The 57,671-nt window shown below is 55.7% G+C and carries 51 protein-coding genes and 1 pseudogene (1 of these 52 only partly in view); 22 read left to right on the forward strand and 30 right to left on the reverse strand.

Features of this window, described 5'->3' with window-relative positions; all coding sequences use genetic code 11:
- Positions 1-43 precede the first annotated feature (43 nt).
- Entirely contained in the window at positions 44-1,060 is a 1,017-nt protein-coding gene (locus ABRZ28_RS13720; protein WP_319606201.1) for a 1-aminocyclopropane-1-carboxylate deaminase, read from the forward strand.
- Between the two features lie 494 nt (positions 1,061-1,554).
- Here the strand turns inward: ABRZ28_RS13720 and ABRZ28_RS13725 are convergent, their stop codons facing one another.
- Positions 1,555-2,064 (reverse strand): Lrp/AsnC family transcriptional regulator, encoded by a 510-nt coding sequence (locus ABRZ28_RS13725; protein ID WP_319606202.1) that lies wholly within the window; start codon positions 2,062-2,064, stop codon positions 1,555-1,557.
- A 330-nt stretch (positions 2,065-2,394) separates the two neighbouring features.
- On the opposite strand from ABRZ28_RS13725, the gene ABRZ28_RS13730 reads away from it, so the two are divergent.
- From ABRZ28_RS13730 to ABRZ28_RS13740, 3 genes are all read left to right on the forward strand, one after another.
- Positions 2,395-3,231 carry an ABC transporter substrate-binding protein gene (locus ABRZ28_RS13730; protein WP_330520549.1) on the forward strand — a complete coding sequence of 279 codons (837 nt, stop codon included), beginning with the start codon at positions 2,395-2,397 and terminating at the stop codon, positions 3,229-3,231.
- Positions 3,232-3,331: 100 nt separating this feature from the next.
- Positions 3,332-4,084, forward strand: coding sequence for an amino acid ABC transporter permease (locus tag ABRZ28_RS13735; protein WP_319606204.1), 753 nt, complete (start codon positions 3,332-3,334; stop codon positions 4,082-4,084).
- 2 nt (positions 4,085-4,086) lie between these two features.
- Positions 4,087-4,815 (forward strand): amino acid ABC transporter permease, encoded by a 729-nt coding sequence (locus ABRZ28_RS13740; protein ID WP_330520550.1) that lies wholly within the window; start codon positions 4,087-4,089, stop codon positions 4,813-4,815.
- Between the two features lie 2 nt (positions 4,816-4,817).
- Here the strand turns inward: ABRZ28_RS13740 and yieH are convergent, their stop codons facing one another.
- From yieH to ABRZ28_RS13785, 9 genes are all read right to left on the reverse strand, one after another.
- Positions 4,818-5,483: a 6-phosphogluconate phosphatase gene (yieH, locus tag ABRZ28_RS13745; protein WP_319606206.1), complete on the reverse strand. Its 666-nt coding sequence runs from the start codon at positions 5,481-5,483 to the stop codon at positions 4,818-4,820.
- A 47-nt stretch (positions 5,484-5,530) separates the two neighbouring features.
- A complete protein-coding gene (locus ABRZ28_RS13750) occupies positions 5,531-6,997 on the reverse strand; it encodes an HlyD family type I secretion periplasmic adaptor subunit (RefSeq protein ID WP_319606207.1) in 1,467 nt (488 codons plus the stop codon).
- Positions 6,994-9,234 carry a type I secretion system permease/ATPase gene (locus ABRZ28_RS13755; RefSeq protein ID WP_319606208.1) on the reverse strand — a complete coding sequence of 747 codons (2,241 nt, stop codon included), beginning with the start codon at positions 9,232-9,234 and terminating at the stop codon, positions 6,994-6,996. The genes ABRZ28_RS13750 and ABRZ28_RS13755 overlap by 4 nt, the downstream gene beginning before the upstream one ends.
- 73 nt (positions 9,235-9,307) lie before the next feature.
- Complete coding sequence (locus ABRZ28_RS13760; protein ID WP_330520551.1) at positions 9,308-13,501, reverse strand: calcium-binding protein; 4,194 nt, start codon at positions 13,499-13,501, stop codon at positions 9,308-9,310.
- A 26-nt stretch (positions 13,502-13,527) separates the two neighbouring features.
- Positions 13,528-13,998 (reverse strand): hypothetical protein, encoded by a 471-nt coding sequence (locus tag ABRZ28_RS13765; RefSeq protein WP_330520553.1) that lies wholly within the window; start codon positions 13,996-13,998, stop codon positions 13,528-13,530.
- 122 nt (positions 13,999-14,120) lie between these two features.
- The gene (locus ABRZ28_RS13770) at positions 14,121-14,672 is read right to left on the reverse strand and encodes a hypothetical protein (protein ID WP_330520554.1); all 552 of its coding nucleotides are present in this window, start codon (positions 14,670-14,672) and stop codon (positions 14,121-14,123) included.
- Positions 14,673-15,179: 507 nt separating this feature from the next.
- On the reverse strand, positions 15,180-15,731 hold the full coding sequence (locus ABRZ28_RS13775; protein WP_330520555.1) for a hypothetical protein: 552 nt from the start codon (positions 15,729-15,731) through the stop codon (positions 15,180-15,182).
- A gap of 351 nt (positions 15,732-16,082) precedes the next feature.
- Positions 16,083-16,634: a hypothetical protein gene (locus tag ABRZ28_RS13780; RefSeq protein ID WP_319604970.1), complete on the reverse strand. Its 552-nt coding sequence runs from the start codon at positions 16,632-16,634 to the stop codon at positions 16,083-16,085.
- A 316-nt stretch (positions 16,635-16,950) separates the two neighbouring features.
- The gene (locus ABRZ28_RS13785; protein ID WP_330520556.1) at positions 16,951-17,514 is read right to left on the reverse strand and encodes a hypothetical protein; all 564 of its coding nucleotides are present in this window, start codon (positions 17,512-17,514) and stop codon (positions 16,951-16,953) included.
- Between the two features lie 536 nt (positions 17,515-18,050).
- Here ABRZ28_RS13785 and ABRZ28_RS13790 point away from each other — a divergent pair.
- Positions 18,051-19,388, forward strand: a complete 1,338-nt coding sequence (locus ABRZ28_RS13790; protein WP_330520557.1) for an NCS2 family permease — start codon at positions 18,051-18,053, stop codon at positions 19,386-19,388.
- A 95-nt stretch (positions 19,389-19,483) separates the two neighbouring features.
- Here ABRZ28_RS13790 and ABRZ28_RS13795 read toward each other — a convergent pair whose 3' ends face one another.
- Positions 19,484-20,233, reverse strand: coding sequence for a 4'-phosphopantetheinyl transferase family protein (locus ABRZ28_RS13795; protein WP_330520558.1), 750 nt, complete (start codon positions 20,231-20,233; stop codon positions 19,484-19,486).
- A gap of 563 nt (positions 20,234-20,796) precedes the next feature.
- Here ABRZ28_RS13795 and ABRZ28_RS13800 point away from each other — a divergent pair.
- Positions 20,797-21,024 (forward strand): annotated as a pseudogene (locus tag ABRZ28_RS13800) (GNA1162 family protein); the annotation flags it as partial.
- Positions 21,025-21,137: 113 nt separating this feature from the next.
- Here the strand turns inward: ABRZ28_RS13800 and ABRZ28_RS13805 are convergent.
- Both ABRZ28_RS13805 and ABRZ28_RS13810 read right to left on the reverse strand, forming a co-directional pair.
- Positions 21,138-21,563: an organic hydroperoxide resistance protein gene (locus ABRZ28_RS13805; RefSeq protein WP_319604973.1), complete on the reverse strand. Its 426-nt coding sequence runs from the start codon at positions 21,561-21,563 to the stop codon at positions 21,138-21,140.
- A 223-nt stretch (positions 21,564-21,786) separates the two neighbouring features.
- Positions 21,787-22,146, reverse strand: coding sequence for a winged helix-turn-helix transcriptional regulator (locus tag ABRZ28_RS13810; protein ID WP_319605101.1), 360 nt, complete (start codon positions 22,144-22,146; stop codon positions 21,787-21,789).
- 126 nt (positions 22,147-22,272) lie between these two features.
- On the opposite strand from ABRZ28_RS13810, the gene ABRZ28_RS13815 reads away from it, so the two are divergent.
- On the forward strand, positions 22,273-23,124 hold the full coding sequence (locus tag ABRZ28_RS13815; protein WP_319605102.1) for an SDR family oxidoreductase: 852 nt from the start codon (positions 22,273-22,275) through the stop codon (positions 23,122-23,124).
- 64 nt (positions 23,125-23,188) lie between these two features.
- Here ABRZ28_RS13815 and ABRZ28_RS13820 read toward each other — a convergent pair whose 3' ends face one another.
- The gene (locus ABRZ28_RS13820) at positions 23,189-24,103 is read right to left on the reverse strand and encodes a DMT family transporter (RefSeq protein WP_330520559.1); all 915 of its coding nucleotides are present in this window, start codon (positions 24,101-24,103) and stop codon (positions 23,189-23,191) included.
- 340 nt (positions 24,104-24,443) lie between these two features.
- On the opposite strand from ABRZ28_RS13820, the gene ABRZ28_RS13825 reads away from it, so the two are divergent.
- The 3 genes from ABRZ28_RS13825 to ABRZ28_RS13835 are packed head-to-tail and all read left to right on the forward strand — an operon-like array spanning position 24,444 to position 26,977.
- A complete protein-coding gene (locus ABRZ28_RS13825) occupies positions 24,444-25,280 on the forward strand; it encodes a transporter substrate-binding domain-containing protein (RefSeq protein ID WP_319605103.1) in 837 nt (278 codons plus the stop codon).
- A gap of 9 nt (positions 25,281-25,289) precedes the next feature.
- Complete coding sequence (gene pxpB, locus ABRZ28_RS13830; protein WP_442878700.1) at positions 25,290-25,994, forward strand: 5-oxoprolinase subunit PxpB; 705 nt, start codon at positions 25,290-25,292, stop codon at positions 25,992-25,994.
- Entirely contained in the window at positions 25,991-26,977 is a 987-nt protein-coding gene (locus ABRZ28_RS13835) for a 5-oxoprolinase subunit C family protein (protein WP_330520560.1), read from the forward strand. The genes pxpB and ABRZ28_RS13835 overlap by 4 nt, the downstream gene beginning before the upstream one ends.
- A 304-nt stretch (positions 26,978-27,281) precedes the next feature.
- Here the strand turns inward: ABRZ28_RS13835 and ABRZ28_RS13840 are convergent, their stop codons facing one another.
- The gene (locus ABRZ28_RS13840) at positions 27,282-28,484 is read right to left on the reverse strand and encodes a pyridoxal phosphate-dependent aminotransferase (protein WP_330520624.1); all 1,203 of its coding nucleotides are present in this window, start codon (positions 28,482-28,484) and stop codon (positions 27,282-27,284) included.
- A 439-nt stretch (positions 28,485-28,923) separates the two neighbouring features.
- Between ABRZ28_RS13840 and nac the strand changes: the two genes are divergently transcribed.
- From nac to ABRZ28_RS13875, 7 genes are all read left to right on the forward strand, one after another.
- Positions 28,924-29,847 carry a nitrogen assimilation transcriptional regulator NAC gene (gene nac, locus ABRZ28_RS13845; protein ID WP_330520625.1) on the forward strand — a complete coding sequence of 308 codons (924 nt, stop codon included), beginning with the start codon at positions 28,924-28,926 and terminating at the stop codon, positions 29,845-29,847.
- A 269-nt stretch (positions 29,848-30,116) separates the two neighbouring features.
- Complete coding sequence (locus ABRZ28_RS13850; RefSeq protein WP_330520561.1) at positions 30,117-30,515, forward strand: acetyl-CoA carboxylase biotin carboxyl carrier protein; 399 nt, start codon at positions 30,117-30,119, stop codon at positions 30,513-30,515.
- A gap of 2 nt (positions 30,516-30,517) precedes the next feature.
- Complete coding sequence (locus ABRZ28_RS13855) at positions 30,518-31,288, forward strand: LamB/YcsF family protein (protein ID WP_330520562.1); 771 nt, start codon at positions 30,518-30,520, stop codon at positions 31,286-31,288.
- A gap of 146 nt (positions 31,289-31,434) precedes the next feature.
- The gene (locus ABRZ28_RS13860; protein WP_330520563.1) at positions 31,435-32,187 is read left to right on the forward strand and encodes an SDR family oxidoreductase; all 753 of its coding nucleotides are present in this window, start codon (positions 31,435-31,437) and stop codon (positions 32,185-32,187) included.
- 32 nt (positions 32,188-32,219) lie between these two features.
- A complete protein-coding gene (locus tag ABRZ28_RS13865) occupies positions 32,220-32,915 on the forward strand; it encodes an amino acid ABC transporter permease (RefSeq protein WP_330520564.1) in 696 nt (231 codons plus the stop codon).
- Positions 32,916-32,919: 4 nt separating this feature from the next.
- The gene (locus ABRZ28_RS13870; protein WP_319604980.1) at positions 32,920-33,690 is read left to right on the forward strand and encodes an amino acid ABC transporter permease; all 771 of its coding nucleotides are present in this window, start codon (positions 32,920-32,922) and stop codon (positions 33,688-33,690) included.
- Complete coding sequence (locus ABRZ28_RS13875; protein ID WP_330520565.1) at positions 33,687-34,424, forward strand: amino acid ABC transporter ATP-binding protein; 738 nt, start codon at positions 33,687-33,689, stop codon at positions 34,422-34,424. Before ABRZ28_RS13870 ends, ABRZ28_RS13875 begins: the two co-directional genes overlap by 4 nt.
- Before the next feature lie 65 nt (positions 34,425-34,489).
- Here the strand turns inward: ABRZ28_RS13875 and ABRZ28_RS13880 are convergent, their stop codons facing one another.
- From ABRZ28_RS13880 to ABRZ28_RS13890, 3 genes are read right to left on the reverse strand one after another with little or no spacing between them, the layout of a single operon-like run.
- Positions 34,490-35,302 (reverse strand): PfkB family carbohydrate kinase, encoded by an 813-nt coding sequence (locus tag ABRZ28_RS13880; RefSeq protein ID WP_330520626.1) that lies wholly within the window; start codon positions 35,300-35,302, stop codon positions 34,490-34,492.
- Between the two features lie 10 nt (positions 35,303-35,312).
- Positions 35,313-36,290 carry an SIS domain-containing protein gene (locus tag ABRZ28_RS13885; protein WP_330520566.1) on the reverse strand — a complete coding sequence of 326 codons (978 nt, stop codon included), beginning with the start codon at positions 36,288-36,290 and terminating at the stop codon, positions 35,313-35,315.
- Between the two features lie 3 nt (positions 36,291-36,293).
- A complete protein-coding gene (locus ABRZ28_RS13890) occupies positions 36,294-37,073 on the reverse strand; it encodes an ABC transporter substrate-binding protein (protein ID WP_319604983.1) in 780 nt (259 codons plus the stop codon).
- Positions 37,074-37,313: 240 nt separating this feature from the next.
- Here ABRZ28_RS13890 and ABRZ28_RS13895 point away from each other — a divergent pair, with 240 nt between their 5' ends.
- Both ABRZ28_RS13895 and ABRZ28_RS13900 read left to right on the forward strand, forming a co-directional pair.
- Entirely contained in the window at positions 37,314-38,084 is a 771-nt protein-coding gene (locus ABRZ28_RS13895; RefSeq protein WP_413556269.1) for a GntR family transcriptional regulator, read from the forward strand.
- A 61-nt stretch (positions 38,085-38,145) separates the two neighbouring features.
- Positions 38,146-39,060, forward strand: a complete 915-nt coding sequence (locus tag ABRZ28_RS13900) for a delta(1)-pyrroline-2-carboxylate reductase family protein (protein ID WP_330520567.1) — start codon at positions 38,146-38,148, stop codon at positions 39,058-39,060.
- Between the two features lie 148 nt (positions 39,061-39,208).
- On the opposite strand, the gene fumA is transcribed toward ABRZ28_RS13900, so the two are convergent.
- Positions 39,209-40,855, reverse strand: a complete 1,647-nt coding sequence (gene fumA, locus ABRZ28_RS13905) for a class I fumarate hydratase FumA (RefSeq protein ID WP_319604987.1) — start codon at positions 40,853-40,855, stop codon at positions 39,209-39,211.
- A 120-nt stretch (positions 40,856-40,975) separates the two neighbouring features.
- The gene (locus tag ABRZ28_RS13910; protein ID WP_319604988.1) at positions 40,976-42,487 is read right to left on the reverse strand and encodes an anion permease; all 1,512 of its coding nucleotides are present in this window, start codon (positions 42,485-42,487) and stop codon (positions 40,976-40,978) included.
- A gap of 688 nt (positions 42,488-43,175) precedes the next feature.
- On the opposite strand from ABRZ28_RS13910, the gene ABRZ28_RS13915 reads away from it, so the two are divergent.
- Together ABRZ28_RS13915 and ABRZ28_RS13920 are read left to right on the forward strand one after the other, a co-directional pair.
- On the forward strand, positions 43,176-45,953 hold the full coding sequence (locus ABRZ28_RS13915) for a flavocytochrome c (protein ID WP_330520568.1): 2,778 nt from the start codon (positions 43,176-43,178) through the stop codon (positions 45,951-45,953).
- A 72-nt stretch (positions 45,954-46,025) separates the two neighbouring features.
- Positions 46,026-46,991, forward strand: a complete 966-nt coding sequence (locus ABRZ28_RS13920) for an FAD:protein FMN transferase (protein ID WP_330520569.1) — start codon at positions 46,026-46,028, stop codon at positions 46,989-46,991.
- Here ABRZ28_RS13920 and ABRZ28_RS13925 read toward each other — a convergent pair.
- The 9 genes from ABRZ28_RS13925 to ABRZ28_RS13965 all read right to left on the reverse strand — a co-directional run bounded on the left by ABRZ28_RS13925 (position 46,976) and on the right by ABRZ28_RS13965 (position 55,637).
- Positions 46,976-47,737 carry a phosphate/phosphite/phosphonate ABC transporter substrate-binding protein gene (locus ABRZ28_RS13925; protein WP_330520570.1) on the reverse strand — a complete coding sequence of 254 codons (762 nt, stop codon included), beginning with the start codon at positions 47,735-47,737 and terminating at the stop codon, positions 46,976-46,978. The two genes, ABRZ28_RS13920 and ABRZ28_RS13925, sit on opposite strands and share 16 nt — an antisense overlap.
- 23 nt (positions 47,738-47,760) lie before the next feature.
- Positions 47,761-48,765 carry an ornithine cyclodeaminase family protein gene (locus ABRZ28_RS13930; RefSeq protein WP_330520571.1) on the reverse strand — a complete coding sequence of 335 codons (1,005 nt, stop codon included), beginning with the start codon at positions 48,763-48,765 and terminating at the stop codon, positions 47,761-47,763.
- A 21-nt stretch (positions 48,766-48,786) separates the two neighbouring features.
- The gene (locus tag ABRZ28_RS13935; protein WP_136164559.1) at positions 48,787-49,740 is read right to left on the reverse strand and encodes an ABC transporter ATP-binding protein; all 954 of its coding nucleotides are present in this window, start codon (positions 49,738-49,740) and stop codon (positions 48,787-48,789) included.
- Between the two features lie 4 nt (positions 49,741-49,744).
- The gene (locus ABRZ28_RS13940; RefSeq protein ID WP_330520572.1) at positions 49,745-50,389 is read right to left on the reverse strand and encodes an ABC transporter permease; all 645 of its coding nucleotides are present in this window, start codon (positions 50,387-50,389) and stop codon (positions 49,745-49,747) included.
- Positions 50,386-51,033 (reverse strand): ABC transporter permease, encoded by a 648-nt coding sequence (locus tag ABRZ28_RS13945; RefSeq protein ID WP_136164815.1) that lies wholly within the window; start codon positions 51,031-51,033, stop codon positions 50,386-50,388. The genes ABRZ28_RS13940 and ABRZ28_RS13945 overlap by 4 nt, the downstream gene beginning before the upstream one ends.
- Positions 51,033-52,517 (reverse strand): aromatic amino acid lyase, encoded by a 1,485-nt coding sequence (locus tag ABRZ28_RS13950; protein WP_330520573.1) that lies wholly within the window; start codon positions 52,515-52,517, stop codon positions 51,033-51,035. Before ABRZ28_RS13950 ends, ABRZ28_RS13945 begins: the two co-directional genes overlap by 1 nt.
- A gap of 20 nt (positions 52,518-52,537) precedes the next feature.
- Positions 52,538-53,425: a glycine betaine ABC transporter substrate-binding protein gene (locus ABRZ28_RS13955; protein ID WP_319604995.1), complete on the reverse strand. Its 888-nt coding sequence runs from the start codon at positions 53,423-53,425 to the stop codon at positions 52,538-52,540.
- 997 nt (positions 53,426-54,422) lie between these two features.
- Entirely contained in the window at positions 54,423-54,950 is a 528-nt protein-coding gene (locus tag ABRZ28_RS13960) for a GNAT family N-acetyltransferase (protein WP_330520574.1), read from the reverse strand.
- Between the two features lie 318 nt (positions 54,951-55,268).
- On the reverse strand, positions 55,269-55,637 hold the full coding sequence (locus ABRZ28_RS13965) for a winged helix-turn-helix transcriptional regulator (protein WP_330520575.1): 369 nt from the start codon (positions 55,635-55,637) through the stop codon (positions 55,269-55,271).
- A gap of 85 nt (positions 55,638-55,722) precedes the next feature.
- On the opposite strand from ABRZ28_RS13965, the gene ABRZ28_RS13970 reads away from it, so the two are divergent.
- Positions 55,723-56,502: an NAD(P)H-dependent oxidoreductase gene (locus ABRZ28_RS13970; RefSeq protein WP_330520576.1), complete on the forward strand. Its 780-nt coding sequence runs from the start codon at positions 55,723-55,725 to the stop codon at positions 56,500-56,502.
- A gap of 130 nt (positions 56,503-56,632) precedes the next feature.
- Here ABRZ28_RS13970 and mnmE read toward each other — a convergent pair whose 3' ends face one another.
- Positions 56,633-57,671, reverse strand: the 3' portion of a protein-coding gene (gene mnmE / locus ABRZ28_RS13975) for a tRNA uridine-5-carboxymethylaminomethyl(34) synthesis GTPase MnmE (RefSeq protein ID WP_330520577.1). The gene runs 326 nt beyond the window's last position; the window shows 1,039 of its 1,365 coding nt (coding positions 327-1,365); the start codon falls outside the window, past its right edge; its stop codon occupies positions 56,633-56,635.

A 57,671-nucleotide genomic window follows, 5' to 3' on the forward strand; every position in this document is an offset into this window, starting at 1 on the left:
AACCTGCGGCTATCATTTCTCATTATTTACCGGAGCGCTATTTATGAATCTGGAGAAATTTTCACGTTATCCATTAACTTTCGGCCCTTCCCCGATTACGCCGATGAAAAGACTCAGCGAGTATTTAGGCGGGGATGTGGAAATATATGCCAAGCGTGAAGATTGTAATAGCGGTCTGGCGTTTGGCGGCAATAAAACCCGTAAACTGGAATATCTCATTCCCGAAGCACTGGAGCAGGGTTGCGATACGCTGGTTTCCATCGGCGGCATTCAATCCAACCAGACGCGTCAGGTCGCCGCCGTGGCCGCGCACCTGGGAATGAAATGTATCCTGGTGCAGGAAAACTGGGTGAATTATGCCGACGCGGTGTATGACCGGGTGGGGAATATCGAACTGTCGCGTATTATGGGCGCCGATGTGCGTCTGGACGCCGCCGGTTTTGATATCGGCATTCGCGAAAGCTGGAAAAACGCCATGGAAGAAGCGGCGCAAAACGGCGGCAAACCCTTCCCGATCCCGGCCGGCTGTTCCGAACACCCTTACGGCGGCCTGGGATTCGTCGGTTTCGCCGAGGAAGTTCGCCAGCAGGAAAAAGAGCTGGGCTTCAAATTTGACTATATCGTCGTCTGCTCCGTTACCGGCAGCACCCAGGCCGGCATGGTGGTCGGTTTTGCCGCCGATGGCCGCGCCCGTCATGTCATCGGTATCGATGCATCGGCGAAACCGGAAAAAACCAAGGCGCAGATCCTGCGTATCGCGCAGAACACCGCCAAACTGGTTGAGCTGGGCCGGGAAATCACCGAAGAAGACGTGGTGCTGGATACGCGCTACGGCGGTCCGGAATATGGTTTGCCGAACGAAGGCACGCTGGAAGCTATCCGGTTGTGCGCCCGTCTGGAAGGGGTGATGACCGACCCGGTGTATGAAGGTAAATCCATGCAGGGCATGATCGGTATGATCCGCAACGGTGAATTCCCGAAAGGATCGAAAGTGCTGTACGCTCACCTGGGCGGCGCGCCGGCGTTAAGCGCCTACAGCTATATTTTCCGTAATGGCTGACGGACTATCGTTCCCATTAAGTGGGTTCCAGACAGCCGGGTAGCCCTTCGGCCATCATCCCGGCTTCAACCCTGTCATCCCCGCAGCTTCAATCCTCGTCATCCCCGCAACTTCAACCCTCGTCATCCCCGCAGCTTCAACCCTGTCATCCCCGCAACTTCAACCCTCGTCATCCCCGCAACTTCAACCCTCGTCATCCCCGCAGCTTCAATCCTCGTCATCCCCGCAGCTTCAACCCTCGTCATCCCCGCAACTTCAACCCTCGTCATCCCCGCAACTTCAATCCTCGTCATCCCCGCAGCTTCAACCCTCGTCATCCCCGCAACTTCAATCCTGTCATCCCCGCAGCTTCAATCCTCGTCATCCCCGCGGCAGTAGGCGGGGATCGGTGACTGAAACCGTGGATATTTTGACTGACTCCCGATATTTGCGCGCGCGGCTAATGACGGTTTGATCCGTGGGGAATTTGTCGTCAACTTACGCGCATTTCCACCTTAAAACGTCAGTTGCGTGGTGGAGAGCACCTCCCGCAGGCCGATAAAAGAGCGGATTTGACGCACGCCGGGCAGAAAAAGCAGCTGTTCGGCATGCAGCCGGTTGAAGCTCTGATTATCTTTGGTGCGGATCTTCAAAATGTAATCGAACTCGCCGGTAACGACCTGACATTCCATACAACCGCTGATTTTCTGCACCGCGGCTTCAAAATCCCCAAACGAGCCGGGCGTAGAGCGATCCAGCACCACGCCGATTAATACCACCAGACCGGCGTTAAGCGCCTCGGGGTTCAGCAGCGCGACGACGCCCCTAATCAGGCCAATCTGCTTGAGGCGTTCAACCCGGCGCAGGCAGGCGGGCGGGCTGAGATTGACCTTTTCCGCCAGCGCCACGTTGGATATGGACGCATCTGCCTGCAAAAGGCGCAGGATGGCGATATCGAAGCGATCCAGATCATAGGCTTTCTTTTCCTCGGCGGGGGGCGTGGCGCTGGCGCTTTTCGCTTTCATGGGGCGTTTCCTCATTTCCATACCGGATATGGCATTATGGCCATGATTTCGTCATTAAGCTGCTTTTTGCAATTAAATAATAAGAAAAGAGAAAATTGCTGATTAAAATTTATCTATATAAGAGATAAAAAGAATATTTGGTGGTTTCCGTCATAGAAAAAGCAGGGATGGCGTAATCAATGCGTGCCGCCGAGAGGCGCAGTTCGGCAGTATAATCTGCCAAAAACCGGATGTAACATAAGGTTATATTATAGCTGTTTATATTATTTCCCCCTTTCTCACTCCATTGATAGCCTATAATCAATATGTTAACTGGTTTAGGGGCGGGGAATGAAGAATCATATCGTGGCATTAACATTGCTGGCAGGTTTAGCGTCTGTTTCTGGCGTTGCGCAGGCCGATAAGCTGGATGATATTCAAAAAGCGGGCGTGGTTAAAATAGCGGTATTCGACAGCAACCCGCCGTTCGGTTACGTCGATCAACAGAGTAAAAAGCTGGTGGGTTACGATGTCGATATCGCCGAAGCGATTGGTAAGGCGTTGGGCGTGAAGGTGGAGCTGCGGGCGACCAACCCGGCCAACCGGATTCCGCTGTTAAGCTCTAAAAAAGTGGATCTGATCGCCGCCAACTTTACCATCACCGATGAACGCGCCAAACAGGTGAACTTCAGCATTCCCTATTTTGCCACCGGACAAAAATTCATCGCCCGCAAAGGCGTGTTGAAAACGCCGGAAGATATTAAAGCGCTGCGTATCGGCGCGGACAAAGGCACGGTGCAGGAAATTACCCTGCGCGAGCATTATCCCACCGCCAAAGTGATCTCTTATGATGATACGCCGCTGGCGTTCGCCGCATTGCGTAACGGCAATGTACAGGCCATCACGCAGGATGACGCCAAGCTCGTCGGTTTGCTGGCCAATGTGCCGGATGCGCAGAAAGCCGAATTTGAAATTTCGCCGTTCAGCATCACCAAAGAGTATCAGGGGATTGGTCTGCCGAAAGGCGAAGAGCGCTTGACCGAGAAGGTCAACGAAACCCTGCTGAACCTGGAAAAACAGGGCGAAGCGAAAAAGATTTACGATCGCTGGTTCGGACCGGAGACAAAATCGGCTCAGCCGCGCGGCGACTTTACTTTCGCACCGCTGGATCAGCAGCCTAAAGCCTGATCTTCCGCTCAACGGATGATAAACCATCACATTTCAACCCTCTGCCAGGCAGGGGGTATTTTTGTTTGTTATGTCTGATAATGTATAAAAACGGCTGGTTATGAAACTGACAGATACAGCGCTGCACTATATTGAAGAGTGGCTGTTGGCTCCCCAATACCTCAGTTGGCTTTGGCAGGGTTTTCTGGTCACGTTATGGATTTCCTTCTGTACGGTGATACTGGCGACGTTGCTGGGATTCTTGCTGGCGGCGGCGCGGGATAGCCAATTACGTCTGTTGCGCTGGCCCGTCATGGCTTACAGCTCGCTATTTCGCAATACGCCTTTGCTGATACAGCTTTTTTTCTGGTATTTCGGCGCCGGTCAGTTATTTCCCTCAGGCATGATGCAGTGGCTCAATACGCCGCACGACTTCACATGGCTGGGGATGAGCGTGGCATGGCCTTCGTTTGAGTTTCTGGCCGGGCTATTGGGCCTGACGCTCTATTCCAGCGCCTTTATCGCGGAAGAGATCCGGGCCGGCATCGGCGGCGTGGCGCGCGGACAAAAGTATGCCGCGCTGGCGCTGGGGTTGAGCGGATGGCAATCCATGCGCTATGTGGTCCTGCCGCAGGCATTGAAAATCGCCTTGCCGCCGCTGTTGGGCCAGTACATGAACGTCATTAAGAACTCCTCGTTGGCCATGGCGATTGGCGTGGCCGAACTCTCTTATGCCTCCCGTCAGGTGGAAACCGAAACCCTGCGTACCTTTCAGGCGTTCGGGGTGGCGACGGTCCTGTACATTGCGATCATCGCCTTGATGGAAGGCTGGGGAATGTGGCGTCAGCAACGTAATCCGGCCGTGGAGCGCTGAAAATGGATTTCACCATTATTTACGATAACTTCAGCTACCTGATGTGGGGGACGTTTCCCGATGGCCCATTGGGCGGCGCGGCGCTGACGCTGGCGATCAGCCTGCTGGCGGGCATCGCTTCCGCCGTGTTGGGTACCCTTTTGGGCGTCGCGCTGGCGATGTCCCGCGGATGGTGCGCGGCGTTGCTGGCGATGATTATCGGTTTTTTCCGGGCGATCCCGGTCATCATGCTGATATTCTGGACCTACTTTCTGCTGCCGGTCGTTTTCGGCATCGAGATCCCGGAAATCACCACGGTGGTTTGCGCGCTGGCGCTGATCGCGTCGGCCTATCTGGCGCACGGCGTGAAAGCGGGGATTGTCGCCATCGGGCGCGGTCAGTGGCAGGCCGGCTTATCGCTGGGATTCGGGCGCTGGCGGGCGCTGTGGCATATTGTTTTGCCGCAGGCGCTGAGGATGATGGTGCCGTCTTTCATCAATCAGTGGATTTCACTGATTAAAGATACTTCGCTGGCGTACATCGTCGGCGTCGGCGAACTGACCTTTTTAGCCACCCAGGTGAACAACCGCAGCATGGTTTATCCGATGGAGGTCTTCCTGTTCGTCGCGCTGGTCTATTTTGTTTTTTGTCTGTCGCTGGAACTGCTGGCGAACGGCCTGAACAAGCGTTTTAGCCGGCAGGGAGAACCGCTAAAACGCGCATGGCGGTGGCGACGCCACAAACCCGCCTGAGGTTACGCCGCGATATCCCAGCCTTTTTCACGCCAGATCTGCGGCAAGGCCCGCATATCGGTAAACATGGTGACCAGCGGATGGTGAATCGGCGTATTGTGCGGGTCGGCGCAGTAGTAGAACACCGGAATGCCGGCGGCGATCCCCGCCTGAACGCCGGATGTCGAATCTTCCACCAGAATACAGTGTTGAACCGGCACCTGCATTTGTTCGGCGGCGTAGAAAATGACGGCGGGATCGGGCTTCCACTTTTGCAGATCGTAGCCGCTGTATAGGTGGTCGCCAAAGTATTCGAGCATGTTCGTCAGTCCCAGCGACTGCTGCATCTTGCTGACCGGCCCGTTGGAAACCACGGCGATGGGTACGTTAATCAACGCAAGCAGCTCGCGCGCGCCGTTGATCGGTTGCAGGGATTCGTCGAACAGGCGCTTTATCTCCTGCCGGTAATGGCTTATCGCATCTTCCATAGAGACCGCTACGCCGTGTTTCCGGCTGATGCGGGTAATGATTTCGTGCAGCTTCATGCCTTTGTAGTTTTTTATCACCTCTTCCAGCGATAACTTAACGCCGTAGGGAATAAAAACATTCACATAAGCCTGGCAGCACAACACTTCGCTATCCACCAGCGTGCCGTCACAGTCAAATAAAACGCATTCAATACGGGGCATGAAGGATCCTTATCGGGGAAAATGTACGGTTATTTAATACGTTGTTTTTACCTTTCCCGCAAACTTTCCGTCGCCGCCCGCTGAATAGGGCTGGTAATAAACTCGATGATGCGGCGCTTGCCGGTTTTGATTTCAGCCGTGAGGTTCATGCCGGGGCTGAGGTGGATGGTCTTGCCGTCGATATCCATCTGCGTTTCGTGCATGCGCAGCGTCACCATGAAGATCGCGCCCCGCTTTTCGTCCTGAACGGCATCCTGCGTGATTTTTTCCACCGTGGCGCTTAGCGTGCCGTAGCGGGTGTAGGGGAAGGTCTCCAGCTTGATCGCCGCCTGCTGGCCGGCATAGACGAAGCCGATGTCTTTATTTTCCAGCGCCACTTCCGCGGTGAGGCTGGCTGATTCAGGCACAATGACCATCAGCGTTTGCGCTTCGGTCACCACGCCGCCCTCGGTATGGGCGGCCAGTTGTTGCACGGTGCCGTCCACCGGGGCAATAAGCGTGGCCAGATATTCGCGTTGCGTGGCTTTGGCCAGTTCCTGCGTGGTTTGCCGGATTTGCAGTTCGGCCTGTATCTGCCGCTCGCTGAGGGTTTGACGGGTTTCAGCCAGATAGGCGTTGCGAGCCTGTTCGCTTTCGTACAGCGCGGCCTGCGCTTGTTGCCACTGAGCCTGTTGCGCCGCCAGGTCGCGCTCCAGTTCAATGCGTTCCCGCGTTTTATCCTGCACGGTATGGCTGGCCACAAAACCTTTTCCGGCCAGTTGCAGGAAGTCTTTTTCCCGTTTGCGCACGATGGGCAGCGTGGTTTGCAGCTTGCTGATGAACGCGCGGGCGGTCGCCACTTCGGCCTGGCGCTGCTGTTTTTCCGCTTCCAGGCGGGCAAGCTGGGCGCGGATGTCCTGCCATTGCGTCGCCAACTGGTATTGTACGGCTCCGGCTTCGCTTTCACTCCAGCCGTCGGGGATAGCTTTGGCCGGCAACCGGGGGGCGTCGGGCTGATTGTCGGAGAGCGCTTGCAAGAGAGTATGGCAACGCAGCGCTTCGGATTGGGCGTTTTTTCGGCCTTCCTGTAGGCTGATTTTGTCGGCGCGGGCATCGGTGGGATCGAGCTCCACCAGCGCTTGTCCGGTTTTGACGTGCTGGCCGTCGCGCACCAGAATGCGGGTGACGACGCTATTTTGCAACGGTTGTACGACCTTGGTGCGTTCACTGACGATAATGCGTCCCGGCGCCACGGCTACGATATCCACTTTGCCGCAAACAGCCCAGGTGACGGCGATAAGGAACAAGGCGATCAGTACCCATGCCAGGCGCAGCGGCGCGGGGTGTAGCGGGGTTTCCTGTAAACTTAAGGCCGCGGGCAGAAAGGCGGCTTCGTCGGCCAGACGCGCGGGGCCGGCCAGTTCGTGGCGCATCGCCCAGCTTGCCGTCAGGATAGCGCGATATCGGGCGAGTAGTTCGCCTGCCGGACGGCGTTGAGACTGCTTCCGTGATTCATGGGATATGCCGGATGTCATAGCGCATTCTCTGATGAATGACCGTTTGGCGCGGTAACGGTAAGGGAATGTCGGGCGGGTATTTCCCCGCCGCTCTGGTTATTTTGTATGGCCCACAGATGGGCATACAGTCCCTTTGCGTTACGGATTAACTCATCATGCGGCCCCGCCTCCACGATACGGCCTTTATCCATAACGATGATACGGTCGGCCTGTCGCACCGCGGTGAGACGATGGGCGATGATCAGCACGGTGCGCCCCTGACAAATGGCGGCCATGTTGCGCTGGATAACGGCCTCGCTCTCATAATCCAGCGCGCTGGTGGCCTCATCGAAAATAAGGATGCGCGGTTGGGTGAACAGCGTTCTGGCAATGGCGATGCGCTGACGTTGTCCGCCGGAAAGGGTGCTGCCCTGTTCGGCGACCAGGGTGTCGTAGCCTTCGGTTAGTTCGCTGATGAAGTCATGCGCGCCCGCCAGTTGCGCGGCGCGCATGACTCGCTCCAGCGGCGCGGCCGGGTCGGCAATGGCGATGTTTTCGCGTACGCTGCGGTTGAACAGTAAATTTTCTTGCAGCACAACGCCGGTCTGGCGACGCAACTGGGCGGCGTCGATCAGACTGATATCCAGCCCATCGATGAGTACGCGGCCTTGCTCGGGGGTATAGAGACGTTGCAATAGCCGGGTCAGGGTGCTTTTGCCGGAGCCTGATCGCCCGACGATGCCGATGATTTCGCCCGGTCGGATATCCAGGCTGAGATTTTGGATCACGGGGGGCGCTTCGGGCCGGTAGCGGAAGGTTAGGTTCTCGAAACGGATACGGCCTTGCAGTCTGGGCAACTGTGCGGCGTTGACGGGCGGGACTTCGGTACGGGTATTGAGGATGTCGCCCAGCCGGGCCATCGAGATGCCGGTTTGCTGGAAGTCCGTCCACAGTTGCGCCATACGCATGATGGGCTGCGCCACGCGTTGGGCGAACATATTGAACGCGACAAACTGACCGACGCTAAGCGAGCCGGCCATGACCAGATGGGCGCCATACCAGAGGGTGGCGGCGTTGACCAGCTTACCGATAAGGTTGACGCCCTCATGCGCCCAGGCGGCCAGATTTTGGGTTTTGAAACTGGCCGAGACGTAGGCGGCCAGTTGGTTATCCCAGCGCCGGGCGAACGACGGCTCCAGCGCGGCGGCCTTGACGGTCTGGATACCGGTGATGCTTTCCACCAGCATGGCCTGATTTTCCGCGCCGCGGGCGAATTTTTCATCGAGACGACGGCGCAGCAGCGGAACAATCAGCAGGCTGAGGGCGAAATACAGCGGCAGGCTGACCAGCACGATCAGCGTCAGCGGCACGCTGTAAAGCAGCATCACGGCAATAAAGAGCACGGAGAATAGCGTGTCCAGCACGACCGTCAGCGCATTGCCGGTGAGAAAGCCGCGGATATTCTCCAGTTCGCGTACGCGCGCCACGGAGTCGCCCACCCGGCGCGCCTGAAAGTAAGAGAGCGGCAGTTGCACCAGATGCCGGTATAGCCGGGCGCCCAGCTCAACGTCGATGCGGCTGGTGGTGTGGCTGAAAACGTAGGCGCGCAGGCCGTTCAATACGCTTTCAAACACCATGACGATCGCCAGTCCGGCGATCAGCACATCCAGCGTGGTCAGTCCCCGGTGTACCAGCACCTTGTCCATGACGACCTGGAAAAACAGCGGGCTGACCAGCGCGAACAGTTGCAGCATCAGGGAAATGAACAGTACTCGTCCCAGCAGTTGGCGGTATTTCACCATGCTGGGAATAAACCAGGAGAAGTCAAACCTGGCCATCTCTCCCGCCAGGCTGGCGCGACTGGTGATAAGCATCAGTTCGCCGGTCCACAGCGCAATGAATGCCGCCAGTTCCATCACCTGCGGGCGGGAGCCGCCTTCCGCCTCCGTGGCGGCGAAGTCTTGCAGCAACAGGCGCTTGCCGTCGCACTTCGCCAGCACGACATAGCGCGGCGGTTTATCCGGCCTGCGAATTTTCGCCAGCGCGGGCAGCGGCGTTACCGCAAGGCGCTGGACGCTGGTTTTGCTGGTTTTGGCTTTCAGCCCGATATGCTTTGCGGCCAGCAGCAGACTGGCCTCGTCGATGGCCGTACCGCCGGGCAGCGCCAGACTATGCGCCAGCGTGGCCGGGTCGGCGGCTATCTGATGGAGGCGGGCGATGGCGCACAGCGCGGTCAGATCGGGGGGGACAGCGGTGGCTGCCTGGTATTCTGTCATTGACGGCGTCGCTCCTTGACGGTCCGGACGTTTACTTGAATAGCGGGGAAACGGGCGTTCCCCCGCTAAATGGTTACTGCCAGTTTGCCGCCAGCACCTGCTCGAACTGGGGACGCTGTTCCGGCGTCAGCCGGATCTCTCCGCCTCTTGGCGAACCGAAAGCGGCCATGGCATTGATGAGATTGTCCACGTTGGCGGCGGACAGCGATGCGCCGTCGGTTTGAATGCTGTCAAGGCGCTGGCCGGCGTCGGCATACCAGTTTTGTACGACGACGCGATCGCTTGAGCCGATGGCGTCGATCATCAGGTCGTCTTTATATCGCGACAGCCACAGGGCGTCGTTGGCGATGCCTTCAATACGCAGGACGTCGACATCGTCGTCCGGGGTGCCGGATTGATTCCTGATGACGGTCTGGTTTTCGCCGGCGGCGAATACATAGGTATCGCTGCCGTCTCCGCCGATCAGAACATCGTTGCCGCGGCCGCCGTACAGCGTGTCGTTGCCGGCTTCGCCTTTAAGATAATCGTTGCCGTTTTCGCCATAGATGATGTCGTCGCCGCCGCGGCCCCAGACCTGATCGTTGCCGTCGCCCAGCAGCATAAACTCGCTTTTATCCCGATAACCGACGAACTTGTCGATGCCGTCGGTTCCGCGCCGCACCGTGCGTTTTTCCACCTCGGCCTGAGTGAGAGAGGTGCCGTCGGCGAACGCGATATGGTTCAGTTTGAAGTGGTCGCTCATTCCCCGGAACCAGTTCTGCACGGTAATGGTATCGCCGCCGCCGTACCCGATAATCAGATCGCTGTCGCGGTGCGTGAAGTCGAGATCGTCGGCCGTAATACCGTCGCCGAAGCGTAGCGTGTCGGTGCTCGGCGTAACCTGGGGAAGCGCCATGTTGGTGCGGCATTCGATTAATAAATCCTGACCGTCTCCCCGTTCGAACCGGTAGGTGTCGTCGCCGTAGGAACCATAAAGCGTATCGTTGCCGCTGCCGCCTGCCAGCGTATTGGCGTAGCGGTATCTGCGGTGGCTGAGGGTTTCCAGCACGTCGTCGCCCGCGCCGCCCAGCAACGTATCGGCCCCCTGGCCGCGCAGGGTATCGTCGCCGTCGCCGCCGTCAAGCACGCCGGTGCCGAGCAGGGTGTCGTTGCCCGCTTCGCCGTACAGCGCGTTAGCGCCTTCGCCGTCGTTTAAACTATCGTCGCCCTCTCCGCCGTACAGGGTGTCATCGCCCTGATTGCCGTAGAGCGCGTCATTGCCTGTGCCGCCCGTCAGCATGTCGTTGCCGCTGCCGCCATGGAGGATGTCGTCGCCCTCATCGCCATACAGCCGATCGTCGCCGCCCAGGCCGTAAATCGTATCGTTGCCTGCCAGTGTATTAATGACGTCGCCTTTATCGTCGCCGAATGCCGTATCGTCTCCGGTTGTACGCGACGCGGCGTGCAGCGCGTCCAGCATTTGCTGCTGGCTTAGCGTGCTGCCGTCAATGAAACGGAACCGCTCGATAGCGCCAGTGGCTACCGAACCGTCGGCGTTAAAGAAATTGTCGATGCGCACCGAACCGGCTTCGCCGCCGTCGGCGTTTTTGATTTGGATGTGAATCGTAGCGGCGTCTCGCGAGAATGTCAGATCGGTCTGGCCGATACCGCTGCCGAACACGATCTGATCCATACCGCCGCGATCGGCGAGGGTGTCATCGCCCTGGTTGCGGAAGATATAGTAGCTGTCGTTTCCCTTCTGCCCCTGGAGCCGGTCGTTGCCGTCGAAGCCAATAAAGGCGGACCCGGTATTCACGCCGGACAGATTATCGTCGCCCGTTGTGCCGAACAGGATGCCAGATTCAAAGAAGGGCGCCAGGCTGGCGTTGGCGTCGATAATCGTCTGGAAAGCGGCGTCGCGTCTGCTGCGGTAGCCGGGCGAATAGGCGCCCAGATCGGTCAGAATCGCCAATACGCCGGGAATACGTTCAACACGGCCCTCGGCGTACAGCGTTTGCAATTTGTTCTCCAGCGCCGCCCAGTCGACGGTAATGCTGTGCGCGTCGGAGCCAAACGCCGAGCGGATACTATCCAGATCTTCGGCATAGTTGGTTTGCGCCTGGATTTGCGCGGCGGTGAAGCGTTTGAACTTCTGGTACTCGTCCTTCAGGATTGAGGCCGCTACGGAAAGCGGATTAGCACTGTCTTTGCCCTTGTTCCATGAGCTTACGTAAGGGCGGCCGGTCAGACTTTCCAGCGCGACAAGCTGGCGCGCATCTATTTGATGACCGTATGCTTGCGAGTCGCGGCTATGGGGATCGACATCGGCAACCCCGGTCCAGCGGTAGATCAGGTCGTCAAGCAGGGCATCGCGGTCCGCGCCGTCTGCGGCCCCGGTATATTGGTTCAGCAGCTCTTTCAACTCAGGATCGAGTATTATCGCCTGACGCAAATCGTGTACCTTGCCAAACCCTTTGGCGTTAGCCAGAGACAGTGACTCGACGGTTAGCGTAATATCGCCGCTGTTGATGCGGCGGGCCGTATCTACTTTGAACCACACGTCCGTCGCGCGGGAGACCGAGCCGTCGCTCAGCGTCACGCTTGCCGTCTGACGGTGCTGGTGGCCGTGGGCATCGACGCGGCTGGCATTTTTGTAGTCGGTGCTGATGGCGCTCACGCCGGCGTCGGCAAGGCTTTGCAGTTCGCCTTCGTCGCTATTACCGTTGCCGTTAAGGTCGCGCCAGATTTTCAGGTTGGCGTAGGCCGCATCCTGCGCGTCGATGGTCTTGTCGCCGTTATCATCATACTCGGTCAGCGCCAGGAATCCGTTGTCGGCCGTCTTGCCGTTACTCAGGAGGGTGTGGTTGCCGAACAGTTCGCCGCCGTTGCCGATGCGGCCGTCGCCGTTGCGATCGAGCGCCAGCAGCCCGTCGTCGGGACTGACCCAGCCGGTCAGTTCGCTTAGCGCATCGCCATCCAGATCGAAGTACGCCGCGCCGGTTTTCAGGGTTTCAATGCCGTCGCCGTCCAGATCGATAACAATGGGCGAGACAGCGGTTTCAGCTTTGCCGGTTTCCGGCGTTTCATCCGGCTCGTCGTCGCTCAACATGATGTTCAGCGAGTTTTTATCTTTGTCGTAGTTGCGGATGGTCAGGCTGCCGTTAACGGTCAGCGTACTGCCGTCCAGCACATATTCGTTGCCGTTACCGGTATAGGTATTCTCGGCATCGCCTTCCTTGCGGGTACCGCCGGTGAGGAGTCTGTTGTTGAGGTAAATATTGCCTTTATGATCTGAATCGAGAATGGTATCGCCGTCATCCACGATATAAATGTCGTTTCCGGCCCCGCCTTGCAGGATATCGTCATCCTGTCCGCCAATAAGAATGTCATCATGACGGGTTCCTTTGATGGTGTCGTTTCCTGCTCCCCCCACATAAACAACACCATTGTCGGCATAGTTCTCCAGGTGCCGGTGGTCGTCCAGATCTTCATTTTTTGCATCATAGCCCGTCATGACGTCGCTTTGCCGGCTGCCATAGAGTATCGGCTTGTTATCGAACAGCGCCCTTGTTGAACCGGACGCGAACAGTTCATCCGTCAATCTCTGGATTTCACTCAACAGGGATAACTTAGGTGTAAGGCTTGCGCTGGGTTTTGAGGCAACCGCCTGACGGTACCCCTCCGCATCCAGTGTCGTCAGGGTGCGATCCCCTGTAAAGTTAATGATAACCTTTCGCCCGATGCCGGAAGGATCGACGATCTCCTCAAGATAGCCGTTGCCCAGTCTGGCCAGCGTGTCTTCAGACTTGAAGTCGAAGTTGTCGGGGCCGTGGTTAAGGGGAGTAATGGCGAAGTTTTCTATCCGTCGGCTGCCATCTTTTTCAACGATAAAGCGGACGTGATCGTCAATCTCAAACGCCGTTGAGTTCCAGATATATACCCGTGCGGCATAGTCCTCGGTGTCGTCGCTGAAAGCCCACTGCTTCTGTACAATCCATTTTTCATCCACGTCAAGTAGGTCACGCATGTCTTGCTCGTTGTAGCTGCCGACAGGCAGATCGTCCGAGGCAAAAAATTTATTGATGATTTCAAAATCGGCGGGGGAGGTGAAGCGGCCAACCTCGGCCATGTAGTCGTTAATGTCTACTTCTGTAGAGGCTTCCGCCTTAGCCGCCTGTATTTCTTCAGCGGAGGCGCGGATAAGGCGCTCATCCAGCAGGTCGCCGGGGCGTGACTTTGTGCCGTAGAGGTAAAGGTTGGTGATCTCTTCCGGGGTCAGTACGGGCATAGCATTTCTCCTTAAGCGCTATCGGGTCAGATTCCTGACCATGGATGACCGCAATTAGATATCGCGACAAATTCAGTAACCGTTTTTGATGCGCGCTGGTTGTTTGCATCCAGATAAAAGGTCTGGTACTTCACTTCGACAAAGCTGCTGTTACTACCCCATAGCCGGTCTCCCAGTGTGATTTGGTAGCCCAAGCGCTCCTGAACATTGGTGATTCGGCAGCAGTCCGGGTTGGCCTGCCGGAAGTGAGCGATGTCTTTGTAGGGGAAGGGCGGCGTTGTAGCATTTGATAGCTCACGCGTTCCGCCATATAACGTGGAACGGTAATGTGCCTGCGTATTCCGGAGAGCGATGGTGATTTTTTCCTCGTCGGAAAGGCGCTTATAGGTCTCAAAGCAGAAGCCGAAATAATTGAGCGTCAGATGCATAATGATGGCAACCAGCGGGAAGAGCAGTAGTAAAAACAGCGCCTCCCGCAGTAACTTCCAGATAGTCATGTTATTCACCCGCCTGTTTTTGGTGTGTGCTTAATGCCTGATTGACGGAGTTCGCCTTGGCGCGTTTTTTCCGGGCCAGTATCGGTATCATATTTTCTCTTTTGGGTTGTCTGGTCACCGATTCACCACGGCATGCCACAGTTGTATATCACGACACGGTTAGTCACCGTCTGTGATGCGGGCTGGTTATCCGCATCTCGGTAAAACACCTTGTAAGTCACGTTAACCGCACTGCCTGCGCCGCCCGTCAAACGACTTTTTAGCGAGGCATAGTCACTGATCTGTTTCCAGGAAAGAATTTTGCAGCAATCCGGGTTAACGTCCCGGAAATGGGCGATATCGCGATAGTCGATCGGGTGTTCGGGCCGCTCTCTTTTGGTCCATTCCCTCCAGTAAGGCGAAGAGGTGTCGTTGCCCATATTTATCAATGGCGGGTAGGTCGCCAGTATATATCTGATAGCTGTGGTCATTTTCTCTTCACGGGAAAGCGGACGCATGTTTTCGAAGCAGAAACCGGAAAAATTAAGCGCCAGACACAGCAGGACGGTAACCGGGGCCGCATAAAGCAGAAATATGAAGGTTTTTTTGACATTCAAATGCCTGAGCGCCAGCCGCAGGAGCACGGTGAACAGCATAGCTGCCATTAGAAATATAAGATGATTATTATTGGTCATGCTATTTATTCATCCTGAATAATTTGATGATCGGTAGCCGTAAGTTCCATAGACAGATTGTGGGTATCATTACCCGGTGAAAAAAATAAACGAATATAGAAAATATTCCCACAGTGAATTTGGTTACAGCACTAATATTTATTTTTTTGAATTATATTTAACTATTTATTATTTTGCGAATCAATTGACATTGAAATAATTTAATTTCGTGCCAATGGTTCCATTGGCGGATAGTGGCCAAACGATACGAGCTATTTTATACATTGAAGTTCAATGTGCTTCAATGAATTTTTTTGAACAGTTTTTGTTTTTTCTGCCGAGTAAGAATGTTAATTGAGAATTATTGCAACGAATTAAAGTTATTATTGGTTCTGAGGGCCAATTTATTGGTGACTTGCTCTGCTGTGGGAAGTGCCAAAACGTTCTCCTTGAAGCGGTTTGCTTAGTGGTATTAAAACCCAATTAAACGGCCCGTACATTGATTCCTTCTGTTTTAATCTTATAGAACTAACTACTGCGAGCATAGCCGCAATTATTAACCTGATAATGTGAGTATTTTGAAAAAATATATTTATGGGCACCGGTTTTTTTGTCTATATAACGAATTTTGTGTCGGAAAATAAACATTCCGTCGCCAGCACCGTCCGTGCGATCCCAAAATCTGAACTGTGGACCTTCTACATCCCCCCACGTACGCTCACAACACTCAGGATTTTCTTTTAAAAATTCCTCTTTGTTACTGTAATGTATCAAAGCAAAATTCTGCTCTAGTTCATCAGAACTACCAATAATGCGTTCGAATTTTCCGATTTCTAAATAATCTTTAGTTGTTTGATATTGCAGATACTTGGCGATAGCAATATCCAGCCGTTCCTCAGTGGTATATCGCTTTCCCATTCGTTGATTATCCCAGGTGCAGTAGCCGAGATAGTTACGTGTACTGGTATAGATCATTTCAATAATCGCAACAATCACCAGAATGATAAACATTAGCAGTAGTATTTTTAGGATGAATTTAATTACCGAGCTAACTTTTATTTTTGGTTTTTGGCTAATCACCTTGGTGTCCTGCCATTTATTATTTTGCTAATTAATTTACATTGAATTAGTTGGATATCTATTCAACTGGCGGATAGTTGCCAAACGATACGAGCTATTTTATACATTGAAGCTCAATGTGCTTCAATGAATTTTTTTGAACAGTTTTTGTTTTTTTCTGCCGAGTAAGAATGTTAATTGAGAATTATTGCAACGAATTAAAGTTATTATTGGTTCTGAGGGCCAATTTATTGGTGACTTGCTCTGCTGTGGGAAGTGCCAAAACGTTCTCCTTGAAGCGGTTTGCTTAGTAATATTAAAACCCAATTAAACGGTCCGTACATTGGTTCCTTCTGTTTTAAACTTATAGAACTAACCACTGCGAGCATAGCCGCAATTATTAACCTGATAATATGAATATTTTGAAATAATATATTTATGGGTGCCAGTTTTATTGTCTATATAGCGAATCTTATGTCGAAAATCGAACATACCATCTCCGATGCCATCCGTGCGTTCCCAGAAACCTAAAACAGGCCCCTCGACTAACCCCCAAGTACGTTCGCAACATGTCGGATTTTCTTTTATGAATTCCTCTTTGTTACGGTAGTGTATCAAAGTAAAATGTTGCTCTAGTTCATCAGAACTACCAATAATGCGTTCGGATTTTCCGATTTCAAAATAATCACCCGTTGTTTGATATTGCAGATACTTGGCGATAGCAATATCCAGCCGTTCCTGCGTAGTATAACGCTTTCCCATTCGTTGATTATCCCAGGTGCAGTAGCCGAGATAGTTACGTGTACTGGTATAGATCATTTCAATAATCGCAACAATCACCAGAGTGATAAACATTAGCAGTAATATTTTTAGGATGAATTTGATTACCGAGCTAACTTTTATTTTTGGTTTTTGGCTAATCACCTTGGTGTCCTGCTATTTATTATTTTGTATATCAAGTTAGTTAAATGAAAATTCAACTGGCGTATAGTTGCCAAATGATAAAGATATTTTATACATTGAAGCTCACTGTGCTTCAATGAAAATGTTTAAACAGTTTTTGTTTTTTCTGCCAAATAAGAATGTTAATTAATAATTATTGCAACGAATTAAAGTTATTATTGGTTCTGAGGGCCAATTTATTAGTGACTTGCTCTGCGCTGGGAAGTGCCATAACTCTCTCCTTGAGGTAGTGTATTTGATTTTTTAGATGCCTTAAGTCATGATAATTTATCTATAACTAAAAATAATAATGGCCAAGTGCATAACCACAATTGTTGACCTCGTAATATGTTTTTTTAGAAATAATTTCCTTATAGCTGTTGTTTTTTTTATCGATATAACGAATTTTGTGCCGAAAATCGAACATACCATCGCCTATGCCATCCGTGCGTTCCCAGAAACCTAAAACAGGTCCCTCGACTAACGCCCAAGTACGTTCGCAACATGTCGGATTTTCTTTTATGAATTCCTCTTTGCTGTTGTACTGAATCAAAATGAAGCGTTGTTCCAATTCGTCAAAATCGTCAGAATTAATGCGTTCTGCTTTTCTTATTTCTAAATAATCTTTAGTAATCTGATATTGCAGATACTTGGCGATAGCAATATCCAGCCGTTCCTGCGTGGTATAACGCTTTCCCATTCGTTGATTATCCCAGGTGCAGTAGCCGAGATAGTTACGTGTACTGGTATAGATCATTTCAATAATCGCAACAATCACCAGAGTGATAAACATTAGCAGTAATATTTTTAGGATGAATTTAATTACCGAGCTAACTTTTATTTTTGGTTTTTGGCTAATCACCTTGGTGTCCTGCTATTTATTATTTTGCTAATTAATTTCCATCAGGTTAGTTAAATGCAAATTCAACTGGCGGATAATCACCGAACAAAGTGCGCTATTTTATACATATGGCTGATGACGTTTCAATGACAATTTTTATAAAAATATTTTTATTTCCTCATCATTCTATCGATTAGCGAATAACATTATTCACAATATTCTCTTTAATAAAGTAGAGCGGCTGTTTGCTGGTTTTTATTATAAGAATAATTAATTTAATAATTTAATGGCGAATGTCGCTATATGTCGCCATTGATAAAAAATTCGTCTTTATTGGCGATATTGAACGTGATGCGGCTCCGGTGATTGGCGCGTTCGACATTGTCCGGTCAATTCTATCCCGACGCGTTGGCGACACGGCCTCTACCTTCCCGCCCCTTTAACTCTATGGGTATAAGTTATTTTTATGGAAAGAAAAAATGGCGGGTGCGCGTCAATGCGCGCGATTTTGTTATAGGATAGCCCAAAACTATCCTCTTTTTTTTGGAACACTGACAATGAATAAATTGCAATCGGCTCCCGCTGACGGGCAAGGCGTGCTGGAGCGTGTATTTAAACTGACCCGGCATGGCACGACCGTACGGACGGAAATGATCGCCGGCTTCACCACCTTTTTGACCATGGTGTATATCGTTTTCGTTAACCCGCAGATTTTAGGCGTTGCGGGCATGGATACGCAGGCGGTGTTCGTCACGACCTGTTTGATTGCCGCGTTTGGCAGTATCTTTATGGGCCTGTTGGCGAATCTGCCCGTTGCGCTGGCGCCGGCCATGGGTCTGAACGCTTTTTTCGCTTTTGCCGTCGTTGGCGCGATGGGGCTGTCATGGCAGGTGGCGATGGGGGCGGTTTTCTGGGGCGCGGTTGGTTTCCTGCTGCTGACTATCTTCCAGATCCGTTATTGGATGATCGCCAATATACCGCTGAGTTTACGGCTGGGTATCGCCAGCGGCATCGGTCTGTTTATCGCCATGATGGGGTTGAAGAACGCCGGCATTATTGTTTCCAACCCTGAAACGCTGGTTACGGTGGGTAACTTAACCTCCCACAGCGTGCTGCTGGGCGCGCTCGGCTTTTTCATTATCGCGGCTCTCGCGTCGAGGAATATTCATGCGGCGGTGCTGATTTCAATCGTGGTGACCACGGTCATCGGTTTACTGCTGGGGGATGTTAAGTTTAACGGCGTTTTCGCGATGCCGCCAAGCGTCACCTCCGTCGTGGGTCAGGTGGATATTGCGGGCGCGCTGAATCTGGGGCTGTCCGGCGTGATTTTCTCCTTTATGCTGGTTAACCTGTTCGACTCTTCCGGTACGTTGATTGGGGTAACGGATAAAGCCGGTCTGGTGGATGAACGCGGTAAGTTTCCCCGCATGAAGCAGGCGTTATATGTGGATAGCATCAGCTCGGCCGCCGGGGCGTTTATCGGCACCTCCTCGGTTACCGCCTATATCGAAAGTTCTTCCGGCGTGACCGTCGGCGGGCGTACCGGCCTGACGGCGGTGGTGGTCGGCCTGCTATTCCTGCTGGTCATTTTCCTGTCGCCGCTGGCAGGGATGGTGCCGGCTTATGCCGCGGCGGGCGCGCTGATCTATGTGGGCGTATTGATGACATCGAGCCTGGCGCGGGTGAAATGGGATGATTTAACCGAGGCCGTCCCCGCCTTTGTTACGGCGGTGATGATGCCGTTCAGTTTCTCGATCACCGAAGGGATCGCGCTGGGCTTTATCTCTTATTGCGTGATGAAACTGGCGACGGGACGCTGGCGCGAGATCAGCCCTTGCGTGGTGGTGGTGGCCTTGTTGTTCTTGTTAAAGATCATCTTTATCGACGCTCATTAAATTTATCATGCTCCGGGGGATTCCTCCCGGGGTTCTGCATCGTCGTCAGCCTCGCTATGCCGAGGCGTGATGGCCCGCCTTATTTTGACGACCGATCATGATTGCGCAGGCGTCTCCGGCGACGATTTTTCCGCCGTGTGGCTGGTTAGTTTCATATAGCGTAAGGACTGGCGCTGCTGTTGCACGATCTCTCCGGTTTTATTCATGCCCGCATCGGTGGAGTAGGTCCACATGACCAGACGGTTTAGCGTGGGGACGTGCGCGCAGGCCCAGGCCAGATAATCATCAATGTCGCTCATGACTTCAACGGCGGGAAGCGCGTTGGAACTCAGCCGTCCGGAGGCCGGATGGAGCCTCAGGTTTTCCGCGCGACACGCGTTCGAACGCGGTATTTTCATCAGGGAATGGCGAATGGTACACAGCTGCGTCGCGGCTTCCAGCGGATCGCATTGCGCCTCGATCCAGGCCTTTTCCGCCGGCGTCTGGGTCTGCATAGCCGCAGGCGTCTGATTGTTTGAGCGCATGTGAACGATCTCGATATCCACGCCGACGCAGCCCTCTTCGCTGAGCAGAATCGCGATGGTATTTCCGGCATATCCCACGCTGAAATTAGGCAGGCAGGGATCGGCAAAATAGGAGCGCCCGTCCGAGGAAACGAGCAGTTTGGGGAGTTGCTGATAGCCAAAAAAATAGAACATCATCTCAGCCAGCAGCGCCCGGCTTTTCAAATAACGCTCGCGACGTTTGGCCGCAAAACTTTTTGTCGATGAAATAAGCTCATCCGGCAATCTTTGGAGATTGGGCAGTGCTTCCGTGCTGGTCCACCGGACGAAATGGCAGGACATTGTTCACTCCGTGATGATGATAAAAACAGAATGTCTCGTTTGAGCCACGTTTAAAGGGATGTGTCCTTGTTCTTTCAAGTTGCCGCCGCGTTCGCCCCTTGAAAGTGAATAGATGCATATTATCAGACAAAAATATGATCTAAAGAAAAATAAATGGATAAATCGGCGATTATTGTTTATTAATCACAATTATCTTCCGAAATACTATTTTTTATCGAAAAATAACATATACATAATATCGCCTTTCTTCCCTGGCGCATTGAGGCGGCGCACCCCACCGGAAAACGGTAAGTCGTCGCTCAGATCAACGCGCGAGTTTCTAATTTTGGATACCGGGATTTCTTTCCGGTTACCTGAAAGGCGTTTGGCATGGGGCGGGCCAGCATCTCGTCAGAAGAAAATGCAACTGTCCCCCCTGTGACTATCCATCATCCTAATGATTTTAATGACCGGCAACCTTGATATAGGACAGGTAAGAAGAGCGAGGGTTAATAAAATTATTTAATCGATTCAGCAGGTTACAGGGATTTTTCGGCGGGTTATCCTTTTGATTTTTCATCGTTTTACCAACCGGCACTTTATTATGGCGCGGAAGCGCCACGGCATCCGGCGCCAAGCGGCAGTCGAACGCCGGCGGCGGCATTATCGGTATTCTGGTGCAGGCGGCGGTTAACCAAATCGCCAGCACCATGACGGATAAAGGCCACGATATCGCCGGAATTGCCGGCGGACGTTTGCTTGCAGCCGGTCAGCCCCGCGGTATGCTCTATGGCCCGCGTTCATTGCAATAGGGTAAAGAAATCAACTAAGTTGCCGTGAACGGCGGGCGTTTAAGCGCGCCGGTCAAGAAGAAATAATCCGGAGTCGGTTCTCTGACTTCGGATTAATCGTGCGGGGATGCGAATCAGACAACCGTCAGCGTGACATCAATATTGTTTCGGGTGGCATTCGAGTACGGGCAAACCACGTGAGCCTTCTTCACCAGTTCTTCCGCCTTGGCTTTATCAAAGCCCGGAACCGAGATCTTCAGCGCCACTTCAATACCGAAACCCGTAGGAAGTTTACCGATACCGACGCTGCCTTCGATGGACGTATCGGATGGCAGCGAGACTTTCTCGCTTGCGGCGACGCTCTTCAGCGCGCCCAGAAAACAGGCGGAGTAACCGGCGGCAAACAGCTGTTCGGGGTTGGTGCCTTCACCGCCTTTGCCGCCCAGCTCTTCCGGCACATCAAGTTTGACATCAAGATGCTTGTCCGAGGAAACCGCGCGACCGTCGCGCCCGCCGGTGGCTTTGGCATGAGCAACATAGAGAACTTTTTCGATAGACATATTTTCTCCTGTGATTGACGAGTACATAACCAAGCTTAGACCATGCCGGCGCATCATGACCGAATGAAATGATGAGTTAAACGCAATATTTAGTTAAATAATCTGTATATACAGTGGGTTGTGGTGTTTTATTAAAAACAGCGACGTATTTTTTAAGAAAAAACCGAAGCCGCTCGCGCGTTCGGCAACCGGCGTCGACTCATGGGGCAGGCCAGCCTGCGGACTATCGATCCTGATGCGCCGTCTGCGCCGCTAATATGGCGGCGATATTGTCCTCAATCCAGTCGGCCAGAATTTTGACTCGCTCGCTGGCTTCTTTGCCCAGCGGCGTCAGGCTGTATTCGACATGCGGCGGTACCACCGGGTAAGCGGTTCGCAGGATGAATCCATCATTTTCCAGCCATTGCAGCGTTTGCGCCAGCATGCGCTCGCTGACCCCGTCGATTCTGCGCCGTAGCTGACTGAAACGGTGTGTTCCATCCAGTAACGCCACTAAAATCAGCACGCCCCAGCGGCTGGTGACATGATTGAGAACCTGCCGGGAAGGGCATTTTTCAGCGAACAGATTGCCCTGCAACGGCATAACGGATGATGAAGCGGCGGCGGCGACTTTTTCTGACACGATACTTACCTTTATGTACGTACTTACTTAAAGTTAGCTTGTGGACTATTATGCCTGTCAATGACCGTCAAATAAAGGAGCTTCATGATGATTGCTATTACAGGTGCATCGGGCCAGTTGGGCCGTTTGGTAATTGAACAACTGCTGGCGAAACAACCGGCGGGCGACATTCTGGCGCTGGTGCGGGATGTGACGAAAGTCGCTGATTTAGCCGCACGCGGCGTTCAGGTAAAGGCGGCGGATTACAATCAGCCGGATTCTCTGGTCGCCGCGTTGCAAGGCGTGGATAAACTTTTGCTGATTTCCTCCAGCGAAGTGGGAAAACGCGCGGCGCAACATCGTAATGTGATTGAGGCGGCGAAGCAGGCCAACGTCAAGCTGCTGGCCTACACCAGCATTCTGCATGCCGATCGCTCGCCGCTGGGGCTGGCGAAAGAGCATCGGGAAACCGAGGAGCTGATCAAAGCCTCCGGCCTGCCTTATACGCTGCTGCGCAACGGCTGGTATAGCGAAAACTACGCGGCCAGCATACCCGCCGCATTGCAGCACGGCGTGTTTATCGGCAGCGCCGGCGAGGGGAAAATTTCCTCGGCCACCCGCGCTGATTATGCCGCCGCCGCCGTCGCGGTGCTGACTCTGGACAATCAGGCCGGTAAGGTTTACGAACTGGCGGGCGATGAGGCGTACACGCTGGCGCAGCTGGCGGCCGAAATCAGCCTTCAGTCGGGCAAGACCATTGGTTACCAGAATCTGCCGGAGGCGGAATATAGCGCGGCGTTGGCCGCGGCAGGCGTACCGGCGGCGTTCGCGGATATCATCGCCGATTCGGATGTGGGCGCGTCCAAAGGCGGTTTATTTGACGATGAACATCAACTGAGCCGGTTGATTGGCCGTCCTACCACGCCGCTGGCGACCGTGGTGAAATCGGCCATCCAATAATAAGTTCGGCATAAATGAATGCGGCGGGCGTCGGTGTAGCCCGCCGCATTCGTTTCGACGCCGGCTAGATGGCGGAGCGACGCACCGGCGCACGGCGCCGTTCGCACCAGACGGTAAAAATACCGGCGCAGGCGATAATGGCGGCGCCCGCGATGGTGGAGAATTCCGGAATGCTGTCGAGAAAAAGGTAGCCAATCAGCATCGCCCATACCATCGTGGTGTAATCGAAGGGGGCCAGCAGCGAGGCGTCCGCGTAACGCAGGCTGAGCGTGATCAGAATTTGCGCCATGCCGCCGAAAAAACCGCAGCCGATCAGCAACGCCAACTGTTTGGCGTCAGGCATCAGCCAGCCAAAGCATGCCGTGGCCAGACCAATAAACATGGTCATCAGCGAAAAATAGAAAACAATGGCGCCCGGCTTTTCTTTACCATTAAGGAAACGGATCTGCACCGATGAGGTGGCGGAACAGAGCGCGGCCAGTAGGGCAAACAGCACGCCGATGGCGGAGCCGGCCGCGGCCGAATGGGAGGAGAATACCGACCCGCTGGCGTTTAAATGCGCCCAGAGCATGACGATAATCCCGGAAAAACCGACGACCACCGCCAGCCAGCGGTAGAAGCGCACCTTCTCTTTTAACAGTATCGCCGCCATAATCACGGTAAACAGCGGGGCGGCATAACTAATCGCGGTCATATCCGCCAGCGAAATATAGACCAGCGCCAGATAATTAAAATACATGCCTCCGGTACCGGAAAAACCGCGCACCAGGTGGCCGAATATATTTTTGGTTTTTATTAATTCAATAACATTGCCCTGAAATTTAAGCCAGATCAGCAATGGGATCAGCGCGACAAAGGAACGAAAAAAAATCACCTCGCCGGTTGGAATTGCGCCGTTCAATCCTTTTACGCAGGCCAGCATTAACGTTGCACACAGGGCCGACATTATTTTCAGTAATACGCCCACTCTCGAATTCATTGTTAACTTCACTCTCTGGCTTAAAAATCGAATGTGCGTCCCGGATATAAAGGACGCTGTTGTTACCATAGAGTGACCGTCATGCAGGCTGTTAAGATAATTTCGTTCTGCCTGGATAGTTTTTCCTTATATTTACCCGGCTGCTGTCTCCCCGTCATACAAATTGCGTATCGCCACACAGGCTTTCCGTCTTATACATCTTTCCCTCTTTGCTTTTATAGTCATATTACGGTAGCGGCAAAAGATAAGTTTTATTGCTATCACGCTGTTTTTAAATGCTTAATCAGGAGAAGACAGGGGTAACTTCTATTCTCAACTAAAAAATATCGGGGAACTCATGATGAAACTGAAATTGCTTGCGGGCGCGGTATTGGCGATGCCCTTGATGATGACCTCAACCGCGCATGCGGATGCGCTGGCGGATATTCAATCCCGTGGTCAGTTGAATTGCGCGGTGTATTCCGATGTGCCGCCGTTTTCTTCTCCCGATCCTAAAACGCGACAGTTAGTGGGAATGGATGTCGATCTCTGCCACGCGCTGGCGAAACAGATGGGCGTCGGCGTGAATTTGGTGCCGACCTCGATTGAGGCGCGTATCGCCGTCATTATCACCGGCCGCGCCGATGTATTGATCGCCAATCTGGCCTATACGAAATCACGCGGTAAACAGATTCAGTTCAGCGATCCCTACTATATTGCGAAAGAAGTTCTGGTGGTGAAGAAGCCCAACGAAAATAAAACGCGCGCTGATTTCAAAGATAAGCGCATCAGCGCCACCAAAGGCACCACCTCCGAACAGTCAATCTATCTGGCCGGCGCCAAAGCCGTGACCTTCCAGGATGCGGCATCCGCCTTTTTGGCGCTTGAGCAAAATAAAGTCGTCGGTTTCGTCACCAACACGATGACGGGCATCAAAATGATTTCCCAGGCGAAAAAAGACGGTATCGAACTGGGCATGATCAAAGAGCCGATGGCGCTGGAGCCGATTGGCGTCGGTATGAAGAAAGATGAGCCCGCCCTGCTGGATGCGGTGAACGGCAGCATGAAAGCGATGGATGATTCGGGCGTTATCGACAAAATCTGGAATACCTGGATTGGCCCGGATACCGAATACAAAATGGTGCGCGAAGAAAGAGTGCAGCCGTTTTCCAGCCTGAAATTTGAACCTCTGGAATAAGTGATGACCATGTTGTCTGGAGAGATGCCGGGGCGCATCTCTTTATCGCTTGTCAATTTGGGCGAGCAGGTGAAGGTATCCACCATCGGCAGTCGGGCTTATCTGATCGATGCGCCCGGTGATTTTGATTTGCCCGCCCAGCGCCGTATCTGGGCGCTGGCGGACGTATTGCGGCGGCGCGACGATATCGAGTCATTGATTCCCGGCGTGACCAATCTGCTGGTGTTGTTTAAACAAACGCCGCCCGATCCCGAGGCGGTCGCCGCGTTATTGCGGGAGGCGTGGGACAGCGCCCAATCGATCGCCCCGAAAGGGAAGCTGATTGAAATTCCGGTCTGTTACGGCGGCGAACATGCCGGCGATCTGGATGCGGTTTGTCAGTTTAGCGGCTTACCGGCCGCCGAAGTGGTGCGCCGCCACTACCAGGGACGCTATACGGTATTTTGCCTCGGCAGCGCGCCGGGGTTCGGTTATCTGCATGGCCTGGATCCGACGATCGCCACGCCGCGCAAAAAAGTACCGTCGTTGCAGATGCCGCGAGGCGCGGTAACCATCGGCGGCGCGCAGACCGGTATTGCGGCCCTGACCGGGCCGAACGGCTGGAATGCGATCGGTTTTGCCGATATCGCGGTGTTCGACCCGCTGGCCGACTCCCCCGCGCTGATGGCGCCGGGCGACAATATTCGCTTTCTACCCGAAAGGATTGAACTGTGATAGATGTGATCAAAACCGGCCCGCTGAACACGGTGCAAGACCTCGGTCGCACCGGTTTTCGCCATATCGGCGTTTCGGTCAGCGGCGCGATGGATTCGCTGGCGCTGCGCGTGGGCAATATCATGCTCGGCAATGAGCAAAACGCCGCCGGCATTGAAGTTCAGCTATTTCCTTTCCGTCTGTGTTTCCAGCGCGATACGGCGATCGCCTTAACCGGAGCCGATTGCCGGGCCACGCTTGACGGCGCGGCCTTGCCGCCCTGGTGGGCCTGCCGGGTTCGGGCCGGACAAACGCTGGAGATGCGCTATCCGCGTCAGGGAGCGCGGGGCTATCTCTGCGTGGCGGGCGGCATTGACGTGCCGGTGGTGATGGGATCGCGCAGCACGGCGTTACGCGGCGGCTTCGGCGGACTGGAAGGACGGCCGCTGGCCAATGGCGATCGCCTGCCGATAGGCGAGGCCGTCGGCGCTGAACCGCCGCCCGGCGGCCTCGGCGTGGTGCCGCCGGATGTCGCGCTGGCCGACGTATTTCCGCTCGGCCGCGGCGGCGCCTTGCAACTTCGCGCTATCCCGTCCGGGGAGTATGCGCTTTTCGCCCACGACGCCCCGCGCTTTTGGTCGCAGCAGTGGACCATCTCCAATCACAGCAACCGCACCGGCTACCGGCTGAGCGGCGAACCCATAATCCCTTCCCGCGTGGTGGAAATGCGCTCTTACGGGCTGATCCCCGGCGTGGTGCAGGTTCCGCCGGCGGGCGAGCCCATTATCCAACTGAGCGATGCGAATACCGCGGGCGGCTATCCGAAGATTGCCGGTCTGATTGAGGACGATCTCTGGCGGCTGGGACAGGCGCGGGCCGGGGATCGCATTCAACTGGTTGAGAGTCATGTCGATGAAGCGATAGCGGTCAGCCGGGCGGTGAATGATTATCTGGCCGCGCTGACCAGAAGCTGCCGCCAGGTGGCCGGCGCCGCTTTGGGGTGATGCCAGCCGGTATCCCGCCGTCTCCGGCAACACCCGCCGTCTCCGGCAACAGCCCGCAATCCCGGCAACGCTCCGTCACCCCCGCAACACCCCATCACTCCCGTCATCCCCGCGGCAGTAGGCGGGGATCTCCCGCTGCAACCCTGGACAGAGACAGACATTGCTGGATTTGCGCCGACGCGGGAATGGCATAGCGGAGGGGGTGACTGCGTATAATACGCCGTTTTTGCGGCCGTCGGGCATCGCCTGCCGCCGCAGACAGGCGTTAACATTCCCGACGGTGTGGAGGAAGAACGAAGAAGCGTTAGCGAATGCCTGCGCAAAACGCGGCGATGCGGTCGCAGCCTTCCTGCAAGATTTCCATGCTGGTGGCGTAAGAGAGGCGGAAAAAGGGGCTCATACCGTAAGCCGCGCCCTGAACGGTCACCACATGCTGTTCTTCCATCAGCGCCAGCACAAAGTCGGTATCGTTGCTGATGACATGGCCTTCGCGCGAGGTTTTGCCGATAAACGCGGCGATATTCACGAACAGGTAAAATGCGCCCTGCGGCTTATGGCACAGCAGTCCGTCAATCGACGCCAGCCGTTCCAGAACATAATCACGGCGCTGACGATAGATTTCCGCCCGCTCTTTCAACAGATCCTGAGGCCCATCCAGCGCCGCAACCGAGGCGGCCTGCGTCAGCGTGGCGACGCCGCCGCTGTTCTGGGTGTTAACGTTGCTCATCGCTTTGATCAGATCTTGGGGGCCGCCGCAAAAACCGAGGCGCCAGCCGGTCATCGACCAGGCTTTGGATACGCCGTTGACCGTCAGGGTGCGCGTGATCAGTCGGGGTTCCACTTCGGCGATGGTATAGAAGGTGATGCCGTCATAAATCAGATGTTCATAGATATCGTCGGTCAGGATCCAGATGTCAGGATGGCGCAACATGACGTCGGCGATAGCCTGTAGCTCTTGACGGCTGGCGACCGAACCCGTGGGATTGCTGGGATAGTTGAGCAGCAGCCATTTGGTTTTCGGCGTGATCGCCTTTTCAATCTCCGCGGGATAGGGTTTAAAGCCGTTTTCCTGCGGGCAAGGCACCGGCACCGGCACGCCGCCGGCGAATTTCACGATATCGGCATAGCTAATCCACGATGGCGTCGGGATCAGCACTTCATCGCCGGGGTTAATGGTCGCCAGCATGGCGTTAAAAATAATCTGCTTGGCTCCGCCCGCGGTAATAATCTGGCTGATTTCATAATCAAGGTGATTATCTCGCTTGAATTTACGCTGAATGGCGGCGCGCAGCGCCGGCGTGCCGTCCGTCGGCGGATAGCGCGTATCGCCGGCCAGCGCGGCGGCATAGGCCGCCTCTATGGCATGCGGCGGCGTGGGGAAATCGGGTTCGCCGGTGGATAAACCAATGACGGCGATCCCCTGGGCGGCGAGGTCGCGCGCTTTCTGGGTCATCGCGACGGAAGCGGAAACAGTGACATTTTTTAAGCGATCGGCAATTTCAGGCATGGTGTGGGGATTCCAGTCAGTCCAGAGTCGCGTCATGCCGATACCGCATAACATCGGCCAAAGCAGGCGGCATGACATGGAGCAAAGAATCAGGCCATTAAGAAATGGTCTACGTCGGACAGAGCATAAGAGCGAATCGTCGCGGCGGGCTAATAGCGCTTTGTTGTGGTGACATAACACAAAACGATGGTTACCGGCGGCGCTTCGGCGATCGGCCGGTCATGGTTTGCATTACCGCCGCCATTGCACTTCTATGGTGCAATTACGGGTATCGGTTGCCGGCGAAAAAGACCCCGTAGGCCTGTCGGCGCTGAATTTCGCCGCTAATAGATTGAAATTCGTACATAGATAAAAGAAAGATAAGGATTTCAGCCTGGTGAATATATTTGGCTCAGAACTTGCTACACAAATGTAAAGACATCGCTGCGAGGAAACCATGATGAATCTCCGTCGACTAAAGTACTTCATAAAAATCGTTGACGTCGGCAGCCTGACGCAGGCCGCCGATATTCTTCATATTGCGCAACCCGCACTGAGCCAGCAATTAGCCACTCTGGAAGGGGAAGTGAATCAGCAATTGCTCATTCGCACCAAGCGCGGCGTAACGCCGACCGAGGCGGGGAAAATTCTCTACACCCATGCGCAGGTGATCCTGCGTCAGTGCGATCAGGCCCAGAGCGCCATTGACGGCGCCGGTTTGGCGCTGTCCGGCAATGTTTCCGTCGGGCTGGCGCCGGGGACGGCGGCTCAGCAACTGGCCTTGCCGCTGATGGAGGAAGTGCGCCGTCAGCATCCGGGCATCGTGCTGTATTTCAATGAAAATTTCGGCACCACCTTAAGCGAACTGATCATGAATGGCCGCATGGATATGGCGGTGATTTACGGCGTGCGCGAGATCCACGGCTTACGTTTTATGCCGCTGATGAAAGAAGATCTCTATTTTGTCTGCCCGGCCTCGTTGGGCAAACCGAAAGGGAGCGTCGATCTGGCGGAAGTCGCGCGCTATGACCTGTTTCTGCCGCGCATTTATAACGTCATGCGTAAAGTGGTCGATGATGCCTTTACCCTTCAGGGACTCGCCTACCGGGTGAACTGCGAAATCGAGTCGCAAACGACGCTGAACGCCGCGGTGGGCGCCGGATTAGGCTGCACCATCATGCCGGAATCTTCCGCGCGCGCGATGCTGAAGGCCAGCAACGCCTGGATGGCGAAAATCGATAATCCCAATCTACAGGCGTCGCTGTCATTTTGTATGTCTGATCATCTGCCCCTGTCGCAACCCGCGAAGGCGGTCAAAGATATCTTGTTGGCGCTGATGGCTAAACGGACGACGGATAACCGTCCGCTGGCGCTGGTGGGGTAATAAGTCTCCCTTATCATCGTAAAGCGAAACCCTCTTACCGAATGGCTGTTTGGCTACGTTACAGTGCTTTTTATCCCCAGCGCGCCGGCACTGACTGGCGGTTGGCGGAAGGAAGCCGATGCGGCGCCGCCCTCAATCGCGCCGTATAGTCGCGTCCTCCGCACCGTCTGTCCTTTTGGCCGCCCCTGGGAAGAATCAGCAATCACGGCGGACGATTTGACGGGATAAGTATGCACACAAGCCAATTAGCTCTGAAGGATTTACGCAATGTGGCTCAAAAAATGCGCCGGTCGGGGCTATCTCAGATAGAGATCGGCGGCAACGGTTATCGCGTTCGGCTCAAGTTTGATCCGACCTGCGGCGCGCTGCCGGTCGGGGAGGCGCCAACGCCGTCGCCGGCCGCGGCGCCGCCCGACGCGCAAACGGCCATCTTGCGCGCATCCATGCCCGGCACGGTCTGGCTGTGGCACCCGAGCAACGGTCAGCCGTTCGCGCCGCCCGGTTCGACGGTAAAGCAAGGCGAGGTGCTGGCTCTGCTGAAAGTGGGGTTGATCTACCTGCCGCTGCTCAGTCCGGCCGACGGCGCGGTCGACGCGCTGCGGGTCGCTCACGGGGAGTCGGTGGAGTACGACAGCGCCATTCTCACGTTACGAAAAATAGAGGTTTGATCATGAAGTCGATTGATTTGAATGCCGATCTTGGCGAAGGCTTCGGCGATTATCGCATTGCCGACGACGCCGCGCTGATGCCGCTGATTACCTCCGCCAACGTCGCCTGCGGTTTTCACGCCGGCGACGCGGTGATTATGGCGCAGACCGTGGCGTTGGCGAAAAAACATCGCGTCGATCTGGGCGCGCATGTGGGATTGCCGGATCTGATGGGGTTCGGCCGCCGACGGATGCAGATAGAAGCCGAGGTGCTGGCGCATTACGTGACTTATCAGCTCGGCGCGCTGTCCGCCTTTGCCCGCGCCGCGGACTATCCGCTGACGCACATGAGTTTTCACGGCGCGCTCGGCAACATGGCCTCTGAGGACGAGGCGCTGGCGGATACGCTGTTGCGCGCCGTGCAAGCGTTCGACCCGACGTTGATCGTCAGCACCATGGCCGGTAATGCCGTTGAGCGCGCGGCGCGGCGGCTGGCATTGCCGGTGGCGTGCGTTTTCCTGGCCGATCGCGCCTATGAAAGCAACGGGTTGTTGGTCAGCCGCGGCAAGCCGGGCGCGGTGATCCACGATTTACAGCAGGTTAAGGCGCGGGTGCGTCAGTTGCTGACCGAAGGAACCATCCGCAGCATCGACGGCGAAATGCTGCGCGCGAATGTGTCGTCGATTCTGGTGCATGGCGATACGGCGGAAGCGATCGACATGGTGAAAACATTGCGCGCCGTGATTGAAGAAGCGGGTCTGCGCATCGAACCGGCGTCGCGTCAGGTTCGTTAGCCGCGCCCTTATCCGAGGTTATAAGTCTCCCTTATCGCCTCAAATCATTTATGTCTTATACCCGTTTTCATTTACTGGATAGAGTCGAATGACTCGGCACGTTTATTGGAATAACGGTGAGCTGACAATCGTTCAGGAGAATTGAGATGCCATTTTCAGATTATAAAACCGCGCTGGTGACCGGCGCGTCCGCCGGGATGGGGGAAGCGATTGTGGAACGTCTGTGTCAGGAGGGCATCACTGTCCATGCCGTGGCGCGTCGTCAGGATCAACTCTCCGCGCTGGCGGAGCGCACCGGCTGCATTCCTCATGCCATCGACGTCGCGGATACCGATGCGCTGACGCGGCTGTGTCGTGAAATTCAGGTCGATATCCTGGTCAATAACGCGGGCGTTTCCCGTCCCGGCTCGATTCTGGACGCGGATGAAGAGGCGATTGATATCCAGGTCGACGTCAATTTGCGCGCGGTATTGCACCTGTGCCGCCTGCTGGTGCCGGGGATGGTCGAGCGCGACTGCGGACACGTCATCAACATCACCTCGATCGCGGCGATTTACAATTTCAACGGCAACTCCATCTACCATGCGACCAAAGCCGGCGTTCATGCGCTGTCGCGCCAGCTGCGGGTGGACTGCTACGGCAAGCGCGTGCGGGTGACGGAAATCTGCCCCGGCCGCGTCGCCACCGATATTTTCGGCAACGTGATGGGCGATCAAGAAGAGGGGCGTCGTCGCTTTATCGACGGCTTCGAATTGCCGCAGGCGAAAGACATTGCGGATACCGTGGCGTTCGTGCTGGCCGCGCCGGTGGCCGTCAATTTCGGCAATATCGAGATTACGCCGACGCTACAGGTACCCGGCGGCCTGTCGACCATGCGTCCGGGCGACGCGGCGCAGTAACCGACCGGTAAGAGTTGAAGGGGGAATAAACGATGACGCTCGATTTTGACGCGATTTTCACCGGTCAGTTCGGGTCGATGATCGTTGACGGCTCGATACTGACCTTGAAGCTGGCTGTGGGTTCCTGGTCGCTGGCGATGATATTGGCGTTGCTGCTGGTGGTTATCCGCTTAACCCACAAGCGGGCGGCGGTGATGCTGGTGGCGGCTTACGTTTCGTACCATCGCAACGTGCCGACGCTGATCCAGCTGATGATCTGGTATTTCGCGATCCCCACCTTGCTGCCTGAGTCGCTGCAAATGTGGATTAACGATTTCAATGCGGAATTCATCTTCTCGATGATCGCGCTGGGCTTATGTCAGGCGGCCTATTTTTCCGAAGATATCCGCAGCGGATTACGCGCGATCCCCGACGGACAGAACGAAGCGGCTCGCGCTCTGGGCATGAGCTATGGGCGGGCGATGCGCCTGGTGATTTTGCCTCAGGGGCTGCGTAACTCCCTGCCGTCGCTGATCAATCACACCGTACTGCTGTTCAAGAACACCAGTCTGGCGATGGTGATCGGCGTGACGGAACTGACGTTCGTCACCCGCGAGATTGAAAACCGCACGTTCCGTACTTTTGAAACCTATGTGGTGGCTTCCGTGGCTTACCTGGTTTTTTCTCTGCTGTTAATGGGGGTCGGCGCTTTGTTGGCGCGTCATTTCCAGCGTGTCTATGCGAGGTAATCCCGTGTTGGAAATTTTCACCATATTGCACGATAACGGGATGCTGTTTCTGATGGGACAGTACCCCCAGGGGCCGTTGGGCGGCATTCTCTGTACGTTGCTGATCTCGCTGCTGGCGGTGATCTTCGCCTTTCCCATCGGGGTGCTGCTCGGCGTGGCGCGCCTCTCTCCATTTCGCTGGATCAGCTGGCCGGCGGCCGGCTGGGTCTATATCTTACGCGGCATCCCGCTGTTGATGGTGGTGTTCTGGACCTATTTCTGCGTGCCGCTGCTCATCGGCCGCAATATCAGCGGTTTTTCCACCATGCTGTGTACGCTGGTGATTTATGAAAGCGCGTATATTGCCGAAATCGTGCGGGGCGGGATTCAGGCGCTGCCGTCGGGCCAGTATGAAGCCGCGCGCGCGTTGGGCATGGGCCACATCAAAGCCTTCCGCATGGTTATCCTGCCGCAGGCGCTCTACAACACGCTGCCGAGCCTGGTAAGTCAATTAGTCTCGATTATCAAGGACAGCACGCTGGGTTATGTCATCAGCGTGCCTGAGCTGACCTACGCGGCGAATCAGGTCAATAACCAGCTGCTGACCAAACCTTTTCAGGTGTTCGCCATCGTCGCGCTGGGCTATTACATCATCTGCTATAGCCTGACCTGGCTGGCGAACCGGCTGGAGGCGCATATCGACAACAAGCGCCGTAGCGAAAACCGCACCAGAGGCGACGACGCGCCAAACCAGGCTACTGACCCCAATACCATCGCAATAAGGAATGAGTTATGAGACCGATGATTATGTTCAACAAGGTCAGCAAATGGTATGGCGACTATCAGGCACTGACCGATTTAAACGCCGAGATCAAGAGCGGCGAGGTGGTGGTGGTGTGCGGCCCGTCCGGCTCCGGCAAATCCACGCTGATTCGTACGGTGAATCGACTTGAGCCGATCGAACAGGGACAAATTCTGTTCGACGGCATCGATATTCACGGCACCAGTACGCGATTGAACCAGTTACGCACCCGCATTGGTTTCGTTTTCCAGAACTTCAATCTGTTCCCGCACGTTTCGGTGCTGGACAATATCATGATGTCGCCGGTGAAGGTGTTGGGCGTCAAGCGCGCCGAGGCTCGCAAGCACGCGGGTGAATTGCTGGAGCGGGTCGGGCTGTCTCATAAAGCCAATGCGTATCCGGCCCAGCTTTCCGGCGGTCAGCAGCAGCGCGTGGCGATAGCCCGCGCGCTGGCGATGAAGCCGCCGGTGATGCTGTTTGACGAACCGACCTCGGCGCTGGACCCGGAAATGGTGGGGGAAGTGTTGAACGTCATGCGCGGTCTGGCGCAGGAGGGGATGACGATGATGTGCGTCACCCATGAGATGAATTTTGCCCGCGACGTGGCGGACACCATCTGGTTTATGGATCAGGGACAGATTCTGGAGAAAGCGACGCCGGAGAATTTCTTCCGCTCGCCGCAGCACCCGCGCGCCCAGCGATTCCTGAGCGACCTGCATCAGCACTGAGCGGCGTCGTTTGAATAGACGGCCGCGCCGGGGAAGCGGCGCGGCGTTTGACGGCAATCCGGCGACTAATAGCCTTCCCCCTCGCCGAATGCGCCGTCCAGCAGACAAATTTGCGCGGCGAAGGCGGCGCCGTCTTGCAGACTGGCCGATAACGATTTCCCTGCGAGGTGCGCCAGTAAAAACGCGGTGATAAATGCATCCCCGGCGCCGAGCGTGTCTTGCGCCGCAACGGGTTGCGGCGGTTGCTCCAGCCAGTGTTCGCCGTCAAATAGCAATGCGCCTTGCGCGCCACGGGTCGCAATGGCGTAACATCCGCTCTGACGATGGGCGTCAAACAGAATTTGCCGCGTTTCCTCCAGACTGCGCTCGGCACAGGAGAAAAACGCGTAATCCAGCCACCGGCATAAGGCAAGCGCGGCCGCGATATCGAAATCATCGGAAAAATCATACGACAGCCGGCCCGGCAGCGCGCTCAGCGCTGGCAACTGGTTATCCAGATAGCTGTAGGCGCTGGTATGCAGCACGGCAAACTGACTCAACCAGTCAATATCCGTTACGGCGAAATCCATTGACGTATGTTGCCGAATGCCGCCTGCATTGGAGCCGAGAAAGATCCGTTCTCCCTGGCTGATGGTCAGGTCGGCATAGCCGTTTTCACCCGACGCCACCCGGCAGCGTGACGTATCAATCTTGCGGGCGGCCAGCGCGCGTCGCACATGCGAACCATTGTCGTCGTCGCCGAACACGCCGAGATAGGCCGCCTGGGCGCCAAGCATTTTTGCGTAGACGCTGAAATTAAGCGCATTGCCGCCCGGATAACGGATGTGCGTGTGCGTATAACGATCGACGACGTTATCGCCAATACCCAATACTTTCATCATGATGTCCTCAATAGGCGACTTTTCCCATATAACGACGCGTTTCCAGCGGGTGTTGCCGTACCTGCGCCAGCGCGGCGCGATATTCGCACATCACGCTATAGAACAGCACCGGGTTGAAATAGTCCACCACTGACGCCGGAATAACGCTCAGGCCGAGTTCCTTGGCGTCCACGACTTCCATTTTCTCGCCATATTGGGCTAGAAAGCGGACGGCGCGTTCGTCAAGCGGGCGTGTGCGGCCTTCGTTCACCATCACAATCCAGGGCGTGTTTCGGTCAGTGACTTCAAATGGGCCGTGGAAAAATTCACCGCTGTGAATTGAAGCGGCATTGAGCCACTGCATTTCCATTAACGAACAAATCGCGAAACCATAGGCATGGCCGTAAGAGGCGCCGCTGGAAAGCACATAGAACAATGATTCGTTGCGATAACGGTCGGCGAATTCCTCGCTGCGCTGCTGGACTTGCATCCGCGCGCGGGCAATGACGCTATCGATCTGCGCCATACCGTTCTGGAAATCCGCATGGCCGTCGAATCCCTCGCTTTGCGCTACGGCTTCGACGCACAGATTCAGGATCAGCGCCATCGGGTTGTCGACGACCTGGCTGTCATTGCCCCAGGCATACAGAATATTGCTGTCGGACCAGGCGATCAGCTCTGCTTCGGCGTTATGCGTCAGGGTGATCGTCGTACTGCCATGCTGCTGCGCCAATTTCGCCGCCGCGACGGATTCGGGCGTATTGCCTCCGTGGGAACAGACGATGGTCAGGGCGTTTTTACCCAGCGTTTTTGGCGCGGCGTGGACGAATTCATTTGCCGTCATCATAAAGCTGCGCAGCGTGGCGGATTCGCGGTTAAGAAAATAGTGTGCGGGATACATATCGACCAGCGAGCCGCCGCAGGCAACAAGAAATATCTGACGCAGGCCGCCTTGCGGATGAAAACGGCTTTCCATTAACGAAGAGATGATTGCAGCGGTATTCATGAATTATTCGCCATACACATTGAAATTAAAGTATTTTTTTGCCAAACGTTCGTAGGTGCCGTCGCGACGGATTTCAGTGATTGCCCCGTTGAGTTGCTCTCGCAGTTTGTCATTCTGTTTGTTGACGCCAATGCCCGTACCCGGCCCGAAAATCACGTCATCCTTCACCTGCGGTTCAATCAGCGCAAAGCCTTTGCCATGAGGTTTATTGAGCAGGGATTCGGTCACCACGGTCGCATCATCAAGCGTGGCGTCGATCCGGCCTACCACCATATCGGCATAGACGTCGTCGGCGCTGGGGTAGGCGATCACTTCCACGCCCTGGCTTTGCCAATGTTTTTTGGCATAAGACTCAAATACCGAGCCTTGTTGCACGCCCAGGCGCTTTCCTTTCAGCGATTCGACGGTAGGTTTTAACCCGCTGGATTCCGGGGCGACGAGAAACGCGGGCGTGTTGAATAACTTGTCGGTAAAGTCGATGGCCTTTTTGCGTTCGTCGGTAATCGACAGCGAGGAGAGAATGGCGTCGAATTTGCGCGCATGCAGGGCCGGGATCAGCCCGTCAAAACTGCTTTCCACCCATACGCATTTGGCGTTGAGTTTGGCGCATAGCGCGTTACCGATATCAATATCGAATCCCTGCAATGAACCGTCCGGCGCTTTTGATTCAAACGGCGGAAACGTGGGGTCTGTTCCGAAGCGAATCACCTGTTCGGCATGAACATTTAAAGGCAGCCACGGCAACGCGAGGCCAAGCAACAAAAGGGGGAGTGCTTTTTTCATCGTTTGCTCCACATTAAAATGTGTACCATAAAATATACCAAAAATAGATATACTCATCGGGCAGGGGAAAAACAAGGAATTGTTTTATTTTTTCTTTATATAAGAATGAATTATGTAGTTATGGTCTGGTTTTTATCTTCGCTTCCCCGGTTTCCGGCGGGGATTTTTTTCTGATTAATCAGCGATCCGTCGGTATACTTGGCGTAAAATTTCACGGCGTTGGGTGAATAAAAATAGACCATGAGCGAAATGAAACGACGTCCACGCAAAGCCTATCTGCAAGCCCGGCAGTCTTTGCTGGCCTTGTTGGCTACGCCGGAATACAACCCGGGCGATCAAATTCCCGCCGAGCGTGAGCTGGCGGCGCTGTTGCACATCAGTCGGATGACGCTTAGAAAGATCCTTGATGAACTGATCGACCAGGGATTGCTGGAACGGCGCGGCAATCAGGGTACCTGGCTGACGGCCGCCGCCATCGAGCGTCCGCTGACGCAGGCGATCGAACAGGGGATCAGCAAAATCATCGAGCATAACGGCGCGATACCCAGCAGCCGTTTGATTTACTTTCAGGATGCGGTCGCCAGCGAGCGTATCGCCCGCTTATTACAGATAGAAAGCGGCGCGCCTTTGCTGATGATAAAACGCCTGCGGCTGGCGGATGGACTGCCATTCTGCATTGAAACCAGCTATTTGCCGCGCCGGCGTGTGCCGGATTTAAGCGCGTCGATGCTTGAAGACAAGGGTTCGCTGTATCGTTTGTTGGCCGAGCATTATCACATTCTGGCGATCGCCGATGAAGGAACGATTCGGGTCGGCGTGATGAACGAAGAAGAACAGGCGCTTCTGGGCGCGCCGCCGGACAGTCCGGCGCTGATCTACCGTGGGGTTATTTCCGACCGGATGAGTCAACCGGTGGAATATCTGGTGTCGGTCAATCACCCGCAGCGGGTGACTTTTCGCATCAGTCACAATGTCGTCGGACAGACGGATGTCAATGCAAAAATTCGCTAGCGGCCGACGGGATGATACCCTTGCCTGCGTCCGCCCGAGTTATTTATTGAGGAGCCTTTTTGTGAAATTATTCGATGCCGAAGCGACGGCCAAACTACTTCCTTACGACCGCCTGGTCGATGCTCTGGACCAGATGGCCCGGCAAGGCCTGAACGGGCAGGCGTATGCGCCGGTGCGCCAGAGCGTACCGGCTCAGGACGGCGGCGTGTTGCTGATGATGCCGGCCTCCGACGCCCAACACCTGTGTGTAAAACTGATCACCGTCCATTCTGGCAATCCCGCTCGCGGTCTGCCGGCCATCCAGGGCGAACTGGTGCTGATGCGCGCCGATACCGGCGAACGTTTGCTGTCGCTGGATGCGCCGACGGTCACCGCACGGCGCACGGCGGCGATTTCGTTGCTGGGCGCGCGCAAACTGGCGCATCCGGATGCCGATACCCTGTTGCTGATTGGCGCCGGCGTGCAGGCGAAAGAGCATATGCAGGCTTTTGCCGGCCATTGGCCGTTACGCCGGGTGCGTATTGTCTCGCGGCGCCGCGCGCGCGCTCAGGCTCTGGCCGACTATGCGCGCCAACAGTTGGGGCTGGACGCGCAAGCGATCGCGGAGGTGGACGAACGCGAAGCGCAGGCCGGATTGATCGTTTCGACCACCTCCAGCCGCACGCCGGTGCTTTCGGCGTCGGTGCCGGACGACAGCACCATTATCGCCGTCGGCGCCTATCAGCCGGAGATGGCGGAGATCGCGCCAGCGGTGGTGCATCGCTGCGACCTGTTCGTCGATACGCTGGAAGGCGCGCGGGAAGAGGCGGGGGATTTGATACAGGCCGGGGTCGAATGGGGGAACGTCGGGGATATCGGCGACATCGTCAACCCGCGTCCGCGTCAGGGTCGCCCGGTGATGTTTAAAACCGTTGGCTCGGCGCTATGGGATCTGGCCGCCGCCAAACTGGCGGCGGAGATGGCCGGTCTGGTTTGATGCCTCACGCCTTTCCCGTTGCAGGCATTCCGTATACCTGCAACGGGAATATGGAGCTTTCGCTTGCAGAAGAAGGATGCGGACAGGACGCCGCCGATAAAAAAGGGGCCAGCCGTTACGGCAAGCCCCTTTTTCGCGTATTTCCGATTTATTTCATGCAGTTAGCGCATTGATTTTGCTGAATCTGCTGGAAGAAATCATTGCCTTTATCATCCACCAGAATAAACGCCGGGAAGTTCTCCACTTCAATTTTCCAGATGGCTTCCATGCCCAGTTCCGGATATTCCACGCATTCCAGGCTCTTGATGCTCTGCTGCGCCAGGACGGCGGCCGGGCCGCCGATGCTGCCCAGATAGAATCCGCCATGTTTATGGCAGGCATCCGTCACCTGCTGGCTGCGGTTGCCCTTGGCCAACATAATCATGCTGCCGCCGTGCGATTGCAGCAGATCGACATAGGAGTCCATACGTCCCGCGGTGGTCGGGCCCAATGAACCGGAGGCGTAACCTTCCGGCGTTTTGGCCGGGCCGGCGTAGTAGATCGGGTGATCTTTAACGTACTGCGGCAGGTCTTCGCCGTTATCGATACGCTCTTTCAGCTTGGCATGGGCGATATCGCGGCCGACGATGATGGTACCGGTCAGCGACAGACGGGTCGAGACCGGATACTGAGACAGCTGGGCGAGGATCGCTTTCATCGGGCGGTTCAAATCGATATGCACCACGTCGCCTTCGCCCTGCTGGCGCAGAGACTCAGGAATATAGCGCGCCGGATTATGTTCCAGCTTCTCGATCCAGATGCCTTCGCGGTTGATTTTGGCTTTGATGTTGCGGTCCGCGGAGCAGGAGACGCCCATGCCGACCGGGCAGGATGCGCCGTGACGCGGAAGACGGATCACCCGGATATCGTGCGCAAAATACTTGCCGCCGAACTGCGCGCCCAGCCCCAGGTTTTGCGCTTCGATCATCAGTTCCTGCTCCAGTTTCACATCCCGGAACGCCTGACCGTGTTCATTTCCTTCGGTCGGCAGGCCGTCATAGTATTTGGCCGACGCCAGTTTTACCGTCTTCAGCGTGCTTTCCGCCGAAGTGCCGCCGATCACGAAGGCGATATGGTACGGCGGGCAGGCCGCGGTGCCGAGCGTCCGCATTTTTTCCACCAGATAGTTTTTCAGTTTATCGGGGTTAAGCAGCGCCTTGGTTTCCTGATAGAGATAGGTTTTGTTGGCGGAGCCGCCGCCTTTGGCGACGCACAGGAATTTATATTCATCGCCGTCCACGCTGTAGAGGTCGATTTGCGCGGGCAGGTTGGTGCCGGTATTCACTTCTTTGTACATATCCAGCGCCACATTCTGGGAGTAGCGCAGGTTGTCTTCGGTATAGGTGTTGTACACGCCGCGGGTCAGGGCTTCTTCATCGCCGCCGCCGGTCCAGACGCGCTGGCCTTTTTTACCCATGATGATGGCCGTGCCGGTATCCTGACAGGTCGGCAGCACGCCTTTGGCGGCGATTTCCGAGTTTCTCAGGAACTGCAACGCAACGTATTTGTCGTTTTCGCTGGCTTGCGGATCGTGAAGAATCGAGGCGACCTGCTGCTGGTGGGCGGGGCGCAGCATAAATGCGGCGTCGTGAAAGGCCTGCTGCGCCAGCAGCGTCAGGGCTTCGGGCTCCACTTTCAGCACCGGCTGACCTTCAAACTCGCTCACGGAGACATACTCTTTGCTTAGCAGGTAATACTCCGTCTCATCTTTGGCGAGGGGGAAGGGGGGTTGATAAATGAATGGCTTATTCGACATTTTTTTCTCACTTAATAATTTATTGCCGCCGTTATTCGGATAATGAGTAGCTGTACTGGCGGCATCTTGTTCGGTGTGACCGTTGCCAGCCCGACGGCACGAGGGGCTGGCTAGCAATTATCAGAACATCATCGACATCCAGGGGTAGCCGATAACCAGCAGGGCGACCAGGAATATTGCACCAAAAATCGTACCCAGGCGCCAATAATCCGCCGCCGGCAGGTAACCACTGCCGTAGTAGATCGGGCTTGGCCCGGTACCATAAGGCGTGATAATCCCCATGATACCCAATGACGTCACCATCAGCAGGCAGAATACCTGCATGTTTATGCCGGGGATGGTCGAGGCGATGGTCAGCATGGCGGGCAACAATGCGGTGGTATGCGCGGTGGTGCTGGCGAACAGATAGTGCAGCAGATAAAACGCGACCAGCAGCACGATGGTGGCGACGTCGGGAGAGATGCCGTGCAGAAGCATGCCGCCTTCCTGACCCAGCCAGCCGATAAAGCCGGTGGAGGACAGGCCGTCGGCCAGCGCCACCAGCGTGCCGAACCAGACAAAGGTATTCCATGCGGCTTTGTTGCCGGTGATATCGCCCCATTCCAGTACGCCGGTCCACAGCATCAGGCCGATAACCAACAGGGCGGCCAGCGCCGGTTCAATCCAGTTGGCGGCGAAAATCCACATCACCAGCGCGCAGCAGACGAACAGCAGCAGCAGAATTTCATTCCGCGACAGTTTGCCGAGTTTTTCCAGCTCCTGGCTGGCCCAGCGCGGCACTTCATCGTTGATTTTGACTTCGGGCGGATATAACCAGTAAGCCAGCAGCGGCATGGCCAGGATCAGCAGGATGCCCAGCGGCAGGAAGGCGAGGAACCAGGTACCCCACGAAATGCTGATGCCCACGGTGCTTTTCACCAATGCCAGCGCCAGCAGGTTCGGCGCCAGCGCGGATAAAAACATGGAGCTGGTGATACAGGCGGCGGTGATCGCGACCCACATCAGGTAGGAGCCGATCTTGCGGGCGCTGGGGTCGTTTGGCTTGGAGCCGTACAGCGGCGGCAGGTTAGCTATAATCGGATAAATGGTTCCGCCGCTTCGCGCCGTGTTGGAGGGGGTGAACGGCGCCAGCAGCAGGTCGGCGAAGGTGATGGCGTAACCCAGGGTCAGGCTGCGGCGGCCGAGATATTTCACCAGAATCAGCGCCAGACGGCGGCCGAACTGGGTTTTATCGTAACCGGCGGCGAACATGAACGCGCCGAAAATCAGCCAGACGGTCGAGTTGCCGAATCCGCTCACCGCCCATTTAAAGGATTGGGAAGCGAGTTTGAATTTGGGATCGGCCAGTTGCTCAGGACTGAACAGCAGCCATTCCCCTCCCAGCGCGATGATGATAAGCCCGGTCAGGCCGATTACCGCCCCGGGCAGCGGCTCGAAGATCAAGCCGACAATAACGCCGACAAAGATGGCGAAGAAGTGCCATGAATAGGGTTGCAGCCCCTCAGGCACGGGAGTTAATAACAATGCCGCGGTAACCACCACCATCAATAACATATATATCAGGTGACTCTTCTTACCGCTTGCGGCTTTTTTAACCTGCGGCGGGTTGATGCTTTTTGATATTACGCTCATTTTGATTGTCTATAAGTAGTTAAGAATTCATTTAGCACGTCGAAAATATTTTCCGGTTTATTTAGTTTTTTAAGTTTATATTCTTAATTAACGGTGAGATTTCGTACGTTATATTTGTCCGTCATAGTCGATAATTTATACGATCTACGGTGTGGGAATGTTTATATAATGCGTTTTTCATATTTATTGCTGTTGATCTTGATCAAGAGATCGCCGTGATATTTTCGGTTTTTGAAATGTGAATGAGAGTGGTTTCTGTATTTTATTTTCACCATATTTGTTCGTTTTTTTTATTTTCCCGGCATGATTTTCATGAGAGAAAATATGACATCAGACTTCTTGTGGATATTGTCGGTATCGGCTACATATTCTGTCGATTTGTCGGGGTCAGTTGTGGCGCGGCTTGTAGCGATGAGATGGGTGAGATTTTTATTATTTTTTATCGAAGTAAACAAAAAGTTGTATTAATTTAATTTTATGTGATCTTTTTTATTTAAAAGTAATGATATTTTAATAAAACGAGTGAAATATCAGCCAGCAAATAATTAATTAACTAAAAATAATGATTTTTAAACTAAATATAAAGTTATATTAGTAAGATGACATCGGTAGCGAATTAAAATCAAGAAAAAATAACCGATAACGAATTCAAAGAATTTGAAATTTTTATATTTTGGAGTTGATTATTATGACCAGTCACAATCGCATACTTAGTCCATTTACCTTCCCAAATGGCACTGAGGTAAAAAACCGTCTTTTAATGGCGCCGATGACCACCTGCACCGGCTTTTATGATGGTTCCGTAACCAGTGAATTGGTGGAATATTATCGGGAGCGCGCCGGTAGTATCGGTACGGTTATTGTTGAATGTTGTTTTATTGATGATAAAGGTCTGGCGTTCCCCGGCGCCATTGGTATCGATCACGACAATAAGATTCCCGGTCTGGCAAAAGTCGCCGACGCCATCAAATCCAAAGGCTCGAAAGCTATTCTGCAAATTTATCATGGCGGCAGAATGGTTGAACCCAAGCTGATCGGCGGTCAGTCGCCCGTCGGCCCGAGCGCCCTCGCCGCGCCGCGCGACGGCGCGCCGACCCCGACGGCCTTAACCACGGAAGAAGTGGAAGGCATGATCGTGAAATTCGGCGAAGGCTTCCGTCGCGCCATTGAGGCCGGATTCGACGGCGTGGAAATCCACGGCGCGAACACCTATCTGATTCAGCAGTTCTACTCGCCGAACTCCAACCAGCGTGACGATGAGTGGGGCGGCAGCCGCGACAACCGGGCCAAATTCCCGCTGGCGGTATTGGATATCGCCCACGAAATGGCGCGTAAATATGCCGACCCGTCTTTCATCATCGGCTATCGTTTCTCGCCGGAAGAAATTGAAGAACCGGGTATTCGCTTTGCCGACACCATGTATCTGCTGGAAAAACTGGCGGCGCGCGGGCTGGATTATCTGCACTTCTCCATGGGGTATACCCTGCGTCCGTCGATCGTCGATACCGCCGATCCAACGCCGCTGATTGATAAATACGTCGCCATGCGTTCCGCAACCCTGGCGAAAGTGCCGGTATTGGGCGTGGGCGGCGTGGTTAACAAAGAAGACGTCGAACTGGCGCTGGAACACGGCTATGACATGGTCGCGGTAGGTAAAGCCTGTATCGCCTATCCGGACTGGACCGATCGCATCGCCGACGATCAGCGGATCGAACTGTTTATCGATCACACCAAGCGTGAAGATCTGATCATTCCGGAACCGCTGTGGCGCTTCTCGCTGGTTGACGCGATGATCCGCGACATGAGTCTGTCGTCGAAAAAATTCAAGCCCGGCGTGTTTCAGGAAAAAGCGCAGGATGACGAAAACGAACTGATCATCAATGTCAGCCTGGAAACCGATCGCATTGCCGATATCGAACTGGATGCGGGCTCCGAACTGGATGTCTCTTTCGTCACCAGCTTCGAGGTTATCCGCTCGCGTATTCTTGATGCCAACAGCCCGCACGTCGACGCCGTCACCGGCGCCACCACCCAAAGTGAAGCGGTGAAAAAGGCCGTTTCCAAAGCGCTGGCGAAATCCTGTAAGGCGCAGATTCTGGAAGAAGGCGGCAACCCTGCTACGCCGCAAAGCTACGACGTTATCGTCGTCGGCAGCGGCGGCGCCGGTCTGGCGGCGGCCATTCAGGCCAGCGACGAAGGCGCCAGCGTGCTGATCATCGAGAAGATGCCGAGCATCGGCGGCAATACCATCAAGGCATCGGTGGGGATGAACGCGGCGGAAACCCGTTTCCAGAGAATAAAAGGCATTGTAGACAGTAAAGAGCTGTTCTATGAAGAAAGCATGAAGGGCGGTAAAAACAAAAATAACCCTGAACTGCTGAAGTGCTTCGTCGAACACGCGCCGCAGGCCATAGAATGGCTGGCGGATCACGGCATCGAGCTGAACGATATCACCATCACCGGCGGCATGAGCATCGACCGTACCCACCGTCCGGCGGACCGTTCCGCCGTCGGCGGCTTCCTGATCAGCGGGCTGACGAAGAACCTCAATACGCGTAATATCGATGTGATGCTGGATACCGCCGTTACCGATATTCTCTATGAAGCCGACGCGGTTATCGGCGTTCAGGCGGTGAACGACGATAATGAAGCCCTGACCATCCTGGCGAAAAGCGTCATCGTCGCCAGCGGCGGCTTCAGCGCCAACCGCGATATGGTCGTACAGTATCGTGCTGAGCTGGATGGCTTCGTCACCACCAACCATAAAGGCGCGACCGGCGACGGCATCGCCATTCTGGAGAAGATTGGCGCCGGTACGGTTGATATGGGCGAAATTCAGATTCACCCGACGGTTGAGCAAACCACGTCCTATCTGGTTTCCGAATCCATCCGCGGCGGCGGCGCCATCCTGGTGAGTCAGGAGGGTAAACGCTTCTTTAATGAAATGGAGACCCGCGACAAGGTTTCGGCGCAGATCATCAGCCTGCCTGAGAAATACGCCTATGTTGTTTTCGACGAGCAGATCAGAACGCAAAACAAGGCCGCCGACGAGTACATCGCTCGCGGATTTGTGATCAGCGCTGACTCTCCGCGCGAGCTGGCCGCCAAGCTGGATATGGATCATCACGCCTTCCTGGCGACGCTGGAACGCTACAATGTTTTTGTCGACAAACAGAACGATGAAGATTTTGGCCGTAAAACCGCGCTGCGCCAGCCTATCAATCAGGGGCCGTTCTACGCCATTCGCATCGCGCCGGGTGTTCACCACACCATGGGCGGGGTAACGATCAACACCGATACCGAGGTGTTGAACGACCAGCAGCAGGTTATTGCGGGCGCCTACGCGGCGGGTGAAGTCGTCGGCGGCATCCACGGCGGTAACCGTATTGGCGGTAATGCCGTCGCCGATATCATCATCTTCGGTATTCTGGCTGGCCGCAACGCGGCATCCCACGCCTTGCGGTAACCGGTGTCGGCCTGTACCTTGGGCGTACCCAGGGTACAGGTTAATGACCTTCATAATTTCAGGTAATCCGCTATGCCGTCAGACGATCGCGTCTATGCTTATTCCGCTGTTTTGATGGGTTCTCCCATTCTTCTTAAGTTATTTGAGCATAACGAAAGTCTGGCCGCGCTGGTCTTCAGACTGATCAAACAGCAGGAAAACCGGCTTACCGTTAACCGGGCGCATTCCGACGTCATGGACGTCAACCATGCCGCCGGCAGCCATCCGGTAGCGGTCAGCCCCTCGGTGTTCAATCTGATTAAGCGCGCCAAAGCGGTAAGCCTGCTGGACGACAGCTGCTTTAACCTGGCTATCGGCCCGCTGGTCAAGCGCTGGAAAATCGGCTTCAACGGCGACAGCGTTCCTCCCGCCGCTGAGCTACAGGCGCTATTGGCGCTGACCAATCCCACCGACGTCATCCTCAACGAACAGCAGCATTCCGTTTTTCTGGCAAAAGCCGGCATGGAGATCGATCTGGGCGCGATTGCCAAAGGCTACATTGCCGATCTGGTCAGGGATTTGCTGCATCAGCACGCTACCCGCCACGCCTTGATCAACCTGGGCGGTAACGTTCAGACGCTCGGCGTACCGCAAGACAGCGGGCTGGATGCCTGGTCGGTCGGGCTGAAAAAACCCTTTTCCGCGCCCGACGATCTGATCGGCGTCATCAATGTGAACAACAAATCGGTGGTGACATCCGGTATTTACGAACGCTACTTTGAGCTGAACGGCCGCTGTTACCACCATATTCTCGATCCGAAAACCGGCTACCCGCGGGATAACGAACTGTTGAGCGTCACCATTATTTCCGACGACTCCATCGACGGCGATATCTATACCACGCTGCTCTACGGCATGGGGGTGGAAAAAGGTCTCGCTTACCTGTCCGACAAGCCGGGAATTGAAGCGATTTTCGTCACCCGAGACCGGCAGGTCATTCTCTCGTCGCAACGTCAGTTCACTTTCACCCTGCTGGATAACAGTTACCTGACGGCGTAAATGGCGGCGCGCTGCGCCAGCAGCTGGTAGTCCTGCGGGTCGGGTACGTTGAAGCCTTGCAACTGTAGCGCGGCAAGCAGCGGGGCGGCTCCGCTGTCGGATGACAAGTCGACGAAGGCGCGTTGCAAGCGGGCCAGCGCGGCGGGCGGCAGCGAGGCCGAGGCCACCAGTAAAGGCATCGGGGCGGGAGCGGTGTGGTCGATTACCCGAACTTTTTCCATCAGCTCAGGCGCATCGTGCGCCAGCAGATCGAAAGCATAGCTGTCCACCGGGCCGATATCGGCCAGGCCGTTGGCGATGGCTTCCACCACGCGGCGCGGGGTAATCAGCGGGCCGACCGTCTGGCGGTATAACCCTTTCCCGCCCGGTTGCCGGTAGGGCAGCAGGTGAAAGCGCAGGGCATGGTAGCCGGAGTACGACTCGCGGTTGGTAAAGGCCAGCCGCCGGCCGAAGGTCTCCGGCAATTGCCGATAGGGCGCGTGACGGGCGACGATCAAACGGCTGCGATAGCTGCCGGGGCCGTCGGCCAGCGAATGCAGCGGAATCGGTACGGCAATGGCCGTCACCGGAAACAGCCCGAGCGCAAACGGCAGGCCGCACATAAATACGCCCGCCAGATCCGGGCGCTGCCACAGCCCCTCCAGCGGAGCCGGCGCGGGGTAGTCAATCACCTTCCCCTCGACGGAGGCGCGGCGATAGACCTCCCGTAGCAGCCTTTTCCAGCCGGTTGCCGCTGCGGGTGTCACCGAGTACATCCGTCCGTTGGCGATCATGCGTAGCGCAACGTCTGGCCGATTCCCAGCTTGCGCGCCTTTTCCAGCATCGCATGGCCGAGGGCGATATCGCTCAGCGACAGGCCGCGATGCCAGAACAGGATGGTTTCATCGTCGTTTTCGCGTCCAGGTTTAACGCCGGCGACGATCTGCCCGAGTTCGGCATGCAGCGTCTCTGCGCTCAGTTTACCGGCTTCAACGTGGGCGCGCAGAGAACCAAACATGCCGCCCTTGCATTGGCCCCAGTCGTCGACCACCATTTTATCCATGATGTCGGTCAGCGAGAGCTCCACCGCGCTCATGGTGCCGTAAGGCACCACCAGCGCGCCGGGCTTGATCCAGGCGGTTTTCAGCATGGGCGTCGGTTTTTCCAGCCGTGAAGCTTCGACGACGATATCCGCATCGCGCACGCAGCTTTCCCAGTCGGCGGTGACGATAATCTTTTTGCCCAAATCCTGTTCCAGCCGTTTAGCAAAGGCGTTACGGCTTTCCGGACGGCGCGAGTGGATGCGGATTTCATCGAAGTCGTACAGGCTGTCCAGCAGGCGTACGTTCCAGTAGGCGGTGCCGCGGGCGCCGATATGGCCAAGTACCTTGCTGTCGCGGCGCGCCAGATGGCGGGCGCCGAGCGCGGTGATCGCCCCGGTGCGCATATCGGTAATGGCCGAGGCATCGACGATGGCCACCGGCATACCGGTGCGCGGATTGAACAAATTAAGCATCGCCATTTCGGACGGCAGACCTAATTGGTAGTTATTCACGTAGTCGCCCACCACCTTCACCCCCGCCAGATTGAGCGGCGCAATATAGCCGCGCAGCACGTTGAAGTGGCCGTTAAACGCCGGATCGGGGATCAGGTGCACGCGGGGTTCGATAACGGTTTGATGCCGTCCCTGCGCCAGCAGGCCGGCGTCGACGGCGGCGAGAATTTCGCTGTCGGTCATCGCCAGTTGCTGAATGTCCGGTCCGTTGAGATAGGTAATATTGACAGGCTGGGTCATGGAATTCCCTTAATCCGGCGCTCAGGCCGCAAGCAGTGTTTGCTGATAGGTAAAAAGCTGCTGACGATTTAACTCCCCCAGCACCCTCTGCTGGTCGTCGCTAATCCGCACCCCTGGCGCGTCGTGGGCCAGCATCAGCGCCAGCGCCTCTTTCAGATTCGCCCGGATGCCGACCGACAGCGGATAGCGGCTCTGTTCACAGGGGGTCATCGCCTTCTCCACCGGCGTCAGCGCCAGCAGCTTTAATGCCGCGTCGCTGCCGATAAACGCGGCAACGAACGCATCGGCCGGGTTGCTGAGGATGGCGGCGGGCGTATCGTACTGGCACAGCGTGCCGTGGCGCATAATGGCGATGCGGTCGCCCATTTTTATCGCCTCGTCAAGATCGTGGGTCACGATCACCACGGTCTTTTTAACCCGTTGCAGGATCTGCTTGAATTCCTGCTGCAAGCGCCCGCGAATCAGCGGGTCGATGGCGCCGAAGGGCTCGTCCATCAGCATCACCGGCGGATCGGCCGCCAGCGCCCGGGCTACGCCGACGCGCTGGCGTTGTCCGCCCGACAGCTCCGCCGGATAGCGGCCGCGATCGGTCGACGGATTGAGGCCGACCAGATGCAACAGTTCATCAATGCGGGCGTCGGTTTTACGGCGATCCCAGCCGAGCAGCCGCGGCACCGTGGCGATATTGTCGGCGACGTTCATATGCGGGAACAGGCCGACATTCTGAATGACATAGCCGATATGGCGGCGCAGCAGTACCGGATCGACGGTGGTAATGTCCGCGCCGTTAACCCAAACGCGGCCCTGAGTGGCGTCTTCCAGACGGTTAATCAGGCGCATGGTGGTGGTTTTTCCGCAGCCCGACGGGCCGATCAGCGCGGTGGTTGAGCCTTCCGGGATATCAAGGGTCAGATTATCCAGCGCTTTCTGTGTTGTTCCGGGATAAATCTTGGTGATATTTTCAAGCTTAATCATCGGTTTACCCTCTGGGAACGTGTTTGAACCAGGTCTTTTCCACCGCGGCGAACAGCAGTTCGGCGCCGATGGCCAACAGAATGATGGGGATCGCGCCGACCAGCAGCCGCGACATATCCATAATGGCGATGCCGGTGGTGACGAAATCGCCCAGCCCGCCGCCGCCGATAAAGGAAGCCAGCGCCGCGCCGCCGATCACCTGTACGGCGGCGGTGCGTACGCCGGCCAGAATGCCCGGCGCCGCCAGCGGCAGGATCACCCGGCGGGTGGTTTGCGCCGGCGTCAGCCCCATCCCCCGCGCCGCGGAAAGGGTGTCTTTATCCACCGACTGAATGCTGGTGCAGGTATTGAGCAGGATCGGCGGCAGGGCGAGGATCACCAGCGCCACCACCGACGGCAGCAGGCCGATGCCTAAAAACGGCAGCGCCGCCGCCAGGATCGCCAGGCTGGGAATGGTTCTCAGCGTACTGGCGATACTGGTGGCGATAAAGGTGGCGCGCGGCGAAGCGGCCACCGTCACCCCGATCGGAATGGCCAGCAGCAGCGAAAAAAACAGCGCCAGTCCGCACATCAGCAAATGCTGGCGCAGCGCGGTGAAAAAGGGGGCCGGATTCGCCGTAATCCATTGCCAGGCGTCGTAGAAAATCATGCGTTCGCTTCCGTACTCGGGGCCAGACGGCGACGGCGCGCCAGGCGCCGTTGCAGCAGCAGAAACAGCGCGTCGACGCCGATGGCCAACAGCGAGGTCAGGGCGCCGCCAATCAGAATTTTTTCCGGGTAGCGCTGGTCCAGCCCGGCGAAAATAATGGCGCCCAGCCCGCCGGCATTGATATAGGCGGCGACGGTGGCGATACCGATAAGCGTGGTGGTGGCGATACGCAGCCCGGTGATAATAAACGGCAGCGCCAGCGGCAGTTCGATCTCCCACAGCATGCGCCGGTAGCCGTAACCCATGCCGCGCGCCGCGTCCAGCACCTCGGGGGCGATGGCGTGAAAGCCGGTGGCGATATTGCGCACCAGGATCATCAGGGCGTAAGCGGTAAGGCCGACAATCGCCGGCAGCGGGCCGATCCCCAGCCACGGAATAAGCAGCGCAAACAGCGCCAGGCTGGGAATGGAAAACAGCATGCCGGTGAGGGTCAGCACCAGCGCATAGGTTTTCGGCCGGCGGGCGCTCCAGACGCCCAAAATCATGGCGATGACGAAGGCGCAGCCGATCGAGACGCCGACCAGAAACAGATGCTGCAATAAGGCGAGGCCGATATCGTCAAGGTGTCTGGGCGCCCAGCGCATCACGCAATCTCCAGCAGCTGTTCGCCTTCGGCCAGCCAGTCGGAGGCGCTGACGGCCGCGGCGAGGTTTTCGATATCGCCGGCGGTGGAGCGATCCTCATCCAGTCCGGCGACCAGGCCGCGCACCCGGGCATGGATAGCCGCGCTGCCGCGACCGAGCGTTATCTCCGTCGCGCCGCGCAAATCGACCGCCTGCGCCGCCACCATCAATTCGATGGCCACCAGATAGCGCAGGCTTTCCACCAGGCGCAGCATTTTTCTGACCGTCGCCATGGACTGCGAGGCGTAATCCTCCACCCTGTCGGCGACCGGTACGGTAATGGCGGACAGCGGGCTGGCGTGGTGAACAATGTCGCTGGTCAGCGCGGAAATGGTTTTTTGCAGCGTGGCAAAGCCGGTTTGCCCGCGGTGCGCGGTGAGGAAGCGCGGCAATCCGCTGGCGTCGGCGGACATCAGCTTCATTATGCGTTCGGCCGCGCAGGCGGCCTGGCGCGCCAACGCCAGCGCCAGCGCGTCAAAGGCCAGCGTCAGATGGGTGGCGTCAAAATTGGCGTTGGCCAACACCAGATCGGCCTCGGCGATCAGCGCCGGATTATCGTCGGCGCTATTCAGCTCCAGCTCGGTGGCTTGCCTGGCGTGGTGGAAGGCCTGATGAACGCTGGCCAGCACCGAGGCGGCGCAGCGGAAGCTGAGCGGATCCTGCAACAGGCGGGCGCCGCCCGGCAGCCTGCGGATATGGCTGGCCCAGGGCGACAGCGGGGAAACATTGGCGCGAAACGCTTCGAACGACAGCGCGATGGCGCCGGCCTGCGCGTTAATCAGCCGGGCGATATCGGCCAGCGCCAGCGCGGCGATGCCGACGCAGGCGGCGTTCGAAGAGACCAGCGCCAGCCCGTCCTTACCCGTCAGCGAGGGCAGCGCGAACCCCACGTCGTCCGCCAGCGCCTGAATGTCGGCCACCCGTCCCTGGTACTCGGCCTGTCCCTCGCCCGCCAGCGTCCGGCCGATATGCGCCAGCGGCGCCAGATCGGCCTCGCCGATCGAGCCGGTCAGCGGCACCAGCGGATGCACGCCAAGGTTCAACAGGCTGAGCAACGCCTGCGCGCTCGGCGGGGAGATGCCGGAATAGCCGGCGGCGATGCCGGCCAGGCGCGCCAGCATCATCGCCCGGACCTGATCGCGGCCGGCGGTCGCGCCGACCCCCACCGCCCGGGCCAGCGGGATGCGCCGCTGTATCTGATGCAGGCGGGCGATATCCTGCCGGCCGTCGGCGCTGTTCAGCACCGCGGTATCCACGCCCGCGCCGAGACCGGTGGTCACGCCGTAGATACGATCGCCGGCGGCAATCCGCCGGTAAAGAAAGGCGAAGCCTTCCGCAATACGCCGTTGCGCCGCCGGGCTGAATGCCACCGGCCGATTTTCTCTGGCGACTTCGACCAGCGTCGCCAGAGTCAATGCCGTATCGCCACCAAGATTAACTGTCATTGCCGCGTTTAACCGGTTGTTTAAGATTTGATGATGCCTTTTTCCCGCAGGAACGCCTGTGCGACGTCGGCGGGTTCTTCTTTGTCTTTCTCTACCGCGGCGTTGAGTCGCTGCATGGTGGCGTTATCCAGCAACGCGCTGACCTTATTGAGTACCGCTTCCGCCTGCGGCTGGGCTTTGAGCGCCTGCTCGCGCACCACCGGGGCGACGAAATAGGGCGGGAAGAGATGCCGGTCGTCGGTTAGCGGCACATATTGACCTTCGGCTATCTGCCAGTCGGTGGCGAAGCCGTTGGCCACGTCAATCTGCCCCGCGGCCAGCGCGTCATAACGCAGGCCGACTTTGGCGAACTGGCGGAATGATTTGAATTTAATGCCGTAGACCTGCTCCAGCCCTTTCAGACCGTCCTGCCGATCGCCGAATTCGGCGCCCGCGCCGATGGTCAGCTGCGGCGCGGCCTTGGCGAGATCGGAGAGCGTTTTCAACTGATATTTTTCAGCCGTGGCCTTGCTGACCAGCAGCGCATAGCCGTTATTCAATTTAGCAGGAGCGAGCCAGGCGAGCTGGTATTTTTCGGCGTAGGTGCTTTTTACCTGCTGATAGACGTTATCCGCGTCGGATGACAACTCCCCTTTAACCACCGCGCTGAGCGCCGTTCCGGTGTACTCGGGGTACATATCGATATCGCCTTTCAGCAACGCGGCGTGGGCAATCAGCGTGCCGCCCAGGTTGATTTTACGCTGCACCGGAATGCCCGCCTGCTCCAGCGCCGAGGCGTAGATCTCCGCCAGAATATATTGCTCGGTGAAGTTCTTGCTGCCGACGATAAAATCAGCGGCCTGAACCGCCGGCGCGACGGCGCTTAATCCGGCGATGAATAACAGTGCCTGTTTAATGGTTGCGCGCATGACTTTCCCTTGTGTGGATATGTAATTTATGTTGTGAATAGATATGTATATACAACTGTGACGCCAACAAAATTATCGATTAAAAATCAATAGGCGGACTATTTCAGAGTGATTTAAATGACGCCGATGTGCCGACATGAGCGGTCAACTAATTCATGTAGGAAAATAGAGCAAAAAAGCCAGGACGGTAAAATTCGTTTTGGATATAAGTTATATCGTAAGGATGATAAGCCCAGCGGGCTACGATCGCGAGAAGCCGCCAGTTTTTTAACTCGTTCTTTAAGGCTGTCGTCGATTTTGAGTGTGGTGCTTGATGTCGACATGATGCTGTCCTCGCATGGAATACAAGGCGTCACCTTTCACCAGTTTACTTCGCGCTTCGATAAAATCCGTTTATATCTGAAGCTTTTCCCGGTTCTCAGCGCAGGCGAATAAACAAAAAATCCCGCATAACAAGGCGTCATGCGGGATCGATGGCAGTGAGTGATGAAGACGCTTCAGTTTTGGTTTATCTATTTGCTTGGTAATCATATTTGTTGGTGCATTTTTGGTGATGGGTACGTTTATGAACACAAAAATGCTTTATGTATAACATGTTGAATATTATGATTAAATCATATTTCAACCAATATTGATTACACTATCTTCCTCTGAGTAAGTTCACTCCATGCAGAGTGAGCATTCCGTCAGGCAGAATAGAAATCATTTAGTAAAGAGATGGGCCATTCATTGGGTATCTGTTCAATTAAATGACCATCTCATGCGCGATCTCCTCCAGCATTCTGCTGTGCCAACCAGCTTTCACCCGCCGGTGTAAGTCGATATCTTTGCCGACTGCTTCATTTCCCCTTGCATTACCATTAGTAACCGCAACACTTCCCCGGTGCCTAAGCCGCGGTAGGGCATGGAGGCAGGTCATTCTCTCGTCGCAACGTCAGTTCACTTTCACCCTGCTGGATAACAGTTAGCGGACGGCGTAAATGGCGGCGCGCGCGGCTTACCCTTTTCTCAACTGATAGAAATCAACAAGTTCGTCGTGTTCGCGTTTGCCCGTATTCACCAGGCGGCTGCGTATAAACTGAAAGCCGTTTTTTATCAATATGTGTCCCGATGCCGGGTTGCGCTGAAGATGACTGCCGCCGATGACCGACAGCTTTAAAGCGTCGAATCCAAACTGGCAAATGGCGCGACAGGCTTCGCTGCAATAGCCCTGGTTCCAGAACTCCCGCCCCAGCCAGTAGCCGATACCGGCTTTTTCGCCATCCATGCCCATCAGCGAGGCGGCGCCGATAACACGCTGATCCGCTTTGAGCGTGATGGCAAAAGCAGCCAACGTGCGGTTTTCCCAACCCGCGGCATGGGTGGCGATCCACTTATGCGCGAGCGACGGCGGGTAAGGGTGAGGAATATGCGCGGTAACATCCGAAATCAGCGGGTCATTAACCAGTTGGTGAACCCGGTCTGCATCATCTAATTGGAACGGTCTGAGAATAAGCCTTGACGTTTCCAGGTCCGGTTGTCGCATGGTTATCCCTCTGATAATGGTTAAAAAGTCGCGATTAAACGCTATCGCGAGTTCATCGCGCCCGTCAAGGCTGGGAATGGACAAAGGAAGGTCGTGCTGTTGGGGAGATTACCGCTCGTTGCGTGATGGGCGCTTGTGGTATTCAGGAATGTTCGTTTGCGCATCGATAAAATCTGCTTATGCTTAACGTCGTTCCCCGGCCGTAAACCGAAAGTGTATGAAACATGCAAGATCGGCTATGGGCGTAAAAAATGTATTGTTAATAACCTATTGAATTTTAATTTTTTATTTAAATGGGGTGAGGTAAGCGTCTCGTTTTTAGGGCTTCTGTCTGCCGTCATACTGTTCGCGGGCGGCATCCAGTTCAGGGAAGTTAAGTTCCGCCCATCGATCCAGCGCGCTCAGGGTATCGACCAGTGAATGAGCGACGGGCGTCAGCTGGTACTCCACATGAGCAGGTTTTTCAAGATAGTCGTGTCGTTCAATTAATCCGTGGCGCTCCAGTTGCCGCAGCGTCTGCGTGAGCACTTTTTGAGAAATGCCCTCTATGCGCCGCAGCAATTCGCCATTGCGCATGGGGCCGTGGGCGAGCGCCGGCAGGATCAGCATAACCCATTTTCCTGAAATTAACGCCAGCGCATCACGCGCCGAACATTTACTGGAATAAACATCGCCAGGAAAAGCCATATCATGGTTACCTCAAAGTGCGTAATTGCAAAAGATGTCGGAACAAAACAGCATAGCAGTACATCACTATTGGGGAGATGCATTGATGAATGTACTGATCATACTGGCTCATCCCGAGCGTCAATCGTTCAATGCCCATCTGTCGAACGAGGCTTGCGATACTTTTCGACAACAGGGTCATCAGGTCAGGATTATCGATCTGTATCAGGATAATTTTGATCCCTGCGAAGGTGATCGGCACTATCTCCACGGTTTGAATGAACAGAAATTCGACGCCATGCAGGAACAGCGACATCACTGGAATATCAAGCATCTGCCGGGCGAAGTTCAGCGCCATATCGACTTACTGCTAGAGGCCGATATGCTGATACTGCAGTTTCCTTTCTGGTGGTTTGGCGCGCCCGCTATTCTGAAAGGATGGATGGATCGGGTTTTCGTCTATGGCGGTTTATATGATAGCCGTCACCGGCATGAAAATGGCGTTATGCGCGGCAAACGCGCCTTGCTGAGCGTTACCGCAGGGACGTCTGCAAATGCCTGTGCGCATAATGGGCGCGACGGCGATATGCGGTTTATGCTCTGGCCGGTCATGCACGCGTTGCACTATATCGGGTATACCTTGCTTGAACCCTTTTTAGTCGCGGGGATTCGAGGCGGGCTGCAAGAGGAACAGGAGATATTGCAGCGTCAACGGTTAGCGCGGGTGAGCGCTGATTATCGGGAAAAACTCGACAACTGGGCCGCCTGGCCGGAGATACCGTTTAACAGTAAAAAGGATTTTGGCGATGATCTCCTCCTGAAGCCGGAAGCGCCGGAATACAGCCCTTTTGTTCGCCACGATCGCGATGCCTGGAGAGGGTATTAATTCGGTATGTGTTGTTTCATCGAAAACGCCGGCCGATAGCGTCAAATAGCCGCCAATTGAACAAAAAATCCCGCATAACAAGGAACTATGCGGGATGAGTGGAAGTAAGTGGACGCTTACAGACTCAGCGTTACTTGCCGATGCAGAAGCTGGAGAAAATTCGTCCTAACAGGTCGTCGGAGGTGAATTCGCCGGTGATTTCGCTTAAGCATTGCTGCGCCAGGCGCAGTTCCTCGGCTAACAATTCGCCTGCGTAAGCGCTCACTAACTGTTCTTTGCCCTGAATCAGATGTTGGGCGGCCTGTTCCAGCGCTTGCAGGTGGCGACGGCGCGCCAGGAAGCCGCCTTCGGTGCTGCTGGTGAATCCCATACTTTGCTTGAGGTGCTCGCGCAGCGTTTCAACGCCTTCGCCGGTGCGCGCCGAGAGGCGGATAAGTGAGTAGTTACTTACATTTTCCAGTCCCAGCGGTTCGCCGGTGATATCGGCTTTATTACGCACCACGGTAATCGGCAAGGTTTTCGGCAACCGGGCCATAAATTCAGGCCAGATGGCCGCGGGTTCCACGGCTTGTGTCGTGGTGCCGTCGACCATAAACAGCACGCGGTCGGCCTGTTCTATTTCCTGCCAGGCGCGTTCGATGCCGATGCGTTCAACTTCGTCATTGGCGTCGCGCAGGCCCGCGGTATCGATGATATGCAGCGGCATACCGTCGATATGGATATGTTCGCGCAGCACGTCGCGGGTGGTGCCGGCGATATCGGTGACGATCGCCGCTTCCCGTCCTGCTAACGCATTGAGCAGGCTGGATTTCCCGGCGTTGGGCCGCCCGGCGATCACGACTTTCATGCCTTCACGCAGCAGGCTGCCCTGATGGGCTTCGGCGCGCACCGCGTCCAGATCGGCCATCACATTGTTGAGCTGGCCTTCAATTTTCCCGTCCGAGAGAAAATCAATCTCCTCATCTGGAAAGTCGATCGCGGCTTCAACGTAAATGCGCAGATGCGTTAACGCTTCCACCAGATGATTGATGCGGGCGGAAAAAGCGCCCTGTAATGAATTGAGCGCCGAGCGAGCGGCCTGTTCGGAACTGGCGTCGATCAGGTCGGCGATGGCTTCCGCCTGCGCCAGATCGAGTTTGTCGTTCAGGAAGGCGCGCTCGGAAAACTCG

Origin of the sequence: Brenneria sp. g21c3, assembly GCF_040240345.1 — a bacterium.
Taxonomy (GTDB): Bacteria; Pseudomonadota; Gammaproteobacteria; order Enterobacterales; family Enterobacteriaceae; genus Brenneria.

Bases quoted from the DNA above. Each gene is read 5' to 3' on its own strand.
- ABRZ28_RS13720 (WP_319606201.1), top strand. From the start codon at position 44: ATGAATCTGGAGAAATTTTCACGTTATCCATTAACTTTCGGCCCTTCC.
- ABRZ28_RS13725 (WP_319606202.1), bottom strand. From the start codon at position 2,064: ATGAAAGCGAAAAGCGCCAGCGCCACGCCCCCCGCCGAGGAAAAGAAA.
- ABRZ28_RS13730 (WP_330520549.1), top strand. From the start codon at position 2,395: ATGAAGAATCATATCGTGGCATTAACATTGCTGGCAGGTTTAGCGTCT.
- ABRZ28_RS13735 (WP_319606204.1), top strand. From the start codon at position 3,332: ATGAAACTGACAGATACAGCGCTGCACTATATTGAAGAGTGGCTGTTG.
- ABRZ28_RS13740 (WP_330520550.1), top strand. From the start codon at position 4,087: ATGGATTTCACCATTATTTACGATAACTTCAGCTACCTGATGTGGGGG.
- yieH (WP_319606206.1), bottom strand. From the start codon at position 5,483: ATGCCCCGTATTGAATGCGTTTTATTTGACTGTGACGGCACGCTGGTG.
- ABRZ28_RS13750 (WP_319606207.1), bottom strand. From the start codon at position 6,997: ATGACATCCGGCATATCCCATGAATCACGGAAGCAGTCTCAACGCCGT.
- ABRZ28_RS13755 (WP_319606208.1), bottom strand. From the start codon at position 9,234: ATGACAGAATACCAGGCAGCCACCGCTGTCCCCCCCGATCTGACCGCG.
- ABRZ28_RS13760 (WP_330520551.1), bottom strand. From the start codon at position 13,501: ATGCCCGTACTGACCCCGGAAGAGATCACCAACCTTTACCTCTACGGC.
- ABRZ28_RS13765 (WP_330520553.1), bottom strand. From the start codon at position 13,998: ATGACTATCTGGAAGTTACTGCGGGAGGCGCTGTTTTTACTACTGCTC.
- ABRZ28_RS13770 (WP_330520554.1), bottom strand. From the start codon at position 14,672: ATGACCAATAATAATCATCTTATATTTCTAATGGCAGCTATGCTGTTC.
- ABRZ28_RS13790 (WP_330520557.1), top strand. From the start codon at position 18,051: ATGAATAAATTGCAATCGGCTCCCGCTGACGGGCAAGGCGTGCTGGAG.
- ABRZ28_RS13795 (WP_330520558.1), bottom strand. From the start codon at position 20,233: ATGTCCTGCCATTTCGTCCGGTGGACCAGCACGGAAGCACTGCCCAAT.
- ABRZ28_RS13805 (WP_319604973.1), bottom strand. From the start codon at position 21,563: ATGTCTATCGAAAAAGTTCTCTATGTTGCTCATGCCAAAGCCACCGGC.
- ABRZ28_RS13810 (WP_319605101.1), bottom strand. From the start codon at position 22,146: ATGCCGTTGCAGGGCAATCTGTTCGCTGAAAAATGCCCTTCCCGGCAG.
- ABRZ28_RS13815 (WP_319605102.1), top strand. From the start codon at position 22,273: ATGATTGCTATTACAGGTGCATCGGGCCAGTTGGGCCGTTTGGTAATT.
- ABRZ28_RS13820 (WP_330520559.1), bottom strand. From the start codon at position 24,103: ATGAATTCGAGAGTGGGCGTATTACTGAAAATAATGTCGGCCCTGTGT.
- ABRZ28_RS13825 (WP_319605103.1), top strand. From the start codon at position 24,444: ATGAAACTGAAATTGCTTGCGGGCGCGGTATTGGCGATGCCCTTGATG.
- pxpB (WP_442878700.1), top strand. From the start codon at position 25,290: ATGTTGTCTGGAGAGATGCCGGGGCGCATCTCTTTATCGCTTGTCAAT.
- ABRZ28_RS13840 (WP_330520624.1), bottom strand. From the start codon at position 28,484: ATGCCTGAAATTGCCGATCGCTTAAAAAATGTCACTGTTTCCGCTTCC.
- nac (WP_330520625.1), top strand. From the start codon at position 28,924: ATGAATCTCCGTCGACTAAAGTACTTCATAAAAATCGTTGACGTCGGC.
- ABRZ28_RS13855 (WP_330520562.1), top strand. From the start codon at position 30,518: ATGAAGTCGATTGATTTGAATGCCGATCTTGGCGAAGGCTTCGGCGAT.
- ABRZ28_RS13860 (WP_330520563.1), top strand. From the start codon at position 31,435: ATGCCATTTTCAGATTATAAAACCGCGCTGGTGACCGGCGCGTCCGCC.
- ABRZ28_RS13865 (WP_330520564.1), top strand. From the start codon at position 32,220: ATGACGCTCGATTTTGACGCGATTTTCACCGGTCAGTTCGGGTCGATG.
- ABRZ28_RS13875 (WP_330520565.1), top strand. From the start codon at position 33,687: ATGAGACCGATGATTATGTTCAACAAGGTCAGCAAATGGTATGGCGAC.
- ABRZ28_RS13880 (WP_330520626.1), bottom strand. From the start codon at position 35,302: ATGAAAGTATTGGGTATTGGCGATAACGTCGTCGATCGTTATACGCAC.
- ABRZ28_RS13885 (WP_330520566.1), bottom strand. From the start codon at position 36,290: ATGAATACCGCTGCAATCATCTCTTCGTTAATGGAAAGCCGTTTTCAT.
- ABRZ28_RS13890 (WP_319604983.1), bottom strand. From the start codon at position 37,073: ATGAAAAAAGCACTCCCCCTTTTGTTGCTTGGCCTCGCGTTGCCGTGG.
- ABRZ28_RS13895 (WP_413556269.1), top strand. From the start codon at position 37,314: ATGAGCGAAATGAAACGACGTCCACGCAAAGCCTATCTGCAAGCCCGG.
- fumA (WP_319604987.1), bottom strand. From the start codon at position 40,855: ATGTCGAATAAGCCATTCATTTATCAACCCCCCTTCCCCCTCGCCAAA.
- ABRZ28_RS13910 (WP_319604988.1), bottom strand. From the start codon at position 42,487: ATGAGCGTAATATCAAAAAGCATCAACCCGCCGCAGGTTAAAAAAGCC.
- ABRZ28_RS13915 (WP_330520568.1), top strand. From the start codon at position 43,176: ATGACCAGTCACAATCGCATACTTAGTCCATTTACCTTCCCAAATGGC.
- ABRZ28_RS13920 (WP_330520569.1), top strand. From the start codon at position 46,026: ATGCCGTCAGACGATCGCGTCTATGCTTATTCCGCTGTTTTGATGGGT.
- ABRZ28_RS13930 (WP_330520571.1), bottom strand. From the start codon at position 48,765: ATGACCCAGCCTGTCAATATTACCTATCTCAACGGACCGGACATTCAG.
- ABRZ28_RS13935 (WP_136164559.1), bottom strand. From the start codon at position 49,740: ATGATTAAGCTTGAAAATATCACCAAGATTTATCCCGGAACAACACAG.
- ABRZ28_RS13940 (WP_330520572.1), bottom strand. From the start codon at position 50,389: ATGATTTTCTACGACGCCTGGCAATGGATTACGGCGAATCCGGCCCCC.
- ABRZ28_RS13945 (WP_136164815.1), bottom strand. From the start codon at position 51,033: ATGCGCTGGGCGCCCAGACACCTTGACGATATCGGCCTCGCCTTATTG.
- ABRZ28_RS13950 (WP_330520573.1), bottom strand. From the start codon at position 52,517: ATGACAGTTAATCTTGGTGGCGATACGGCATTGACTCTGGCGACGCTG.
- ABRZ28_RS13955 (WP_319604995.1), bottom strand. From the start codon at position 53,425: ATGCGCGCAACCATTAAACAGGCACTGTTATTCATCGCCGGATTAAGC.
- ABRZ28_RS13960 (WP_330520574.1), bottom strand. From the start codon at position 54,950: ATGCGACAACCGGACCTGGAAACGTCAAGGCTTATTCTCAGACCGTTC.
- ABRZ28_RS13965 (WP_330520575.1), bottom strand. From the start codon at position 55,637: ATGGCTTTTCCTGGCGATGTTTATTCCAGTAAATGTTCGGCGCGTGAT.
- ABRZ28_RS13970 (WP_330520576.1), top strand. From the start codon at position 55,723: ATGAATGTACTGATCATACTGGCTCATCCCGAGCGTCAATCGTTCAAT.